The sequence below is a fragment of the Acinetobacter sp. YH12156 genome (assembly GCF_013418235.1).
Classification (GTDB): Bacteria; Pseudomonadota; Gammaproteobacteria; order Pseudomonadales; family Moraxellaceae; genus Acinetobacter; species Acinetobacter pseudolwoffii.
The window spans coordinates 57672-115342 of record NZ_VPCL01000001.1 but is presented as its reverse complement, the minus strand read 5'-3'; the positions used below and the strand labels follow the sequence as shown (position 1 = coordinate 115342).

The window sequence follows — 57671 nt, the reverse complement described above, 5'->3', positions numbered from 1 at the left end:
TTTTACAATAGTCATGACTTATTCCTTAACCCGCAATCGCTGCAATCAAACCCTGTTCCTGAAGCTGGCCTTGCATTGACAAAGCCAACACCGCCATACGTACCGCAATACCATTGGTCACCTGATTCAGAATCACCGACTGCGGTCCATCGGCAATACTGGAGTCAATCTCCACCCCACGGTTCATTGGACCCGGATGCATCACGATACAATCCGGTTTTGCCATCGCTAAACGTTCTTTGTTCAGGCCATACATCTTGTAGAATTCAGCTTGCGATGCCAGTGCCGGAGAATCAATCCGCTCATTTTGAATACGCAGGGTAATGATCACGTCGCAATCTTTGATGCCATCTTCCATGTTGTTAAATAGACGAATACCATCACCATATTCTTCAAAACCGTATGGCAGCAAGGTATTTGGTGCAATCACCCGAATATCTTCGCAGCCTAAGGTTTGCAAGGCAGCTACATCTGAACGCGCGACACGTGAATGTTTGATATCACCAATAATGGCAATCGACATCTCTTCAAATTTTTTATGGGTTTCCCGGCGAATGGTGAGCATGTCCAGCATCGCCTGGGTTGGATGCGCATGACGGCCATCACCGGCATTAATAATCGCCACTGTTGGGCAGACATCTTTGGCAATAAAATGCGCCGCACCTGAAGATGAATGACGCACCACGAAAATATCGGCGGCCATCGCTTCAAGGTTCCATAAGGTGTCACGCAAGGTTTCACCTTTAGAGGTACTCGAACGGGCAATATCGATATTCAGAACGTTGGCAGAAAGGCGCTTGGCAGCGGCTTCAAAAGTAGTGCGGGTACGGGTAGAGTTCTCGAAAAACAGGTTCATCACCGTTTTGCCTTCCAGCAAATTATTGGTAATGAGCTGATTTTGGTCATTAAAAAAGGACTGCGCAGTGTCCAATATTTTTGTCAGGGTTTCTTTGGAAAGACCTTCGATGGTCAAGAAGTGTTTTAGATTACCTTCTTTATTGAGTTGAATCTGGCTCGGTGTATGCAATGCCGCCAAGTGCATGAGAGATTCCTTATGCGTTAAGTCAACATATTATACAGAGATTGGCCAGTCTGAGTAGTTGGCAATGTGACTACTTGTACAAAAACCACCTCGATAATAAAAATAGAAATTGAAATTCCTATGTATTTTTTCAATAAGATAATTTAACCATTTTCCATCCTGCTGACTTTCAGTACAAAATTATGGGTGCTTCAGTCTGGCACATTCACACCCATCGTTTTATCGCAGCGCACCGATATAATGATGTGCAACCTGTGCACGGTAGATATCGTCCTGATCGGGTTCAACCGAGACCAATTTCTCCTGCTGTGGCAGATGTGCAGATTTTTCAAACTGTTGCTGCCGAACCACAGGCAGATCCCAAACCTGTTTTAAACGCTCGATTAAACGCTGCAACTCTGGATCTTGGGTCTGTTCTACCAGTTCAATCACATGCCGTGCATAGTCCAGATTTTCTGCCAGATAAAGCGCATCCACGACCCGGCCTGACACGCGTCTCAAACGTGTATAAATTAAAGTGGCCACTGAAAAAACGTCATGGTTGCGTAACTGATTCTCTAACATTTTAACCCCCATTATAAAATTGAAAAATCAGGCAGCCATCGCTCTCCTCCGACTGACTGCCTGATTTGCTGTGTATAGAGCAAAATGCGTACCAGTTCATCAATTTATCATGTGAATATTATTTTTCACGCGTACACGGCAAGGCCTTTCAGAGAATTTAAAAAGCTTTCAATATAAAAATACGGTAAACTTGGCGCAGTTTTTTATTTATCTTTTTTGGTCTCTCTATTATATGAATACCTCTCCACGTTTAAGCAATTATTGGGTCACCTGTGCCGATGGTCTGGAAACCTTATTAGAAGAAGAACTACAAGGCTTAGGTGTTCAGAATATTGAGCGTTTTCCCGGTCGTTTAATCTTTAAAGGCAGTCTGGAAAATGCTTATCGGATTTGCATGTGGTCACGTCTGGCTTCACGTGTGCTCATGCCGATCCATACCCATGAAATTGAATTTTCTCACGATGCCCGTGATGTGGCAGAAGAGCTATATGAAGGTGCAATCAGCTTTGACTGGTCGCTCATTTTTGCACCACAAAGTACCTTTGCGATTCGCTTGCATGTCGAGCGTGACATCAAGGTCAATACCCAGTTCGCAACTTTGCGTGCCAAAGATGGTGTCGTAGATTCCTTCATGGAAGCTGTGGGTAAACGCCCAAGTATCGATACCAAACAGCCAGAAATTACCATGTATATTCTGGCTGGGAAGAAAGAACATACCTATTGTCTGGACTTGTCCGGCGACTCATTACATAAACGTGGTTATCGCCACTTTATGACCGATGCACCGATCAAGGAAAATCTGGCTGCTGCGATTTTGCAAAAAGGTCAGCTTAAACAGATTAATCCGGACATCATTGTCGATCCAATGTGTGGTTCAGGTACCTTTATCATTGAATCACTGATGATCCTGACCGACCGTGCGCCGGGTCTGGTGCGTCGTTTCGGTTTTAATGGCTGGAATGGCCATGACCATGAACTCTGGATGGGCATTAAAGCTGAAGCAGCTGAACGCCACCAAGCGGCAATGGAAAATCCATTACCGCAATTCTATGCCTTCGATGCAGACTGGGAAGCTGTAAAAGCGACACGTCAAAATATCATCGCGGCAGGTTTTGAAGCTGCTCTCGACAATATCATGATCGAAGAGCGTACTTTAAATGACTGGCCGGATTTTCAGGCTGAAGGCAAGAAAGTCTTCTTCGTAACCAACCCGCCTTATGGTGAGCGTCTCGGTGATAAAGCGCAGAACCGTTCTTTATATCTTGGTTTATCGGCTTTACTGCAAAAGAATTTTCCGAATCAAAAAGCGGCGGTGATTGCCTCTCAAGTCGAACAGGCTGACGTGCTGGCCTTTAATGATCCGCAAATCCTGCGTTTGATGAATGGTAAATTGCCGATCTATATCCGCTTTGGTACGGTTAAACCTGCGGCTGTGGTGCGTCCGTTTCTGGAAGGTTGGCAGCCGCAACAATTCGAACCAATCGAAGGTGCGATGGAGTTTGCCAACCGTCTGACCAAAAATATGCAAGCCCTGAAAAAATGGGCAGTCAAAGAAGGCGTACACTGTTTACGTCTGTATGATGCCGATTTACCAGACTTTAATGTCGCGGTGGATCTGTATGGTGAGCGCCTGCATGTGCAAGAATATGCTCCACCTAAAACGATTGACCCTGAAAAAGCCAAGAAACGCTTTAACCTGGCACTGCAAGCCATTCGCGCTGTGACCGGTCTGGGCCGTGATGCGATCTTTATCAAGACCCGCGCACGTCAGGAAGGTAAAAACCAGTACACCAAACAAAGTACCGCATCGAAGCGTTTTATCGTACAGGAAGGTAAGGCCAAGATTCTGGTTAACCTGACCGATTATCTGGATACCGGTCTGTTCCTGGATCATCGTCAAATGCGTTTGCGTATTGCCCGTGAGGCCAAAGGCAAACACTTCCTGAACCTCTACAGCTATACCTCTACGGCGAGCCTACATGCTGCCTTGGGTGGTGCTGCAAGTACCACCAGTGTCGATCTTTCCAATACCTATTTGAACTGGTCGAAGGAAAACTTCGTGCTAAACGGTCTGACTGTAGATCACGCCGATGAACAACATCAGTTCTTTGCATCTGACTGTTTTGAATGGCTCAAAGAAGGTCATGAGCAATATGAGCTGATCTTTATTGATCCACCCACTTTCTCAAACTCGAAAAAATTCTACGGGACGTTTGACGTACAGCGCGACCATCTATCCTTGCTTAAACGCGCCATGAACCGTTTAACCAGCGATGGTACCCTGTACTTCTCGAACAACTATCGTGGTTTCGAGATGGATGAAGAAATTCTGGCGTTCTATGATGTCGAAGAAATTACTCAAGAAACCATTGGGCCTGATTTCAAGCGTAACCAGAAGATTCACCGTGCCTGGAAAATCGGCCATCCTAAAGTGTAATCACTGGTATTAGATTGTGATAAAACAAAAGCCTGTTCAGTTGAACAGGCTTTTTCTTCTTAGATTCGCTGTTAAAAAGCGACTTACAACTTATTGTGCAGTTAAGAACTTCTTTTCACCATACAGATAATGCATGGATAGTTTAAACACATCACCATCTCGCTGAATTTGCTGATTAGCTTGCATCGCACTCAGCATTTGCTCCAGCTCTTGATCGGACATATTTTTACCTGCGGCACGCATATAATGATGAGTGAAGGTTTTTACTACCTGTTTATTGAAACTGATATTGGTTTGCACTTCTAACAGATTTGGGAACATTTTTGCCAAGCTTTCCAAGGTGGTTTGATGGCCTGGCATTACTTTTCCGACTAAATCTGCCTGAATACTGCCTGTGCCTAACTTTAACTGATTCTGCTTCGATTCAAACTTGAAGCCATCATTAATCACCGCCAGCATGGCTTGTATCGCATCTTTTTCAAAATTTCCTGCTTCCAGACAAGAGTTATTTTGCTTTTGCAGAATATCAAATAATATCTGCATTTTTTGACGCTGTAAGTCTTTGAGCTCCCAATTGAGTTCTAAGTCTTGCATCGCAGGGACATTATTTAAGCCCATTTCGGCAATTTTAAATTTTGATTGAACATCTACTGTACGCTCATGCAGTTGGGTATCCATACGCCAGCTCAGGTCTTTCAGTTGTCCTGAGCCTTCTGCCTTAGCATCCTGGCGCTGCATTTTGACAATATTGAACTCGAAATAACCCGGTTCTAAATACTGCGCATTCAGAGCCTGATTGGTTTTAAAATGCACACCCTTGAGTTGTGTATTTCCAGACTGATCACGAATAGACAATTCTGGCACATCAAAACTCATATTTAAAATTTTATGTTGTCCCTGACTCTGTTTTGCCTGAAACTTGATCTGTATAGGGTCAATTCTGGTATATAAACCTGCTTCTTTTTTTTCGATGACAGGGGTTTGTAATTGTGTGGTCGATACACCCAACCAGTTGACTTGCGTCGTCACTTTTAAAGGTTGCTGAAAAAATTCAGCATATTCGCCCTGTCCTTGTGCTAAATCGAGTTGAGAATGAATGGTATAGCCTTTCCAGGTACGCTGAATTTGGTCTTGACCATTAAATACTAATTTTTCTTTGGCATTACACGCGTCTGGCACAATGCTCATGCTCCACTTGGCCGTGCCTTGTAGAGCCCCCATAGCGTAGTCAGTATATTGCACACTAATGTTCGGCGCTGGTTTTAAATTTTGTTGATAATGCGCTTTCAAGCTCTTATCTGCATATAAATTACCCGTGCTCACAGCCCCCGCCAACACCACGACACCAATTCCACCCCATACTATTTTCGACATAGTTTTTGCTCAGAATTTATCTATTTTTATTGAACATAAATTATAGTTAATCTTAAAAAATAAAGATAATTGTTTTGCAAATAAATCACTTAAACATAATATTCATCACAAAATATTAAAAATAGCTGTCACTTTTAAGCAATTTTTTTACTGATATGACCTGAATTGTCAGCCATCAAAAAACCTAGCCGAAGCTAGGTTTTCTGAAAATTAAAAGGACAGGCAATATTAGCTAACTTTCATTTTCTCGAAGATTAAATCACCCGCTTCGGCCTGGACCAGAATCGTATCACCCGGCTGGAATTCCCCTGCAAGGATTTTTTGAGCCAGGCCATTTTCAATACGTTGCTGGATCGCACGTTTTAACGGACGCGCACCATACAGCGGATCGAAACCGGCATCAATTAACTGATCGAAAGCACTGTCATCTACCGACAGACGCATATCACGCTCTGCCAGGCGCTGACGCAAGCGATTCAACTGGATATCGGCAATACCGCGAATCTGGTCTTTTTCCAGCGCATGGAAGACCACCAGTTCATCAATACGGTTAATAAACTCCGGACGGAAATGTTCCGAGACCGCATTCATCACTACTGTACGAACTTCATCACGTGTTGCATTAACGCCCAGTTCACGCACATCCTGCGAACCCAGGTTCGACGTCATAACGATCACGCTGTTTTTAAAGTCCACTACCCGGCCTTGCGAGTCAGTTAAACGACCATCATCCAGCACCTGTAGCAAGATGTTAAACACATCCGGATGCGCTTTTTCGACTTCATCGAACAAGATCACGCTATAGGGTTTACGACGTACCGCTTCCGTCAGCACCCCGCCTTCTTCATAACCCACATAGCCCGGAGGCGCACCGACCAAACGGCTCACCGAATGTTTTTCCATGAATTCAGACATATCAATACGAATCATGGCATCGTCACTATCAAACAAGAAGTTGGCTAATGCTTTGGTCAATTCTGTTTTACCCACACCCGTTGGACCCAGGAACAGGAACGAGCCACTTGGACGGTTCGGGTCTGACAGACCTGCACGTGAACGGCGTACCGCATTCGATACTGCCACCACGGCTTCTTCTTGCCCCACCACACGGTTATGCAGGAACTCTTCCATATGCAGCAGTTTGTCACGTTCACCTTGCAACATTTTCGCCACAGGAATACCGGTGGCCGCACTGACCACCTCGGCAATTTCATTGTCGGTGACTTTGTCACGCAGCAGTTTCGGTGCTTCACTTTCTTCAGCTGCTTCAATACGTTCTAGCTGTTTTTGTAACTCTGGAATGACGCCATATTGATACCGTGCTGCTTCAGCCAGATCACCTTCACGTTGCGCCTTGTCCAGTGCAATACGGGCCTGATCCAGTTTGACTTGAATGTCTTTATTACCAGCAACCAAGGCTTTGTCGGCACGCCAGATTTCTTCTAGGTCCTGATACTCTTTTTCAACCGTGGCGATCTGGTCAGACAGATATTGAATCTCAGCTTTGGCACCTGAGTCTTCATCTTTTTTCACCGCTTCCAGCTGCATTTTTAACTGAATCAGACGGCGCTCCAGTTTATCCAAAGCTTCTGGTTTGGAATCGAGTTCCATTTTAATGCGTGATGCTGCTTCATCAATCAGGTCGATGGCTTTATCCGGCAACTGGCGATCGGTGATATAACGATGTGACATTTTCGCTGCAGCAATAATCGCAGAGTCCAGAATCTGTACCCCGTGATGCGTTGCATAGCGGTCTTTCAGACCACGCAGAATCGCAATGGTGTCTTCCACACTCGGTTCATCCACCAAGACTTTCTGGAAACGACGCTCGAGCGCTGCATCTTTTTCAATATACTGACGATATTCATCCAGCGTAGTCGCACCGACACAGCGCAGCTCGCCACGTGCCAGCGCCGGTTTCAGCATGTTACCGGCGTCCATCGCACCATCACCCTTACCGGCACCCACCAAGGTATGCAGCTCGTCGATAAACAGGATGATTTCGCCTTCATGTTTGGCAATATCTTTCAGAACGGCTTTTAAGCGTTCTTCAAACTCACCACGGTATTTGGCACCGGCCAGCAAAGAACCCAGATCAAGTGATAAAACACGTTTACCTTTGAGTCCTTCAGGCACTTCACCATTGATAATCCGCTGCGCCAGACCTTCGACGATTGCAGTTTTACCGACCCCTGGCTCACCGATGAGTACCGGGTTATTTTTGGTACGGCGTGATAAGACCTGAATGGTACGGCGGATTTCATCATCACGGCCAATCACAGGATCAAGCTTGCCTGCCAACGCACGTTCAGTTAAATCAATGGTGTACTTATTCAGTGAATCACGCTGATCTTCATGATTATTGCTCATGACTTTTTCATCGCCTCGAAATTGATTAATGATCTGGCCTAAGGTTTCTGCCTTTAGGCCAACACTGTTTAATAAGGTTTTTGTGTTACCTGTTTCTGCCAGCGCCAACAGTACCCAATCTGTAGATAGAAACTCATCTCCGGCTTTTTGCGCGAAGCTGTCTGCCAAATGTAATACTTTTGCCGCTTCAGGGCTGAGATTGATATCCGCGGAGGGATTGCTCAGGGTTGCTGCATTACTTAGGGCCGTTTGCAGCTTGGTTTGCAATTCACGCAGATTGGCGCCGGCCTGCTGCAGCAAGCTGACATTGGATGCTTCATCCATCAAGGTGGCCAGAATATGAATCCCATCAATCGAGCTATGGTCTTTAGTCATGGCCAATGATTGTGCATCGGAAAGGGTTTGCTGCAGGCGATTGGTAAATTTTTCAAAACGCATTCTTGTTATTCCTCACAACAAATTTTCTACTTGATGGATATATGGGTGCACTTGATAAAATTTCAAATCATTTTTATATATTTTTCAAAAACTTAATATAAACATTTAGACAGTCTTTAATAATAATATTGGTGTAATCAAATCATATTTCAAGTGAGGTTAGAAGAATTTTTAAGGTGAAGATAAACAATTCATATTTTATTTAATTTACTCTGCTATTTTTCAGCTTAGTAGAGAATAGAGAGATATTTTTAGTACGGTTGCAACCTTCCTAGTAATCGCAATACTTCACTCAAACCATGTTCTATTTGCATCAAGGATCTTGGCGTTTGATGATTCAAAAGCTTGTTAGGTGAATTGATAAAATGGCGCATCCAGCTCAAGTCTCCACCATGCAAGCTAAATAACTTTTGATAGATATTTACTAAAGCTATAGCTTTTTCGCCTGCTGTAGTATCTGGTTCTAATTCTTTTTCATTTATAACCAGAGATAATTCCGCCTCAGATAAACCCAGAATCAATGCAAGTTCGAATTCTTTCAGTTGCAACTGCTCAGCTAAGTTGAATACTGCTATAGCTAATACTTGGGATTTAGAAATACCTGTTTCACTATTCATTTTTATCAAATCATCTTGATGCGTCTTATTTCGATTATGCTGCTTTTATTGTTTTCCGGCCATGTTGTTTATCATCAAATTTAATTTCTCATAAAATTAAAACACCCTCGCTTGGAGGGTGCTTTAAAATAACAACACCATGATTATGGTGCCGGATTTGGCTGCTGACGGTGAATTGCCTCAATACCTTTCAGTATTTCCTCAGACAGATCAATTTCAAATGCCTGAATATTTTCTTTTAACTGATCCAGATTGGTGGCCCCAATAATAGTACTGGTTACAAAGAACTGCTGTTTGATAAAGGCCAAAGCCAATTGCGTCAAAGTCAGACCATGCTGCTCGGCCAGTTGTGCATATTGTTCGGTCGCCCATTCACTTTCCGGATTGCTATAGCGGCTAAAGCGCGAATATAAAGTAACCCGAGCATTGGCAGGACGCGCACCATGACGGAATTTACCGGTCAGATAACCAAATGCCAAAGGTGAATAAGCCAACAGGCCTACACCTTCGTATTTGGCAATTTCTGACATGCCCATTTCATAAGTACGATTCAATAAGCTATAGGGATTTTGCACACTGACAAACTTAGATAAACCAAGTTTTTCAGCCAGATGTAAAAATTTCATGGTGCCCCATGGGGTTTCATTGGACAGGCCGATATAACGAATGCGGCCTTTTTGAATCTCTTGATGTAAAGCGGTTAAGGTTTCTTCCAGATCTGTTACTGCACGATCTTCTGCCGCTTCTGCATTACCATAGCCCAGCTTGCCAAAGAAATTGGTTGGACGTTGCGGCCAGTGCAGCTGATATAAATCGATATAATCGGTTTGCAGACGTGCCAAGGACTGGTCAATCGCTGATGCAATTTCATCTGCAACGAAACGGGTTCTGCCATCCCGGATATGACTGCCGCCTTGTGAAGGACCGGCAATTTTTGAGGCCAGAAAAAGTTGGTCACGGCCACCGCGAGAGGCAATCCAGTTACCAATCATACGCTCGGTTGCACCCTGGGTTTCAGGTTTCGGCGGAACCGGATACATTTCCGCAGTATCCCAGAAATACATTCCCTGATCCAAAGCATAATCCAGTTGCTGAAAAGCCTCTTCCTGTGTGTTTTGCTCACCAAATGTCATGGTGCCCAAACAAATTTCCGGCAAAAGAATGCCTGTATCTGCCAATGGTCTGAACTGCATAAAAAAATATCCTTAAAATTTATCGGTCGTTTATTGCGATCACATGCGCTATAGCCTATGGGAATGATAAGGGAACTTAAATTATCTTTTCTAAAAAGCTTGTGCCAAATTGTTATGTTCGAATGGATTTGTGCTTTTAAAGTAGAGATAAAAAAAGCAAATCAGAAGATTTGCTTTTTTTATTTTTGACTTATTCGTCTTCGAGCTCACCGGCACTGACCGTTTCTGGCTCCTCCAGAGAAACATCGAAAATCAGAATGGCTTTACCATCGGTTTCAATCATGCCCTGTTCTTCAAGTGTCTTCAGTACACGGCCGACCATTTCGCGGGAACAACCGACAATACGGCCAATCTCCTGACGGGTAATACGAATCTGACGGCCATTTGGCAAGATCATTGCTTCCGGCTGTGAAGACAAGTCGATCAGGCAACGTGCAATACGGCCTGAAACATCAATGAATGCCAGATCAGTCACTTTACGTGTGGTATTTTTCAGACGGCGTACCAGCTGAGCAAATACTGCATAGCTCAGATCAGGATATTGCTTGCTGATTTCATGAAAATTTTCATAGGTGATTTCAGCAATTTCACACACATCACGTGTACGAACTTCTGCAGTACGTTGTGGATTTACCTCAAATAAACCCATTTCCCCAAAAAAGTCACCTGGATTTAAATATGCCACGACAATCTCACGATCATCATCTTCACGAAGAATGATGGATACAGACCCCTTCAAAATCAAATACAAAGATTTAGATTCTGATCCTGCATCAATGATCGTAGTACGTTTTGGATAACGATTAATATATGCACGTTTTAACAGTGCTTTCACGGATTCTGGTAATTGCCCCGGAGAAAGCGCATCTGTGCTTAATTGTGAAAAGTTTGAAGTCATGCTTACGGTTCCGAATATGGATAATGTATAGATCGCACAAGACCTAATGTGAACTTGTCACACAGTGGGATTGAAATTCCGTATCAACCCAATTTATGTTAGTGTACAGTTACTTGACAAATTTATAGCTTTTTTTAGGTAGTTGCAATGCAAACAAGCGTTCATTGGTTAGAGAATGTTGCTTTTGAAGCAAAAACTCAAAGTGGTCACACCATCATTATGGATGGTTCAGCGGAATATGGTGGTGAAAACCGTGGTCCCCGTCCAATGGAACTGCTTTTAACCGGTCTGGGTGGCTGTGCATCTTTTGATATTGTGACCATTTTGAAGAAAGCCCGTCAGGATATTAGCGATGTACGTTGTGAGTTAAAGGCTGAACGTGCGGATACAATTCCGGCAGTTTTCACGAAAATTCACTTACATTTTGTCGTGACAGGCAAAGCCATTAAAGAGAAACAGGTGGCAAAAGCCGTAGAACTTTCTGCAGAAAAGTATTGCTCTGCCAGCAAAATGCTTTCGGATGGCGGCGTTGAAATTACCCATGATTATGAAATTATCGAAGCAGAATAAACTTGCAATCTTCTAAAAATAGCAGCCTGAATGGCTGCTTTTTTATCCCAACAAATTGCCGGGAAAAATTTCTGAAGACTCTATCTGATTAAGTCCCTTGAACCAGGTAATGGGTGCCATCTTCAAAGATCAGAATATTGTCTGGAAATCTTAAAGCGCCCAGCCGGTTACGAAATGCCACTTGCTGCTGACGATCGAGATATCGTTTACCCACTGAATAATCCACACAAAATACATTTTGTTGCTGTCCATACCATTGCAGCGCATCGATCGATTTAAATAGGCCGGCCTTTTCTTCAGTAGTGTTAAAGTTTCGCCAATAATGCCCAGTAATCACTGGAATTTGATCGGTATAGCTGTCCCACCATGGCAAACGATCGATCATGCGCCATCGGCCACCGGCGTAAATGGGTTGCACCGCGATCTGTTCTGCACCTGAAGTGATGACCCGAATTGGATTATGCATCTGCTCACGCAGCTCTTTTTCTGCGAGGTGTTGCAATAAAGGTAAAGTTGCAGCTGGGTCTTTGAACTGGTGTTGGTATTGTTGCTGTTCATTCTGTATTAATTCATTAATACCTAAGGCTTGCAAATCCAGCGCTGTATGCTCAACGAATTTAGCATAGGCTTCTCTGAGCGAATTGAAATGAGAATCACGTAATCGATCAATGGATTGCTGATGCCAGCAGGCATGTACCACACGCAGCTGCTCAGACTCGAGCGCCACCGGCAAGCGATTTAAAAAATCCAGAATCCACTTATGGTCTGTGGCTGAAGCCTGTATGGAATCAAAAGGTTTCAGATCATCCTGATGCGGTGAACCAAAAAACCAGCCATTGCCTTCCCGAAAAGTATCGGTCAACAGGTTCAATTCATGATTGCCAATGACACATTGTGCATAGCCTTCATCTACTAGCTGTTTGACCCGCTTGATCACCGCGACACTATCCTGCCCCCGATCACACAGATCACCAACAAAAATCAGTTTACGCTGTTCAGGATGACGACCGTGCCGGTCATAACCCAATACATGAATCAGTTGTTCCAGTGCTGCAATCTCGCCATGAATATCCCCAACGATATCCACGGGGCCAGTGAAAGCCTGTTGTATAAATGAATATTTCACTTATGCATCCTGAGTTAAAATGAAGCCAGATGAACATCCTTGGAGTATGCTTTAATTTTTTTTAGATCGGAATACAGAACACTAGATACTTTAAATAGTTCAGTTAAAATATGTCAGGTTTAAATAAAGATTTTTTATAAAATATATTTTATCTTGATTTTAAAATGACCTAAAAAATACCAGCCATAATCCTTATATGCTTTAAGAGCTTAGTCCTGCTATTTTTGTATTTTCTGAGTGCGGGCTGGACTTTATGAAACAATCAAATTTATTACATTAAAATTAAGTCATAAAAAAAGCCCATTCTTTGAATGGACTTTTTTGAATTTTGGTAGGTATATCCAGACTCGAACTGGAGACCTCTACGATGTCAACGTAGCGCTCTAACCAACTGAGCTATACACCTAGAATGCATGGCATATTATAAATTTTTCTGACTGAAGACAAGTCTTTTCATTTGATTTCCAAACTATCAGCACAAGTTTTAAGCAAATACTTGAACTTTTTCAATTCTTGATCAGTAAGTTCTGCTCCTGAATAAAGATACTTTTCAAAAAGCCGGATTGCTTCTATAAATATAGACTGATTTTCAATCTTAACCTGTTGGGATAAACGCTGCATCCAGTGATGAAAAGTTTCAGCAGGCTGTTTTTTGAGATCGTCAGCTAAAGATTGATTCAACTGTTGGATAGCACGATCAAATGGAGATTGAGCCTGTCGGGCTTTTAGATAAATTCTGAGTCCATAGGCTAGAATCAGTAGTGCAATACTGCCGAGCAAAACTACAATACTCGAATAAGCCGAACTGAGACCTAATTTTGATAGCCAGTTCTGTTGCGATTCTGCATTATAACCCACTACCTTGCTTTGCCACTGGTAGCTGGCATAATCGCTCCAGACCCGCATCTTGGTCATCCACTGATTATTCTGCGATGTCCAGGTCGAATTATTTGACCAGACTCTTTCATCTTGAGACAGCAGGTTTTGCATTCCGCCATCTATACGTTGCGGCGCAATCATGGCGGTCGGATCAAAGCGCTGCCATTTCTGATCTAACCAGACTTCTGTCCAGGCATGAGCATCCAGTTGCCGGACCTCCCAACTCTTACGATCCGGTGCCAGTTCTCCACCCTGATAACCAGTCACCACACGTGCAGGAATCCCGACATAACGCATCAGCATGACGAAACTCGATGCATAATGCTCACAAAACCCTTGCCGCGAATTAAATAGAAATTCATCAATCCGGTTTTGTCCCAACTGGCCCGGTTTCAGGGTATAAACAAAGTTATTCTGCTGATACCAGTTCAGAACGTTCTGCACATAACGGCGTGGATCTTCAGCACTTTGCGTATATAGGCGTTGTGCCAGCTGCTGCGCTCGAGGATCCAATCTGCGCTGTACCTGGCTATTGATTCGCGCGAGATATTGACCTACAGCCTGAGGATCATATTGTGTCCCAATCCACTGCAGCGGAATCGGTTCAACGCGTTGCGTGAGTCGTCGCGGTACAATACTCCAGTCCTGACGGTTATAATAACGGCGCTCTACAGGTATCGATTTTTCCAGCCCCATGATCCAGAACACCGAAGGATCCGCAGCCAGATATTGATAGTTCCATCCAACCGGCACTGGCGAGCTATCCATGGGCTGTCGCATTAAAGGTTGCTGATTGACGAAACTGCTGGTCCAGCGTTGACCATCATATTCATCCAGTACCAAGGCGCGCCAATACAGCTCTGAACGCGGTGGGAGTTTGCTGACATCACCGATAATCCGGAAAGCCAATGCACTAGACTGCGATAATTCAGCAATATCACCAGGCGACATGCTGTCGCTAATACCGGTCACGCCTTTATTTTCTGGGATGGGAATATGCCAAAGTGGTGGCAAACGCGGGAAGGAAATAAACAGCAGCAGGAAAAATGGAATGGCGTACAGGATAAACTTCGCTACATGCTTGGCATCCTGTTGTAATGCTGCACGCTGGGTGGTCTGCTCCTGCTCAAACTCGCTGGTCTGAATCCGGTACAGGCCAATCAGACAGCTGATTAAACACAGCACAATCACGATCGCCATGCCAAATGACTGACTGTATAAAAATGAACTGGCAGCGACAAATAGGGCAAAATTAAACAAAATAATTAAGTCACGCCTGTTTTTACTTTCCAGGGATTTGGCAAATAAAAATGTCGATAAAACTGCCACTCCAGCTTCAACACCAATAAAGCTCTGATAACTTAAATAAATACTGCCCAGTGCCAAAACTGTGAGCAAGAAGGTGCCAATTTTAGGAAATGGCTGCTGACGTTTCAGATAAATCCAGATACACAGAATACTGATGGCGAAAATAATGCTGAGTAAAACCGGAATAAATGCCATTTGGGCGATGAGAATCAGGCTCAAGGTCAGTACAATCGAAGTACGGATTTTTGCATTGATCATTGCTTTATCTGCCTTAGGCCTGTGCCAATAACTGTTTGGCTTTACGCAGTTGCGCTTCACCTGCACCCTGTGGCAATTCGGCTTGGGGCAAATGCAGTGCATAAGCACATTGTTGTTGCTCGCATTGCTCGATCAGTCCCATCATAAATTCAAGTTTTTCTTCATGTGATTGCGTCGGCATATGTTCATAATGAATCTCGATACTGTGTTCATCCTGATACTGCTCAAAAACCTTGACATATAAGCCCTGTCCTCGGGCAAACTGCTTCCAGGATACCGACTGCAAGGAATCGCCAGTCTGGTAATTTCGCAGTTCGCGAAATTCATCCATATCTGGTTCAAAGCGGTTCAGATGGTATCTATTTTCTGCGCTAAAAACTTCTGCTTTGGGCGCAACCCAGGCAGTATGCTGATGATAAAGATAAGTCCAGGCCCGAACCAATCCAAAAGGATAAACCGAATATATTTGAATGACGGGATAATCAAATTTACCGCGTTGCTCTGCATAAAATGGCAGGATAAACTGCTGCTTCTGTGCATTCAGATAAACTTTGTGTAGCTGATTTCCAGCTTTAATATACAAATAATGTGGTCGAACTTGCTGCTGCTGAAAATACATTTGCAGATTCAGACTGTGTCCGACCTGCCCCACTTCATCCGCGATTAATTCAATCTTCAAGCCATGCAGCTGCTTAAACGTCAGATAAAAACTGATACACAGCACAGCACTGATTAAAAAGCAGAAACCTAAAATCAGATTGTTGGCATAATTCACCCCTGCCACAAAGGTGATCAAGATCAACACCAGATACAGATAGCCCTGCTGATAAATAAATACCAAGACGTCTTTCTGCGAGAGCTGTTTCTGCTGTGAAAATTGAAAGCGTTTGGCCAGCCATTCTTGCCAGGTTTTATCCAAGAGAGGACTCCTTTAGCTGACCGCAACCTGTTGCATGACATTCAAAGTTTCAGCTTCACTCAAACCCAGACGATGTGAAGTCACCGCCACAAATACGGCCTGTACGTCATCCGCTGTGACAAAGGCACGTTGCTGAATCAGCGCATGCGCTTGTGCTGCACGCTTGAGTGCCAATAAACCACGGGTGGACAGGCCATGACGGTTCTTGCGGGTTTCTTCCGCCAGATCCAGCAGATATTCCTGAATCGCTTCACTCATAAAGACCTGATGCGCCAGACTTTGCAGATCCAGAATTTCATCTTCAGTAAAAATATGCGCCAGACTGGCAATCAGGGCAAAACGGGATTCCTGCTGTAATAACAGCTTCTCGGCATGACGCGATGGATAACCCAAAGACAAACGCATCAGAAAACGATCCAGCTGCGATTCCGGCAAGGCATAAGTGCCGCTTTGAAACAGTGGGTTCTGTGTGGCAATCACCCAGAATGGTTTTGGCAAGGCATAGCGTACGCCATCAATGGTGGCATAACCCTCTTCCATGGCTTCAAGTAAGGCACTCTGGGTTTTGGGGCTACAACGGTTAATTTCATCTGCCAGTAAAATCTGGGTGAAAATCGGGCCTTGTTTAAACTCGAACTGATGTTCTTTCTGGTTAAACATATTAATACCGATGACATCGCTGGCCAGCATATCGTTGGTAAATTGAATCCGCTGGAACTTCAACCCTGCCAGATGTGCCAGACTACTCGCCAATGTGGTTTTCCCCAGACCCGGTAAATCCTCAAATAGAACATGACCACCTGCAATCAGACAGCACAGCGCCAACTTAGTCTGGGCCTGCTTGTCCAGTACGATGGCATTGACCTCTTCAAAAAAATGCTGGATCTTGGGCGCATAACTTGCAATCTTTTGTTCAAGCACAGTATTGAGATGTGCAGTATCGTTATTTTCCTTTTCTTTCATGCCCCAGATCACACTAATTTTCCTAATAAAACACGGTCTAGGATTAACATACACTGAAATTTTAATTTCCCCAAAAGATCAATTCTCTATCTGTGTAACTGAATGAGAATACCCGCGACAAAATGGCAAAAATTCAAATAAAAATAGGTGGGTTTTATCAAGTACGGAGAAAATGGCAACATAGAAAACAGGCAAAAAAACCGGTTCAAGAAGAAATCATTTTTTCTTCGAGTGCGAGTATTAATACCTCGTATACATTTTATTTATGATAGTTAAAACACCATACTTAAAAGGTATGCAGATTTATTTTTATCCTGGATTTGAATCAAGAATATTCTGAAACAACTGAGTGAATGAAATGAGAGGTCATTCGCTCGGCCATTTTTAAGACCGATATTTAGGCATAAAAAAGCGCCCCGAAAGGCGCTTGTTTTACTCAATGATTAACACGGACACTTTTTCATCCCGCCGCCTGCCGATGGATAACGCGAATCCACACAGTGACGATAAAATGTTTTCGGGTCCATCGCTTCCAGGTCTGGATGATGCTTGCGCATATGCTCCACATAGGTCTGGTAATCTGGCACCCCAACCATCAGGCGGAAACTTTGCTGCAAGCGTTGCCACAAGGTCGCAATACGTGACCAGTTTTTCGGATTCAGAATCAAATCCTTTTGTGACATCACGGTCATTTTGATGATTTTATAAATCATGGTTTTTCCGCTTTTGGCAAATTTCAGATTCATAATATTCCCCTTAATGACCTTTCGCTGGCTGAATCTCTTCAGGATCGCGATAAATCGCTTCTGCTTCATGCACAGATGGCTCAGGATTGGCCAAGGCACGACGGATCACCCGAATCGCGGCAAACAACATGACAAAGGCCACAATCATAAAGAAAGCACAGAGTGCAGCATTGATCTGGTTTGACATCGCCACAGTTTGCATTTCTGCCACGGTTTTCGCTGGCGCCAAGATTTCATTATTGGCAATCGCCGTATTGAAACGATCAGCTTGTGCAAGGAAACCAATCTTTGGATTTTCGTGGAAAATCTTCTGCCAGCCTGCTGTCATGGAAGTGATGAACAGGAACACTGTCGGGATAATCGTGACCCAGACATATTTCTGTTTTTTCATCTTGAACAGAATGACGGTACCAAGAATGAGCGCCATCGCAGCCAAAATCTGGTTACCGATACCAAACAGCGGCCATAAGCTGTTAATCCCACCGAGTGGATCGACAACGCCCTGATAGACGAAGAAGCCCCAGCCTGCCACTGCAACCGCAGTACCCAACAGGTTTCCGAAGAAATTATGTGATTGTTTTACCGCAGGAATCACAATACCCACAGTATCCTGCACCATGAAACGACAGGCACGCGTACCTGCATCAACAGCAGTCAGAATGAATAATGCTTCAAACAGAATCGCAAAGTGATACCAGAACGCCATCATTTCACGGCTATTGAAAATTTCCGTAATGATATGTGCCATACCAATTGCAAAAGTTGGCGCACCACCAGTACGTGACAGAATCGAGTTTTCACCCACTTCCTGTGCCAGTAGAGTCAAGGCTTCAGGCGTTACCACAAAACCAAGGGTTCGCACTGCTTCTGCTGCACTTTCGGCTGTAGTACCGAGTAATGCGGCTGGTGAGTTAATGGCAAAGTAAATTCCCGGATCCAGAACTGCGGCACAGATCAAAGCCATGATCGCCACAAAAGATTCCATCAACATACCGCCATAACCGATCACACGGATATCGCGTTCGTTATTGACCAGTTTCGGTGTCGTTCCCGAAGATACCAAGGCATGGAAACCGGAAATCGCACCACAGGCAATGGTAATAAACAGGAATGGGAACATCGAACCTGCGAATACAGGGCCAGTACCATCCACGAATTTAGTAATCGCTGGCAGTTTCATTTCAGGCATGGCAAACAGGATACCCACGGCTAAACCTGCAATCACGCCAATTTTCAGGAAGGTTGACAGATAATCACGTGGGGCAAGCAATAGCCAGACTGGCAGTACCGACGCAATGAAACCATAAATGATCAGCGCCCAGGTGAGTTCAGTGCCAGAAAGCGTAAAGAACGGACCCCAATATGGATGTTGTGCGATGTTTTCACCATAGATAATGCCCAGCATCATCAACACAAAACCGATAATCGAGACTTCAGCAATTTTACCCGGACGAATAAAACGCATATAGATGCCCATAAAAATCGCAATCGGAATGGTGGCTGCAATACTGAATACACCCCATGGGCTGTTGGTCAGGGCTTTAACCACCACCAATGCCAATACCGCCAGAATGATGATCATCACGCCTAAGGCACCAAGCATCACGATAATACCGGCAAAAGTCCCCAGTTCCTGCTTGGCCATCTCACCGAGTGATCGACCGTCACGACGGGTGGAAATAAACAGTACCAGAAAATCTTGGACTGCACCTGCCAGTACCACGCCGACCAGTAGCCAGATCGTGCCCGGCAGATAACCCATCTGCGCTGCCAGGATCGGACCGACTAAAGGACCTGCACCGGCAATTGCTGCAAAGTGATGGCCAAACAGAACGCTTTTATTGGTCGGCACATAGTCCAGACCATCGGCCAGACGATGCGCAGGCGTTAAACGGCGTTCATTCAGCTCAAATACTTTGGTGGCGATAAACAAACTGTAGAAACGGTAAGCAATGCTATAGACACAGGCGGCGGCAAGTACCAGCCAGACTGCATTGACATGCTCACCCCGACTCAGTGCCAGCACTCCAAAAGAGACTGCACCCACAATGGCTACCAAAAGCCAAATCAATTTCGAAGTCAGCGTCGACTTCTTTTGTAAAGTTTCCATTCAATCCCTCATATTGTGATGCATACAAATCAGCGTGATTGTTGTTGTTCGAGGTACTGCTGTTTTCCCTTGCGACTTTACGCCTGTTCTTTTGCTTTTCCTCTAAGACTTTGGCATAAAAAAAGGGATGATTTAAATCATCCCTCTCGATAATAGTCTATTTTCAAACCATTATGCACGTTCTAAATAATCACCAGTACGGGTGTCTACACGAACGCTTTCTTCTTGCTGTACGAATAATGGAACACGTACCACAGCACCTGTTTCAAGTTTCGCCGGCTTACCGCCACCGCCAGAAGTATCACCACGAACACCTGGATCAGTTTCAACGATTTTAAGTACTACGAAGTTCGGTGGAGTCACGTTTAAAGGCACGCCATTGAACAACATGATGGTACATTTTTCATTTGAATCGTCTTTTAACCATTTTGCAGCCTCGCTCATCGCTGTTTTATCAGCTGCGATCTGTTCAAAGGTAACAGGATCCATGAAGTTCCACATTTCGCCATCGTTGTACAAGTATTCCATTTCTACTTCAACGATATCAGCCGCTTCTAGGTTCTCGCCTGATTTGAAAGTTTTTTCCAGAACTTTACCTGATTTAAGGTTACGTAATTTTACGCGGTTAAAAGCTTGGCCTTTACCTGGTTTTACGTATTCGTTTTCCATGATTGAACATGGGTTGCCATCAAGCATAACCTTAAGGCCTGACTTGAAATCATTCGTAGAATAATAGGCCATGACTGGCGCACTCCAAACTTACTAACTTTAATCTATCGATGCTAAGGGCTGTTGCAATGTCATTTAGCAAGTCTGACACGAACATTAAGTTGCCACATGCACATTCATTTAATGTTACGTATTCTAAATGAGCAATGGCGCTCGCCGCAATGAAAAATTCCGCTTTCAGCCCTTCACACTGCCTAAGTTACCATCAGGCATGAAAATCCTTTGTTTATTCATGTCTTGCTGGACGCTAAAATGCCATCCGGCTGTCATCATTTTTGACATATAGTCATGACGACAAATTTTATCGCACAGCAGATTATTCTGGTTCTCGACAAACTGTTAAACTGCAACCCTCTGGCCTTGCCCTCCCACTTCTACTGTTAATCTTCCAGCATGACGAATTATTTATATCAAGAACAAAACTGGCAATCACAGCTTAGCGACCTGATTACCGATCCGCACGAACTGCTTGAACTGCTACAACTCGCCCCAGCGCAGCTGCTCTCAGGTGCCATTTTGGCCAGTGAACAGTTCAAATTACGCGTGCCACGTGCTTTTGTCGGCAAAATACAGTCAGGCAATCCTTTAGACCCGCTACTGTTACAAGTCCTGCCGCATCATCTGGAGCTGGAAGATCATCCGGGATTTGTTACCGATCCCTTGGGCGAAGAGCAGGCCAATCAGCAGCCCGGCGTATTACATAAATATAAATCGCGTTTCTTGCTGACGCTGACCGGTGCCTGTGCCGTGCATTGTCGTTACTGTTTCCGCCGGCATTTTCCTTATCAGGACAACCTGCCTAAAAATGAAGACTGGATCAATATCAAGCAATATCTGGAAAGCCAGCCTGATATTAATGAAGTGATTCTGAGCGGTGGTGATCCACTGACCTTATCCAACCGGAAATTGCAACTCTGGATCGAGCGGCTAGAATCTCTACCACAGCTCAAATTTTTAAGAATACATTCACGAGTTCCCATTGTGATCCCTAACCGGGTGGACGAAGAGCTACTTAGCATGTTAAAAAACAGTAGGCTACGTATTATTCTGGTGGTACACTCCAACCATGCATCGGAGCTGGATGACTTCACCTGCAAGCGTTTGAACCAGTTGGTTCAACAACAGATTACTGTGCTGAATCAGGCAGTTTTATTAAAAGGTGTGAATGATTCTGCTCAGGTTTTGACAGATTTAAGCTATCGCTTGTTTGATGCCGGGGTGATGCCGTATTATTTACATGTACTTGATAAAGTAAAAGGTGCACATCATTTTGATTTACCACCTGATGACATTTATGAGATTTATACTGAAGTTTTAGCGAACCTTCCGGGGTATTTGGTTCCTAAACTGGTTCGAGAAATAGCGGGCGAGAACAATAAGACACCGCTTTTTGGGGTTTCAACATTTTTGAGTTAAATAATAAAGATGAGCAAGCATACGTCCGACATTTTTCAGACACCGACGGAACTCACACGGGATCAGCTGAGCTTTTGCCCGACGACTGCCAAAGCTTTGCAAGAGTGGGTTTCCGGTATTTCAATTTTGCAACTGGGAAATTCATCCAAATCCCTGTTTAATGCCTTATTAGAAATTTCTGAGCTGAAATGCACAGAAACCCTGCGCTTTGACCTGATTCAGGTCTTGCATCCGACCCTTGAAAATGTTCTGACCAGTCTGGAAAAGCATTTTGTCAATCAGGGGCTGATTACTTCGGATCGTAACGATCAAATCATTGAACTGGCCATGCTGCTGCGTAGCCATTTTGCCAAAATTTATATTGATATCGTCAAACGCTGTAATCATCAACTGACCCATCAAAAATTTTCCCTGTTTTCTCTGGGTAAAAAGAAAAGCATTCAAACCGCGCGTATGGTGTCGATTTATTATGCTTTGCAACAGCTCAGCCTGCTGTTATATCAACAGCATATGTTATACAGCACACCGGATATGGGGCAATGGTTGGCTGCACATCAACTGCTTGAATGTGCAATCGAAAATAATTTCTACCAAAGCAATATCAATCAGGTTTTAGGCACCCAGCACGAGATCCAGAATATTGCACATGCTTATGCTCAACTGATTTTACTGGATATTTTTAATACCCATCAGATTCGCCCTGCAGAAATTCAGGGGCTGTACCTATGCAGTTTTGACTGGGCCAAACTGGTGCAGATTCTACCGAAAGAAACCACACTGTCCCGCTATGTGGTGGATGCCAGCAAAGATCACCCCCCGATCTTTAATTCGCATCAGGGTGAAAATTTTCAGCCAAGCTTCTATATTTCCACCCAGAATCTGATGGAACATTTGACCCATACTCAAAGCAAAAATGCCCAGTATCTGTCGCGTAATGAAAAACTGTTCCTGACCCCTGCACTACATTTTCATATCTATAATCTGCTCTCGAATAATATCGAACGCCGTCACGAACGTTATGAATATTCAGCCCAGATCAATATCTGCTTTGGCTTGACGGTGGCACATTTTTATCTATCCAAAGGTAAAAACTTTAACGAGACCCTGGAACTTGAGGCCAATTATAATTTCCAGAGTGAAAGCAGTTTTGTCAGCTCAATGGAAAATGCCATTCCAAGTGGTTTTAGCAGCATCAAGGCCCTCGATCGCGAAACCAAACAGATTCATAGTGCTGAAGTTCTGGATATTAGTGTCAATGGTTACCGGATTAAATGGACTGGTATTACCCCTGCCAATCTGAAAACCGGTGAATTTATTCTGGTTCAGGAAAAATCACAGCGTCAGTGGCGTGGTGGTGTGATTCGCTGGATCAAGCAATCGACCGACAAGAGTCTGGAAATTGGTCTGGAAGTTCTGGCTCAGGAATTATTCCCTTGCGCGGCTTATAGCCGTACCGAACGCCATCATGTCAATTATCAGCCTGCACTGCTGGTAAAAATGACGCAACTGGATCAGGTCACGACCAGTGTGATTGTCTCTGGTTCACAGATGTTTAGGGAAAAACAAACCATTCATTTACGCCTCGGTCAGAAAGAATTAAAAATCTATCTGACCAAAGCACAACTGATTACGCAGAGTTTTATCCGTTTTGATTATGAATTATTGAATGATCAAGAAGAAGAAATGATAGAAAACTTTATCGGTCAGCACATGAATGAAAGCAGAAATCATGATTTATGGGAAGCATTGAAGTGAGAAATCCATTATTGTCTAAAAAGTTAAAACGTACCGAAACACGTTTACTGATTATTGATGATAATCAAATTAGATATAACCAAATCCGTGATCTTCTGACCAGCAATGACTATCAGGTCGATGCTGTCCTGCTTGATGATTTGCAATCTTTTGAAAAACAGTTAAATTTTAACTGGGATCTGATTATCTTTGGCCGTGCTTATGATCTGAAATATGAACAGGCCTTAAGTCTGGTGCGTCTTTCCCAGCAGTCTCATCTGCCGATGATTTTGCTTAAACCGGATGACTATCAGGCTGAACACTATGCCCAGTATATTCATAAAGGAATTTATGACATTCTCAATTTTGACTACCTGGAACGCTTTTATGTGGGACTGGTTCGGGCATTGTCATTTAGCCGTGTATCGCAGACCCAGCAACATTTGCTCAATGAACTGGAAGCAGCACAAAGTCAGACACAATCCTTAGTCGAAGATAGTAACCGTGCCATCGCAACCATTCAAGAAGGGATTCATATTCAGGCCAATGCAGACTATCTGAAACTGTTTGGCTTACAAAGTGAAGACGAGATTATTGGCCTGCCGCTGCTAGATCTATTACAACCTTCTGATCTAAACGACTTTAAAACACGTTTCAAAAAGATTTCTCAAGGCCAGGTCGATTTAGGCCGGGTTGAAATCCACTCTCTTAATCCGCGTGTCGCCGCATCTAACCCATTAAAACTGGAATTCTTGCCATCCAGCGCTGAAGAAGATGCACTACAAATTACTATTGATACTCAGGCTCAAGCAGGCAATACCGAGAAGCCGGCCGGAAAACCGAGTACTTTCCAGCTCCTTAAACGTGAAATAACCAAACAGTCCGCACCTGTAAATGCCATAGTAACTTTCTCTTTAAGTTCCTATGAACCAGAAGTTCTACAGTCTGAGTGGACGACGTTTAGTGGATATTTCAAAGCTGTTAAAGAATTCCTCAAAGAACAAACCCATGTTCCATTATTCAAGCTGGAATATGATGTCGTTGTCGGTCTGTTCCAGGCAGATTCCAAAGCAATTCTTGAATCCAAACTGATCGGATTAAATGCACTCAGCAAGCCACAATTAGTGACAGTGGGACAAAATTCGTTCCCGCTCAATTTACGCATGGGTTATGTGGTTCTGGAACAGGGTTTAAATGATGAAGCGCACTGCAATGAACTGATTGCACGAGCCTTCTCTACGTCTTTACCTCAAGCAGAAGTAGCACCTGAATTTGTACTAGATATTCCTGCTTCACTGAGCAACCAGCCATCTCTAGAAATGCCGCAGATCGATTTTAGTGTGGCTGAAACACCAATCGAAAGCCCAACAGTTGCGGCGATCAGTCCAGCAGTCAGCTCTATTCCTGCGGCGACACCTCATATCCTGAAAGCTTTGAGTGAATGTCTGGATCGTGGTGAAATCCATTTAAAATATCAGCAGTTGTATGATAAAGAAGATACCCGCCTTTATACTTATGAAGTGACCAGCGGCTTCATTTATGAGAATAAATGGCAGGATATTTCTACACTCCTTGAACTGCATGAAGATGATGAGCTGTCGATTAAACTGGATCGCTGGATTCTGGTTGAAGCCAGTAAACAGTTGCACAACTTTATTACCCAGTATCCGGATGCGACCTTAATCGTGAATTTGAACCGTGCGGTACTCTTTAAAGACCGTAGCTTCCCGGAATTTATTTCCAAGCTGATTACGATTATTCGCAGCAAAGTCCGACATCCGCTGATCCTGCAATTCTCTGAAGAAGATATTCTGCTGAATCAACAGGATGCGCAGAAATATCTACGTGTTCTGCATGAACATGGCGCGCTGATTGCGCTGCGTGATTTTGGTCAATCGATGTATGGTCCGAATTTGCTGCGTGAGCTGGAAATAGATGGTGTCAGCTTGCATTCCAGCTTGACCCAGATGCTGAATAACGAGACTGGAGTCGAGCAGCTGCAGGAAAAAATCACCAGCTATAATGATATCAAACCGCTGAATATTCTGGTCCGCGAATTAAATGATATGACCCTGTTCGCCAATGCCTGGAATGTTGATGCCCGCTTTATTCAAGGGGATTATTTCCAGAAAAAACTCGATCACCTGATTGATGTACAAGAGCATTAAATAGTTATATGCCTGCCATGCGGTTATTTTCCAAATGGCAGGCACAAAAAAACGGGCTTGAGGCCCGTTTTTTCATTTTGGGTATTAACGTTTAACAGAACGTGACATACCAGCAAAACGTTGTTTGAACTTGTCGATACGACCGCCAGTGTCAACGTTCTTTTGCTTACCAGTGTAGAATGGGTGGCAAGCTGAACATACGTCTAGGTAAAGTGTTTCTTTACCAGCAGCTGAACGAGTTTCGATTACGTTACCACATGAACAAGTCGCAACTAAAGTTTCATATTTTGGGTGAATATCGGCGCGCATGGTCGATTACTCCATTAGATTCAAGAAGGTTTAGCTGTCATCGCTATTGATCACTCTCAAATGAGGAAGCAGGAACAAAGTTCATGCAGATCAACACCACAACAGACCATTCTTTTGGCCCACCGAGACGGATACCGTCAGAGCTAAGCACAACAAGTGGGCATTATTATACGTGAAATGAATTTAATATGCGAATTATTCTTCTGCTTCTAACTCAGCCTCTTTGGCCCACACATTGGCAATAATCCCGCAAACCATCAATTGAATCTGATGAAAAATCATGATCGGCAAGACAATCATGCCCAGTGGCTGGCCAATAAATAGAATTTGTGCCATCGGCACGCCACTGGCCAGGGTTTTTTTAGAACCGCAGAAAAATACCGTTTTCTGGTCAGCGCGACTAAAACCCAGCCAGCGTGGGATATACAGCGACAACAGCATCACCAGGGTCAAAAGCACCGAACAGGCTAGCAATAACAGCAATAATGTACTGAGACTGACTTCATTCCAAAGTCCCGCTACTACGGCGCTACTAAAAGCACCATAGACCACCAGTAAAATTGAGCCTTGATCGAAGACCTTGACGATTTTTGGCATTTTCATCATTTTTGGATAAATCCAGGGACGTAAAATTTGCCCCAAGATAAAAGGTACCAATAACAACAGCGTAATCTGGATAATCGAAGCGGTTGGGTCAAACCCGTGCTCAGATTGACCTAAAATGAAAAATGTGACCAATACCGGGGTGATAAACATGCCGATAATATTGGAAAAAGATGCACTACAGACAGCACCGGCCACATTCCCATGTGCGACGGAAGTAAAAGCAATCGAAGACTGAACGGTGGATGGCAGGAAGCACATAAACAGGAAGCCCCAGTACAGCTCCTGCCCGAGCATTGGCAATAAAATCGGCTTGGCCAGCAAACCTAGAATAGGAAACAAGGCAAAAGTCAGTGCAAAGACCAAAGTATGTAATTTCCAGTGCATGATCCCCTCCATCACCGCTTCGCGGGACAGCTTGGCACCGTGCAGGAAAAATAGAATGGCAATCGCACCTGTCGTGATCCAGCCAAAAACTTCAGCGGCCTGTCCGGAGACAGGCACTACACTGGCCAACAGCACCATGACAAATAGCAATATCGTAAAGCGGTCCAATGCCAACAATTTAAGCATCTGCTGTTCTTCCCTTAAAGTTTTATTGTTCGATAAAAAAATGCCCGGCTATCTTAACAGATGCCGGGCCCATGCTATGCACTCAGGTTGATGTAATATTTTCATCTATACGTGAATACATTTCATCTATCACGCTACATCCCACTTAGTTATTACGCGCATCCTGATCTTGCTGGATCAGCTCGATTTTATAGCCATCTGGGTCTTCTACAAATGCAATGACAGTCACACCGCCTTTCATTGGACCAGCTTCACGCACGACATTACCACCACGTGCCTTGATCTCTTCACATGCCTTATAAGCATCATCGACTGCAATCGCGATATGACCATAGGCATTGCCCAGCTCATAGCTGTCTGTATCCCAGTTATGCGTCAATTCAAGTACGGTGTGATTTTCTTCATCGCCATAACCGACAAAAGCCAGGGTAAAACGGCCCTCTTCGTAATCACGTTTACGAAGCAAAGTCATGCCAAGTACTTCAGTATAGAACTTGAGCGATTGTTCTAAATTGCCTACACGTAACATGGTATGCAGCATGCGCATATTAATCATCCTTCTGTACAGATTGTTGTTGGTGTTCACCGAGCAGTTTTGCGACCCAAACCACCAGAATCAGGATCGGAATCCCAATTAACGTGGTCATGAGGAAGAATTTCGGATAACCAATATTGGTCACTATAGTACCCGAATATCCGCCTAAAATCTTGGGAGTCAGGGTCATGAGTGAGCTAAAAATCGCATATTGAACTGCGGTAAATGACACACTGGTCAGGCTCGACAAGAATGCAATAAATGCAGCACCCGCAAGTCCGGCAGCCAGATTATCGACAATAATGGCAAAATAAAGCCACTTGTCGCTATAAGGTTTGATGACCTTACCACTGACTTCGATCATGTCGGAACTACTGCCATCTATCACCGCCAAAGGCTGAATATCGACATCCAGATTCTGGCCAGGGATGAGCTGATCATTGACCTGATAAACATGTGTGGTTTGCTGAAGCGCCTGGCTATCTTGCATCAGGACTGCACTGACAATATGTGCGGGTGACTGAATCAGTTGCTGCGCAGGAATCGCGGCAGTAAATACGCCTTCACTTTCTAATTTTGCCTCAAGATTCTGATCATTGATTTGTAAAACAATCTTTTGATTCGGTTGCAGCGCTGCACCGACATATTGACCACGTACCACAATGGTCTTGTCCTGTTCAGCGACATTGAGGGTATTGTCACTGGTGATCGGCAGAATCTGTAACTGGGTGCTGCCCTGTTGTGCAGTCAAATACGGCATGCTGACCTGTACAGGCTGAGTAGCATGATCTGAATTTAGATAGCTGGCTGTCACTTGCAGTTGCTTACTCTGCGCTAAAACATCACTGGGTACATTCAGCTTCCAGTAACCGACTTCATCGGTATCGGCCTGATAAACCTGATTAGCGACCCTAACTTCGACAGCTGCCAGTTTTTCACCGGATTTGACCAGCCCAATAAAAATCAGGTTGGTGGAACAGGCCAGCACGGCACCGACAAACATCAGTTTCATGATGTTCATTTTCTGGGCCAGTAAACCACCGAGAAAACCACCAATTAAAGAGAAAATCACCCCATAGACTTTGACCGCTTCGGCAATCTGCTCTTTACTGAAATTCAGGTCTTGATAGAAGACGTTGGAAATGACCCCGGCAATGATATCGGAAACCCGATAAAAACCGATCAATAACAACAGCACCAATGCCAGTTTTAAGCCATAGCGCCTAAAGAAGTCTGCAACCGGATTAACCCAGGTTTCATAGGCCATCTGCTTGTTGACTGCACCCATTTTCACCAAGCTTGCGCCAATGGCAAAGGCGACCGCACCAGAACCAATAAAGCGTAAGGCTTCAAAGCAGAACAAGGCAAAAGTATCTTGAATGGTGAACTGTTCGGTAATACTGGCGACCAGATTGCCTGAATAGATATAGCTCAGTACAAAGCTGATCACTGCGACAAAAAACACTGCGACTAAACGGAAATAATCACTGCGCAGATAATGTTTAGACACACGGTCAACCTGCGGTTCCCGAATGCAAAGCGTGGTGACAATTCCGACCAGCATTACCGCGGCCATGGCCAGATAGGTCCATTTCCAGGCATCATAGATATAGTTGCCTTTGGCTGTGCCCAAATAAGCGGCCAGAAACAAGGCGCCAGCACCCGCCACGATCATTCCGATCCGGTAACCGGCATTATAGGTCGCGGCCAAGACGGTCTGCATCTGGGTTTCCGCCAGTTCAATCCGGTAGGCATCAATCACAATATCCTGCGTTGCAGCAGAAAAGCCAAGCAGGACTGCACCCAGCGCCATTTGCTGTAAATGAGTTACGCCCAAAGCCGGATCAGAAAAAGCCATAATGGAAATGGCGCAGACAATCAGAATCTGTGCAATCAGCAACCAGGCTCGACGGCGTCCCAGAGCCTTGGTCAGAAAAGGCACTGGCAGTTCATCAATGAGCGGCGCCCAGACGAATTTAAACGAGTAGCCCAATGCTGCCCAGCTAAAAAAAGTGACTGCACTTTTGCTGATTCCGGCCTCACCTAACCATAAAGACAGACTGGAAAAAATCAGAAGAATCGGGACACCGGCCGAAAATCCCAAGAACAGCATGATCAAGGCACGTCGATCTAAAAATGCTGTAAATGCGGATTTCCAACCCGTCGTTTGTGTTGTCATTGCTTTATTATTTTCCGCGGAAAAACCAATTGCTGCTATTCAATCCTGTAATAGCGCATCTTTCAACAAGATTTATATATTTATCACATTTCCGGTTTTTTATTTTCTGGCAAAAGCCACATGTTCGCTTGAATTTTCCAAGCAAATCTGTATACCTTAACGCTTATCAACGTAATATTTCGTTTTGGATTTCAACAGTGACCCAGAGACTCGATCAAATTAATTCTTCTATCGCCAGCAACAATACGACAACACCAGAAAATATCCGCTCAGATTTACTTATCTCGGCATTTGAACAAAGCGAAATTCACAACACCCTTGAGCATACCCGCTTAAAATCCACCCAACTGACGCACATTCCAAACCTAGAAAAAATTCCGGCGTCGACCAAACGGATCAAGCCCCTGAATAATTTCTTGGGGCAAGACCGCGCACGGGCTTCGGTAGAGGCCGGGATTGCCTTACCTTATTCAGGCTATAATATTTTTGCCGTGGGTACGGCTGGCCTGGGCAAGCGCACCATGGTGAAGCGCCTGCTGCAACAGCATGCCAAAACCATGGAAACACCCAATGATTGGGTTTATGTCAACAACTTTCAAAACCAGCGCCAACCAATAGCTTTGGAGCTGCCTGCCGGTCAGGGTCCAAAATTTCAGGCCATGTTAAACCAAAGCTGGCAAACCATTCTGAAACAGCTTGAACGCCGTTTTACCGCGGAAACCTATCACAACCGCATTGAAATGATTCGCCAGGAAACTGGCGATGAACAGCAACAGGCGCTGATCGAACTCACCAAAGAAGGTGCAGAACTCGATCTGAAACTGATCTCGCGACACGATGAACACTGCTTTGTTCCCGTACATCTGATTGATGACAAATTACAGGAAATGACTCAGGAAGATCTGAATGCGCTGAGCAATCAGGATCGGGCCGAATTGGCAACCAATATGCGCTATATGGACAAAAAACTGGAGCGTCTGGGTTTGCATCTGGGTGATCTGGAAGATGATGCACGCGACCGTGTTCAGATTCTGAATCGTGATATTGCCAAACAGGTGGTGGTGCCACGTGTAGAACAGATTCTCTCCAAGTTCAAACATGTGCAAGGCTTGGAACATTATCTAAAATATTATGCCGAAGATATTATCAATAATGTCGAAATCGTGCTGGAACAGGAAGAGGATGATTTCACCCCGGCACTATTCAGCCGCGTACCGGCACGTTATCAGGCCAACGTGATTATTACCCACAAGCCGAATAGCGGTGCGCCAGTCATCTTTGAAGATTTTCCAACACATTACAATTTACTTGGTCATGTGGAACAGCTAACCCAAAATGGCACGATCACCACGGACTTCACCCTGATTCGTCCCGGAACGTTGCATAAAGCCAATGGCGGCTTTCTGATGCTGGAAGCGGAACAATTGCTGGAACAGCCTTATGCATGGCAAGGCTTGAAGCGTGCGCTTAAATCCGGACATTTAAAACTGTCTTCACTTGAGCATATGATCACGCTAACCGGCAGTATTTCAATTGAACCGGCATCGATTCCATTGAACATTAAAGTGATCTTGCTGGCCGAGCCTGAAATTTATTATGAAATTCTAGAGCTTGAACCGGAGCTGGGCAGCATCTTTAAAATCCGTGCTGATTTTACCGATACATTACAACGTAATGACGACAACGAGCAGGCCTATATGCAGCTGATTGCCGACTATGTGCAATCGGATAAATTATTGCCTTTTGACCGTTCTGCTTTGGCTGCACTGCTCACAGATTCCAGCCGTCAGGCCGAAGACCAAAGTTCATTATCATTACATGCCCTGACGCTGGGTGACCTGATTCGTGAAGCGCATCATCATGCCTTTCAGGCCGGTGACAAGATGGTCTCGGAAAAGCATATCAATACTGCACTCGATCATCGTAAATATCGCTTAGGCTATTTACGTGAGTTGTACTGGCAGGATCTGACCCGTGGTACACAGCTGATCGAAACCCGTGGCCATCGTCTGGGACAGATTAATGCTTTGTCGGTAATTCATTATGCCGATGTCGAATTTGGCCTTCCTTCACGCCTGACTGCTTCGGTGTATCAAGGGGGTGGTGACATTCTCGACATTGAGCGCAGTGTGGAACTCGGTGGCTCCTTGCATGCCAAAGGCGTGTTATTGATGTCGTCTTTCCTGAAAGCACATTTTGGTCGTGAACAGACCCTGCACTTCTCTGCTGCGCTGGCCTTTGAACAAAGCTATGGTCAGGTCGATGGTGACAGTGCCACAGTCGCAGAACTGTCTGCCCTGCTCTCTGCGATTAGCCAGTTACCGATTGATCAATCCTGGGCCATTACCGGCTCTATGAACCAGTTGGGACAAGTACAGCCAGTGGGCGGTGTCAATGCCAAAATTGAAGGTTTCTTTGATGCCTGCAAGCTGCAAGGTCTGACCGGCAAACAAGGCGTGATTATTCCACGTCAGAATATGCAGCATCTGATGCTGCGTAAAGATGTCACCATTGCTGTCGAAGAAGGTCAGTTCCATATTCATGCGATTGATACCATTGATCAGGCGCTGGAAATCCTGATGGCGCGTCCGGTCGGCACCTTGGATAAAAAAGGTCGCTATAGCAAAAATTCAATCTATGCCGCGGTGATGGCACAGCTGGATTACTGGCAAGCGATTGAAGATGGTGGTGAGCTGGTCGAATTACCGAAGAAAAAGAAAAAAAAGAAGAAGAAAAAAGACAAGAAGCAAATTGTTGAGCCACACACTGAACTTGAAGCAGGTCATGCAATAGCTCAAAAGCCAAATGCAGCAACAGAAGATTAATCCGGTCGTTGCTCTATCTTTAAAATAGCAATAAAAAAGCGCTTCTCAATGAAGCGCTTTTTTAACATCTGGCTTGATTTAAATCTTAATTTAATTAAGCATCAGCCGCCGGGCTGTACTGTTCAACCAAAGGCTTTAATTCGCCTTTTTGGAACATGTCGAGCATGATATCGCTCCCACCGATCAATTCACCATTGATCCAAAGCTGTGGAAATGTCGGCCAGTTGGCGATTTGTGGTAACATCGCACGAATGTCCTGATTTTCCAGAATGTTTACATAAGCAAACGGACGACCAATCTGACTGAGTGCTTCTACTGCACGTGCAGAAAAACCACATTGTGGAAATTGCGGTGTGCCTTTCATATAAAGAAGTACTGCATGTTTAGCAATTTGGTCACGAATTAACGCTTCGGTATCGCGTGCTTGTTCAGTCATTGATAAATCCTCAACTCATCTGTCTGGCATTATACCCAAATCCAGACAAAACAGTATGTCTAAAGCAATAATTCCAATTTTATTTACAATTACCCTTTAAATCTGAGCGGGTTTTTGCTTATATAAGTTTTTCTTTCCACCTAACAGTTAAGAGTTAGTCATGAATAATATTACCCTCGCACCGGTACAAACTGATCAACCTTCTCACTTGATGCCTGTATTTGGCCGTCAACCGATCAGCTTTGTCCGAGGACGAGGTGCATATCTTTATACCGAAGATGGTACAGAGTATTTAGATGCATTAACCGGAATTGCAGTATGTGGTCTGGGTCATGCGCATCCAGTCATTGCCGAAGCAATTGCTGATCAGGCTGCGACCTTGATTCATACCAGCAACCTGTTTGAAGTGCCTTGGCAAACTGCGGCAGCACAAAAACTGGCCGAAGTCGCGGGTATGGAAGAAGTATTCTTCTCCAACAGTGGCGCAGAATCAAATGAAGGTGCAATCAAAATTGCACGTAAATTCGGTCATATGCAAGGCATTGCTTCACCCAAAATTATTGTGGCGGATCGTTCTTTCCATGGCCGTACCATGGCCACCCTTTCTGCAACAGGCAATAAAAAAGTTCAGGAAGGCTTTGGCCCGCTGGTCGAAGGTTTTATTCGTGTACCTTTTGGTGATCTCGAAGCGATTGAAGAGGCAGCGCTTCATCATCCGGATATCGTAGCCATTTTAGTTGAGCCCATTCAGGGTGAAGGTGGTGTAAATACCGCACCTCAAGGTTTCAGCTATCTCGAAGAGATTCGTCAAATCTGTAACCAGCACAACTGGTTGATGATGCTAGATGAAGTGCAAACCGGGAATGGCCGTACGGGCAAATATTTTGCTTATCAGCACACCAGCATTATTCCTGATGTACTGACCACAGCCAAAGGCTTGGGTAATGGTTTCCCGATTGGTGCCGTCATGACTCAAGGTCGTGGTGTAGGTGTATTAACTGCCGGTAATCATGGTTCGACTTATAGTGGTACAGCTTTGGGTTCACGTGTGGTCTACACCATTCTCGATATTATGCAAAAAGAAAATATCGTAGCCAATGCTGCGGAAAAAGGCGCTTATATCGTGGATCAGCTACGCAACAAACTGGCCGATCAAAATGTGAGCGTGCGTGGTTTCGGTCTGATGATCGGAATTGAATTACCGAAAGAATGTACTGAGCTGGTCGCAATTGCACGTGATGAATACAAAACCATCATCAATGTGACTGCCGGTAATGTGGTTCGCCTGTTGCCTACCCTGAACATTACTCAGGAACAGGCTGATCAGCTGATTGAGCGTTTAGTGAAAATGATCAACGCTTTTTTGGCCTAAACCCTGCGCTTAAAAACAAAAAAGCCGCTTGAAAGCGGCTTTTTTATATTCTGTATCTTATGATGCGGCTTGTAAAATACGCCCACCAGAAATCTGGTCAAAATATTGTTTCAATGTATCTAGGCAACGAAGAATTTTTGTCGGTTGTTGCTCACGTTTCGGCATGACTGCATATAGTGTAATCGGTGGAAGTCGCCATTCAGGCAAAACTTCAACCAAAGTGCCATTCAGTAAGTCTTTTTTCGCATCGAGATATAAAATCTTGGCAATCCCATTGCCCTGCAAGCACATCGATTTTGCCACCAGACCATTATTGGTACTGAAACGGGATTTCAATTCAAAATCGGCTTTTTCTGCAGTATTGACATTTTGAAACTGGAAATACTGATGATTTTTGATATGGGTCAAAGGCAGCACATCATGATTTTTAAGATCATCAGGACGTGAAATAATGGTGCTCTGATTAATATAACTCGGTGTCGCCACCAGAATTTGCTCAATCTGCATCAATGGCACCACCTGAAGATTGTGCTCATCATTTTTCTGTTCAAATCTTAAGGCGATATCGATACGCCCATCGAACAAATCAACCTCATGATTATTGGTTTCCAGATGTACTGCCAGGCCACGATGTGCGGACATCCAGTGAGAAAGTGCAGGAATCACATGATTCGCGCACAATTCTGGCAAAGCGACAATGCGCAGTTCACCCACAAGATCATCGCGTAATTCATTGATTCGGACTTTACCGCGCTCTGCAGCAGATAGCATTTCCTGGCAACTGTAGAAAAAAGCTTGTCCCGCTTCCGTCAAACTTAACTTTCTCGTTGAACGATTTAAAAGTACCACTTCCATATCATGTTCTAATGAGCGAATTTGTTGACTCACGGCGCTGGTCGTAATCCCTAATTCACGGGCAGCACCGCTAAACGAGTTTTTTTCTACAACACAAGCAAAAACACCCATTGCTCGAAGTTGATCTAACATAAATTTCCCTCTAAACTTATGAGATGCCTCATCATTTGATAAAAGCAACTTATTGTATTATACGGCGAAATTCACGTTTTGCATTATTTATTTAATTGTTTGGTAAAACTGTAGTTGGATTAATCGGTTTGCCGTCTAAGCGCACCTGAAATTCAAGCATGGTTCGCGTTGTACCAGTTGAACCCATTTCTGCAATTTTTTGCCCCGCTTTTACATTCTGTCCGCTTTTTACATCCAGTTTGCTGTTATGGGCATAAGCCGTAATATAGCCATTAATATGCTTCACCAACACCAGATTGCCATATTCTTTCAGGCCATCTGCAGCATAAACAACCTGCCCGTCTGCTGCTGCAAACACCGGATCACCGACATTGCCGTTATAGCGTGTGCCTTTGATATTAGATGCCAGATTATACTGCTGCAAAACTGGGCCATTAGACGGTTTTACCCAACCTAAACCCGCGGCAGTAGAGACGGGTGTCATTGGCGCCGGCGTGCTCACACGCGGTGTAGTCTGCACGGTGGTCGCTGGTGTAACTGGTGCCGGTGTTGGTACTGCAATCGTTTGACGCTGGATAGGAGCTGCCTGAGTCACTGCCTGCGTGCTGGTACTGCGACGTACGGTATTATTTTTCAGGCGGATCGACTGTCCCACATAAATCCGGTAAGGTGCAGCAATATCATTCATCTCGGCAACACTGATATAGTTCAGTCCATAACGTGCTGCGATCCCACTCAATGTATCTCCTGAACGTACCGTATAGAAATCAGGAGCTGTCGCATAACGCGTCGCATTATTTACTTGAGGTTTGGTTGCACAACCGGTGATTACTCCTGTAGAAATAACAACGGTTGATAAAACTAGGGTTTTAATCAGGGCTGCAGGCGAAGCAACAACACATTTCGGTAACACCAAGAACATTATCTTCCTCTCTAAGATCTATACGGTTGCAAAATCCCGTTAAGATTAGCAAAGTTTTACTGCAATATACTTGCAATCGCGAGTTTTTCACAAAGTTATAACACTGAGAACGCATTTTCTGCCAATTGTGTTTGAAGATTCCGCAAAACCTCATAGTTGGTGGCATCCATCTGAATCGGAGTAATGCTGACATAGCCATTGGCCACAGCAAAGAAGTCCGAGTCAATCTCGCTCAACCCTTGCTTGGGTTCTGCTACTGCTTCTCCAGACAGTCCAATCCAGTACACCTGACGACCACGTGGGTCAACATGACTGGTGATGGGCTTCGACTGACGGCGGCGGCCTTGATAAGTCACTTTTTCACCCTGTAATTCAGCCATATCCGGAATATTGATATTAAAAATATGACGCTCAGGAAGAACCGGCAAACCGCGTGCAATAAAATCATGTACCCAGTTGGCAGCCAGCTGATAATCCTGAGGCTGTTGATAGCTGCGTACATTCGGCCCACTCAATGACACCGCAATAGCAGGATGTTTAGTTAAACGACCTTCAAAGGCTGCACCGACCGTACCGGAATACAAGACATCATCACCCAGATTCGCGCCACTATTAATCCCGCTAACGACCAGGTCAAATTCAAAGTCAAACAACCCATTCATCGCCAAGTAGACACAATCTGCCGGAGTCCCATTAACAGCCCAGACATCTGGAGAAATCTGGATTGGACGTAAAGGACGATCTAGAGTTAAGGCACTGGAAAAACCGCTGCGTTCACTTTCCGGCGCCACAATCACCACTCGCCCCAAAGGTTTTAGCGCTTGCGCCAAAGCCTGAATACCCGGTGCGAACACCCCATCATCATTTGAAACTAAAATATTCACTGAAAAATCTCGTCGTGCTAAAAAGTGACTGGTAAGGACATTTCATTGTATTAGTGCTGGAATTATATATATTTATCGCTCAACATCCATCTTTAAAATATGTGGCTCAAGATGATTAAAAAATTCTCTTTATTTAGTGCTTTCGCTTTAAGCCTGGCAGTATCTGTTTCTCCTTCAGTTATGGCGAGCGAGCTGACTGTTGACGAAAACAATACCATTGTGAAAGAAGACATCGCATCGGCACAAGTCATGGCTGAGGTTTGCCCAACCGTGATTGGTCAAAGTGCAAAATTAAATAGCACTATTCAAGAGTTGATCCAGTCTTATCTTGCAGAATATTCAGATAAAGGCATGAGCTATCAAAAACTACAGGCAGATAGCGAATATAAATCTTTACTGGAAGAAGCTCGTCAGGGTGCAAAACAAACCAGTACTGACGAACAAAAAACCGTATGCGAAGAGATTCTGGATTACCAGGGCTAAGCTAGATAAATCTTCAAATAAGACGGTGTAAACATCGTCTTATTTTCTCTTACAGATTTCTTCATAATTCTACAGCTTCGCTACATTTTCCCACTTTTCAATTTCAAAAATAAGTTTAAGCTAGGCAAATTATTGTTCTAAATCTATTTTTTGAGTTTTTTAATGAAATATCCATTACTTCAAGCCATGACACTTTGTGCAGCTTCTGCCGTGACTCTTTTAGGAACATCTGCATTTGCAGCCAATGAAAATATCAATGTCACGCCAACCCAGCAAGTGACCAAGCAGGAACTGGCTGCGATTTATGTTCTTTCAGAAATCTGCCCGAGCATGGTTAAAGACAAGTCACAGTTCAATCAGGGCTATACCAAGCTGGTGACTGAATATATGCCAGGTCAGCGCAATCCGGTTGCAAGCTTAAACCAGATGGTTCAACAGAACGATTTCCGCAGTATTCTGGCTGAAGCACAATCTGATGCCAAGAAAGCTGGCAAGAAAAAAAATCAGGTGATTTGTAATGAATTAACCACCTATAACAATTAACCTGCTTTTCTGCCGATTACTTACAATACTTTTGAAATAAGACCGGGTTTCCCATAGAAGTCCGCCTAGCTTTATCCTAAAATGCTAGGCTCTTCGTGCTTACATCAAGATATAGGAACCCACTAGAAATGACCCAAAAAACTGCCCTTGCTGCATTATTATTAGTTCCTAGTTTTAGCTTTGCAGCAACTGTCCTATCTGCACCACCAGAATTGAATAATAAATCCTACGTGCTAATGGACTATGAGACAGGGCAACTTCTCGCTTCAAAAAATGAAAATGAAAAATTAGCCCCTGCTTCAATGACCAAGATGATGACCAGCTACATCATCGAACAAAAACTATTGAGCGGTGAACTCACTGAAGATGAACAGGTTCGCATGAATGAGTCAGCATGGTGTCGCGGTAGTAGCGCGGAATCATGTATGTATGTGCCTTTAAACGGTACGGCCACTGCACTTGAAATGCTGCGCGGAATTATTATTCAATCGGGTAATGATGCATCTAAGGCCATGGCTGAACATATTGCAGGGAACGAGGGTACCTTTGCACATATGATGAATCAGGAAGCCAAACGTATTGGCATGACCAATACCAGCTTTATCAATTCAACCGGTATGCCTGCTGAAGGTCATTATTCGACTGCCAAAGATATGGCAACGCTGGCACAGCACATCATTAAAGACAGTTCCAAGTATTATCCGATTTATGCTGAAAAAGAATTTACCTTTAATGGCATCAAGCAAGGTAACCGTAATGCCCTGCTGTATACCGACCCAAGTGTAGATGGCTTAAAAACAGGTCATACCAATGAAGCAGGGTATTGCTTGACCACGTCGTCTAAACGTGGCCCTACTCGCTTGATTTCAGTTATTTTTGGTGCACCTACCATGCAGGAACGTGCAACGCAGACACGTGAATTGCTGGCTTGGGGTTATGCGAACTTCGAAACCAAAAATGTTCAACCAGCTAAACAGGTACTTGCTAAAGCCAAAGTCTGGTTTGGTAAGGAAGATGAAGTTCAAATCGGACTTGCTGAAAACTTTAATGTGACCATGCCGAAAGGTCAGGCCAATGCGATTAAAACCCAGCTGGTGGTTCAACCGAAACTGACTGCACCATTACAACCGGGTCAAGTCGTGGGTAAATATGTTGCGACTCTGGATGGTAAAGTCATTTCAGAAAAACCTCTTGTGGCTTTGAATGCAGTGGAAGAAGCGGGTTTCTTCGCGCGTATGCTCGACCATATCAAACAGTTCTTTAGCAACTTGTTCTAAGTCTAAATAGACCATTTCAGTCTTGGACTAAGACCAAAGCACTCATTCAGATGGGTGCTTTTTATTTTATACTATGCACATGATCCTTCATCATTTATCGGACAGATCGTTATGAGCCAAAATATTCGTTCTTATTTAGATATGACCCCACAGATTGATGCTTCCTGTTATGTCGATCCGATGGGAATTGTGGTCGGCGATGTGGTTTTGGCTGAAAATGTTTCGGTATGGCCTTTTGCCGTAATTCGGGGTGATGTGAATCATATTCGGATTGGTAAAAACTCAAATGTACAAGATCACTCGATGTTGCATGTCAGCCATAAGAAAGCCGATAAGCCTGAAGGTTCGCCTTTAATTATTGGTGAAGATGTCACCATTGGCCATCATGTCAAACTACATGGTTGTACCATTGGCAATCGTGTTTTGGTCGGTATTGGTACGATTATTCTGGATGATGTGATTGTTGAAGATGATGTAATGATTGGTGCAGGTTCGCTTGTTCCACCGAATAAGGTTTTGGAAAGCGGTTATTTGTATGTGGGCAGCCCTGTGAAAAAAGTGCGTCCGCTGACAGATAAAGAAAAAGCATTTTTACCGTATTCGGCACAAAATTATGTGAAGGTTTCGGGGAATTACAAATAAAATATAAAGTCAGATACAGAGTTTCTGTTTAAGCCGATGCTTTTATTCAATGTATCGACTTAAACAGAACAGAATTGATCAAATAGTCTGTTTAAAACTTTCTAAATGGATCAATATTTTTATTCTTGTACTCAAGAAAAGCAAGGGCTGCTGCTATAAAAAATAAACAAGCCACTCCCAAGAAAAAATTATCATGAACACTAACCCCCAAACCTACAAGCCCAACACCTATAAGTATAAGTAAACAAATTAAAAAGCGATAGAAATTTAACAGCATAAAAGTCTCGAATGAATATATTCAAAGCCGCTTATTAGGTAGCCACAAATCCCAATGTAAATCAGGAGAAAAGAAATTACCTCAACATCACAAAAATTATACAATAAATATTAATTAATTAATATTTTTTATTAAAATCTCCGAAAAATAAGTATAATTTAAAAAAAATGTGTCCTAGTCGTTGTTTTTGTTTTTATATTATATTCAATAATATATTATTAAGTTTACATTCATAACGCTTAAAAAATATTCTATAATTTCATGGATTTGTTTTATGTTGAATTGTCTGAAATTATGCTTGATCAAAACAATCATTAGATACCCTAAAACAATAAAGATGTTAAGCTTTTCCTGTTTTTTACTTAAATCCGTTAAGAGCAACCTCTTTACATCTCTTGATCTTATGCGTTGATGTAGTGATTTTGAGCTAGATATTGCCCTGAAAACAGGCTTTTTATTGATAAATTTTTGCTTTAAATTCTCTGCTTTATAGTACACTTTTCAAGCTCATTCACTTTTTGATAAAAGAAAATCAAAACCTATCAATAGGACTTTTTCACATAGCAGGATTTGATTAAGCTTAAAACCTCCAATCCCGATGATTTAAACAATCAAAGAAATCCCCGCCCCTCATAGCCACACACCCCAAAATTTTATACAATAGTGCATCTTTATCCATGGTGCTGTTCTATGACCGCTTGGACTGCTCACGTCACTGTCGCAACCGTCATCGAAAAAGACGGAAAATTCCTGTTTGTCGAAGAACATACAGAAGCTGTGACACACCCAGTATTTAATCAGCCAGCAGGTCATGTGGAATGCGGTGAAACCATTATCGAAGCCGCAATTCGTGAAACCATGGAAGAGACCGGACATACGGTTGAAGTGACCCATCTTTTAGGGATGTATACCTATACCCCGCCCATGTTTCCGGATCGTACTTATTTTCGTTTCTGCTTTTTAGCCAAATCCACTGACTACGACCCAAATGCCGCTTTAGATACGGATATTGTCGGCGCAGTCTGGATGACATTGGACGAACTGAAAGAATCGGCGCGTGCCCGTAGTCCCCTGGTGATTAAAGCCGTGCAAGATGCCCTGTCAGGTCAAAAATACCCTTTATCGCTCATTTACGAGCACCAAAACTCTCCCTTAATTTCAAATTTGGATGCCTAATCCTATGCAACAACGTGTCATCGTCGGTATGTCGGGTGGTGTAGATTCATCTGTTTCTGCTGCGCTTTTAATTCAACAGGGTTATCAGGTTGAAGGTCTTTTCATGAAGAACTGGGAAGAAGATGACGGCACAGAATATTGCACGGCGATGGATGACCTTGCCGATGCTCAGGCCGTCTGCGACAAAATCGGGATTAAACTGCATACCGCAAACTTTGCCATGGAATATTGGGATCGTGTATTCGAGCATTTTTTAGCAGAATATGCGGCTGGCCGTACCCCAAACCCAGACATTTTATGTAATAAAGAAATTAAATTCCGTGCCTTTCTAGATCATGCGGTGAACTTGGGTGCAGACTTTATTGCCACAGGTCATTACTGTCGTCGCGGTGCAACCATGACCAATTCGCGCGGTGAAGAATACGCACCACTCTTACGTGGTGTTGATCAGAATAAGGATCAAACCTATTTCCTGCATGCCGTACATGGTCGTGAAATTAACAAGACATTATTCCCTGTCGGTGAAATTGAAAAGCCGCAAGTCCGTAAAATCGCTGAAGAATTAGATCTTGCTACGGCAAAGAAAAAAGACTCGACCGGGATCTGCTTTATTGGCGAACGCCGATTTAATGACTTCTTGAAGCAATATTTACCGGCACAACCCGGAAAAATCGTGCTGGAAGACGGTAAAGAGGTTGGTGATCATCACGGCTTAATGTACTATACGCTCGGTCAACGCGGCGGCATCGGTATTGGCGGAATGAAAGGCGTCGCGGAAGGTGCCTGGTTCGTATTACATAAAGATATCGAAGGCAATCGTCTGGTGGTGGGTCAAGGCCATGAGCACCCACTGATGCAAAGCACCATGCTTTGGAGTGAAGCAATTGACTGGGTGGCCGGCGAGCAGGATATTCCTGAAACAGGTTTCCGTTGCACGGCCAAAACCCGTTACCGTCAGACTGATCAAGCCTGTACGGTGTACCAAGATTCAGAATCACCCAATGGTGTACGTGTGGATTTTGATGAACCACAACGTGCAGTGACCCCAGGTCAAAGTGTGGTGTTTTATTCAGGTGAAGTTTGTTTAGGCGGTGGTGTGATTCATCATACCAATGCACCTAAACCTGATTTTATAAAAGGATGAATTCGGCATGACGGAGTTACCATTTCAACCAGCCACAACGTTGAATACTCGTCAAAATCGCGCTTTGGCGTTAGCGGGTGTGTTTCAGGCCACCCAGCTGACCCATATGACCGCATTGAGTGGTCAGCAAAGTATTGGTGAAAACGGTAACTTTTATTTTGAACAGTTGATTAAAGCCAGTCTCAATATTCGTCCCGGCAATAACGAAAATGCCCAGACCCTAGACTTTTTTAATCAACTGGCCGATATTTCCTTAGGCTTAAAAACATTAGAAAGCAGCATTATTCAACCCTTCAATACTTCGCCAAAATCCAGAATTCCAAAACTTTCCAGCACCAAACTTCCAATGAGCTATGCCATGGCACTTCTTCAATTAGAAAAGAAGGTCTATAGCAATCCCAAATTTGTTGAAATTATTGAACAGTCCCAACAGAAAATTCTCAGACAGCTTTCCTTTTTCGATAACAATTACCTGCACCCCAGCATCATTGCCAATCTGGCTCAAACCTATGTCGATACTGCGGGATCAATCAATCCGCGCATCATGGTTCGTGGCAATGCCGAAGCCTTTAAAGATGCCGGACATACCAACCGCATCCGTGCTTCCCTCTTTACCGGTTTGCAAATGGCACACCTGTGGCGTCAGCTTGGTGGCAGCTCCTGGGGCATGGTATTTGGTAAACGCAAGTTGCTAAAAGATATTCAGAATCTGGCGCGTTTACAGTTTCAGGTGGTTTAACTGATACTGCACGTGTTTCGTTTTACGTTTAATTCCAAAATCTAAGGAATCGATATGAACGCTTTAACTGCACTTTCTCCATTAGATGGACGTTACGCGAGCAAATGTGATGCTCTACGTCCCTTTCTTTCTGAGTTTGGTTTAATCCATGCTCGTGTGACTGTTGAAGTGCGTTGGTTACAGGCGCTTGCAAACCATCCGGAAATTACTGAAGTTCCGGCATTTTCAAGCGAAACTAATGCAGCGCTTGATGCGATTGTAAGCAATTTCTCTGAAGATGATGCCAATCGTATCAAAGAGATCGAACGCACCACCAACCACGACGTTAAAGCGGTTGAATATTTCCTGAAAGAAAAAATTGCCAATATCGACGAATTGAAAAATGCCGGTGAATTCATTCACTTTGCATGTACGTCTGAAGATATTAACAACCTGTCACATGCTTTAATGCTGAAAAGCGGTCGTGATGTACTGGTTGCATCTATGCAGCAAATCATTGATTCAATTGTTGCACTTTCTGAAAAGCATGCTGACCAGCCAATGTTGTCTCGTACGCATGGTCAAACTGCAAGCCCAACGACGTTGGGTAAAGAAATGGCGAACGTGGCTTACCGCCTTGCACGTCAAATCAAACAGTTCAAAAATGTTGAACTTCTAGGCAAAATCAATGGTGCAGTAGGTAACTACAATGCGCACTATTCTGCTTATCCAGACATCAACTGGCCTGCGCATTCACAAGCATTTGTGGAATCTTTGGGTCTAGATTTCAACCCGTACACCACACAAATCGAGCCACATGATTATATGGCTGAACTGTTTGATGCCCTGCGTCGTTTCAACACTATTCTGATCGATTTCAACCGTGATGTTTGGGGTTATATCTCGCTTGGTTTCTTCAAGCAAAAGCTAAAAGATGGCGAAGTCGGTTCTTCAACCATGCCACATAAAGTAAACCCGATTGACTTCGAAAACTCTGAAGGTAACTTGGGTCTTGCCAATGCTGTACTTGCACACCTTGGGGAAAAACTGCCAATTTCTCGCTGGCAGCGTGACCTGACTGACTCTACTGTGCTGCGTAACATGGGTGTTGGTTTTGCACAAAGCTTAATTGCTTTCGAAGCATGTGCTAAAGGTATCGGCAAACTTGAACTCAATGCTGCACGTATCAATGAAGACCTGGACAATGCGCAAGAAGTATTGGCTGAACCAATTCAAACAGTAATGCGTCGTTACAACGTTGAAAAACCATACGAAAAATTAAAAGCCCTGACTCGTGGTCAGGCCATGACTCGCGACATGATGGTTGATTTCGTAAACGGTAACGAGTTAGAAGCGGTTCCTGCTGCTGATCGTGCGCGTCTAGCTGAAATGACACCTGCTTCTTATACAGGTAATGCTGCTGAACAGGCCAAACAAGTGGCTGAGCTGATTGCTAAAATCTAATTTAAAATAAGACCAAAAGGCGAAGCTCAGGCTTCGCCTTTTTATTTATAATGTGTTTTATTCTAAAAACGATATTTCATCATAACGACATGATTGAGCAGCGACTTTCCGCCAAGCATTATGCGAGCATGGGTATTTTAATTCTGGCGATTCTGCTTGCCAGTATTCGTCCTTTAGAACTGGAAGCGTATCTCTTGCATCAGGCCGGCACGGTTTTCATGATCAGCATGCTGCTGGTCTGTCTGTATAAAATTGGGCTGAATTTTTTAAGTTTTAATTTATATATCCTTTTCCTGTTTGTTCATGTGATTGCTGCACACTATCTGTATTCCTATGTGCCTTATAACCAGTGGATTGAGCAGATTTTTGGCTTTCATCTGAATGAAGTCATGCATTGGTCACGCAATATGTTTGACCGTTTTGTTCATCTGGCCTACGGATTACTCCTTTACCCCATTTTCTATCGCCTGTTTCACGTCTGGTTGCCGCAGCAAAAACCTGTGGTCATTTTCCTGCTGGTGATTCAGTTTGTGGTGGCCAGTAGCATGATCTATGAATGGCTGGAATGGTTGATCGCGATTGGCTTATCTCCCGAAGAAGCGGAGAACTATAATGGACAGCAAGGTGATAGCTGGGATGCGCATAAAGACATCTTGCTTGCCACATTAGGCGCGATATTTACGGGTAGTCTCATGCTCTTACAAAAAAGCCCACCGAAGTGAGCTTTTAAAATCAAAATCTTATTGAATTAAGGTTTGTGATCAACTATTTCATTACATTCATATTTTTCACTTATGAAAGTGGGCAATATTGCATCCAGTCATCTTTCATTTTTTGCAATTCATTACCCGTCAGCATTTCGCTGTAATAAATAAAATAGCTTGCATCAGGATATTGAATTTCATGTCTATACATCATCCCACGTAGAGAAATAGAAAATTCTTCTGGGAAATCATCTAAGTTCAATTCTTCAAACTCGTAATTAAAATAACAGTTTTGTGTTGCAAGATATGCTTCAGCTATAGCCATGTTTCTGCTCTAACAATAAAATATGCTTTATTTTATCCGATTAGCTGTAGGGATGTTTTGCATTTCAGTTGGTTCAATCCATTGAACAAACTTAGATTCTGACAAATGTGGATATTTGAACTTATCTAAATATTCAAAGCAGACCTTTTGAGCTTTCGGCATTTTCTCTAGATGCTGATCGAAGAGTAAATGGCGACTATATTGAGCACCATCAAAGCGAATAATCACACCTTCAAACTCCTTACCACCTCGAGTTTTATGCACCTGATAAGACTGCACCACACCACATGCCTTCGATGGAATAACAGGCGGGTCATCTGGCTTTAACACAGCATATAGAATAAAGAGACATGTCCCTGGGATAAAACCCAGCCAAAATAAAAGTTTTTTTTGATCTTCATTTTGTAACTTGGCTTCAGCGTACAATGCACATGCTATCGGACAGATCGCGATAGTCAGAAAACCTAAAACAAGAATAAGGGTGAGCATGCCAGTAAAAGCCGCATTGAATTAGATCTTTTATAGCATACTAACAATAACCTAAGGCATAAAAAAGCTCACCGCAGTGAGCTTTAATATATATTCAATTTTAACTGAATTAGAGTTTAGGATCGCGCATCTGTACCAGATTTGCATTGGCTTTGCTTAAGCTTTCCATGACCTTATTCATTACGGTTGGAATCAATGAATCCGCAATTTGCGCTGCCTGTAAACCCAGCTTTTCACCCAAGGTTGGTTTCTTGCGGGTCTGGATCGAATAAACATCATGTTGCGTCAGCAAGTGCAGTAAATATTCATCTGAAGTTTGCAGTTTATCTACCAGATTTAAATCCAGTGCATCACGACCATACCAATGCTCACCGGTTGCCACTTTTTCCACATTCAGCTGCGGACGGTATTTTTCTACAAAATGTTTGAACAAGGCATGCGTTTGCTGTAACTCTTCTTCAAACTTGGCCTTCCCTTCTTCGGTGTTTTCACCAAACATGGTCACGGTACGTTTGTACTGACCTGCGGTATAGAGTTCAAAGTCGATTTTATTGTCTTTCAGCAGACGGTTAAAGTTAGGCACTTGAGCCACCACCCCAATCGAACCGACAATCGCAAATGGTGCAGACACAACTTCATTTGCGATACACGCCATCATATAACCGCCACTGGCCGCTACTTTATCGACACAGATGGTCAAGTGAAAACCGGCATCACGTAAACGTACCAGTTGAGCAGCGGCCAGACCATAGCCATGCACCATACCACCCGGGCTTTCTAAACGCACCACAACACGGTCACGGCCCGCTTTAGCCGTGGATAAAATCAGGGTAATTTCTTCACGTAAACTTTCGACCGCAGAAGCGGCCATATCGCCTTTAAAGTCCAAAACATAGATTTTTTGATTGGTTTTCTTGCGTGCACGGCCTTCTTTTGACAGCTGTTGTGACAACTGCAAAAGCTCCAGTTTAGAGCCAGTCGTTTGCGCTATTTTTTTTCGTTGTTCATTGATACGCGCATTTAAATGACTGACACGGATTTCAGCGGGCAGTTTCGGACTATGAAATAACATAAAAAATCTATTCTCTATTTAATTCGGCTTATATCCTTAGATTAGGTCAATTCTGATTTTTTCAACAGCATTTATTGATCTTGTTGCCAAGCATGTCCACGACGAATCAATAATTTATATTGATTCATAATTTCATTGATCGCGAACAAACGAAAATACCAAATAAATAAAAGTGTATAGATTACAGCTATAATCGAAGCATTCATTGGCCACCAGGTTAATATAATAAAACCTCGATGACTTGTCCCCGAAGGGGTCATCAATGAGTATACCGCAATAAAAAAAATGATCGTAATAAGCACAAAGAAGTATTCACCAAAACGCGTATGCATTAATGGTTTCTTGCCCTTCTCTTGTGCTTTTAGATAACGATGAAATTTAAATTGAGCATGTGCTGTAATATAAACACGCCATTTTTGTTTAACTTCAATATTATATTTTTGATGCTTTAACATATAAAAAATCACAAAGCCCAAGAAAGTATTCACGATCACAAACACGTCATAGAGCCAACGATGATAGTTGGTCATTCCCTGACTTTGTGAAGTAATGAACAAGCCTTCATAAGGGACAATCAAGGCTAATATGATACTAAACAGCACCATCACTAAACCAAAATATTGATGAGTATATACTGTGCCGAATAGGCTTCGAAACATATCTTTCATCGCGATTTGCGTCAGTTTAGCTTTTTCTTTAAATTCAGGTGTCTGTTGCATTATCATTATAAATCTTAAAAAACTTATAGAACATAACAAAAAACAGAACCCTAAGATTCTGTTTTAAAAGATTTATTTTTAAAATCGCATTAACCAAAACGCCCTGTAATATAAGCTTCAGTCAATTGATGGTCTGGTTGGGTAAAGACTTTCTCGGTCGCATTCACCTCAATTAAATCACCCAGATGGAAATACGCAGTACGGTCAGATACACGCGCTGCCTGTTGCATGGAGTGGGTTACAATCGCAATGGTATATTGAGTTGAAAGCTCAGAAATCAGCTCTTCTACTTTTGCTGTTGCAATTGGATCCAGCGCAGAACATGGTTCATCCATCAGAATCACTTCAGGTGATACTGCAATTGTACGTGCGATACATAGACGCTGCTGCTGACCACCTGACAAACCTGTTCCCGGCTGATTCAAACGGTCTTTTACTTCTTCCCACAAACCGGCTTTACGCAAACTGCCTTCGACAATTTCTTCAAGATCGTATTTATCACGTGCAAGACCATGTAATTTCGGGCCGTAAGAAACGTTGTCAAAAATAGACTTTGGAAACGGGTTGGGCTTCTGGAATACCATACCGACTTGAGCACGTAGCAAGACCACATCCAGGTTTGGATCATAAATGTCCTGATTGTCCAGCATGACTTTACCGGTCACACGACAACTGTCAATGGTGTCATTCATGCGGTTTAGGGTACGCAGAAAGGTTGACTTACCACAGCCTGATGGCCCAATAAAAGCAATCACTTCATTTTCATAAATGTTCAGGTCAATGCCTTTAATCGCTTCCGCTTCACCATAGTACACATGCACATCAGATGTACTCAGTTTCACATTTGTCGACTTTTCATCTTTTTTGCTGCTACTTTGCGTATCGAATTGGGAGACAAACGATGTTGCTGGCTTTTGTGTAGCCTCATCATTAGTGAATTGTGTCTGTTGTGGATTCACGGATTGATCCTTTTTTAAGGAGTTTTGAATAACAGTTGTGTTCATGATTCTGCCCCTATTACCAACGGACTTCAAACTTTTTACGTAACCAGATGGCCAGACTGTTCAAGCTGATCATCATGGCCAGAAGTACAATAATTGCTGCTGCGGTACGCCCTTCAAAGAAGTTACGTAACTCATTGCCCTGCCATAAGAAAATCTGCACAGGTAACGCTGTAGACTGATCAAATGGTGTGGCTGGAACGCTGGCAACAAAAGCACTCATCCCGATTAATAACAATGGTGCGGTTTCACCTAATGCCTGCGCGACCCCGATAATGGCACCAGTTAAAATACCCGGCAAAGCCAATGGCAAGACATGATGGAAAACCGTTTGCAGTCGTGAAGCACCCAAGCCCAACGCTGCCTGACGAATCGAAGGTGGAACCGCTTTAAGCGATGCACGTGTGGTGATGATGACAGTTGGCAAAGTCATCAGACTCAGCACCAGACCACCGACCAGAGGGGCCGATAGCGGTAAATGCATCCAGCCAATAAAGATCGCGGCACCCAGCAAACCAAACACAATCGATGGCACTGCTGCCAGGTTGTTGATGTTGACTTCGACAATATCGGTAATCCAGTTTTTCGGCGCAAACTCTTCCAGATAGATCGCAGATGCCACCCCAATTGGAATCGAGATAAAGATCACGATCATCATCATGAACAGTGAGCCCATGAAAGCGCCTGCCAGACCTGACGTTGCCGGTGAACTACGCGAGTCAGGGCTGGTAAAAATATTAGTATTGAAACTGTTTTCGATTACACCTGAGGCTTTCATCTCGTCCGCCACCTGGCGTACTTCAGGACTGAGTTGTTGCTGTTCTGCTGGTAACGAACGATCAATATTACCCGCCAGCCAGACATCGACATTGGCATCTGCCAGAATTTTAACCTCTGTGCTTTGACCGACCAGACTTGGATCATTCATGACCATGTCACGTAAGCGATAAGCCTCAGAACTGGTATATAAATAACCCAGTTCATCACGCTGACTTTCCAGCTTGCTGTCTCTGGCGATCATGCCGTTGATGATCAGTGCATCCCAGTCCACCATGCCGACATCCATTTGCCAGGCAATCATACGCTCTTCAAACTGCGCCGGAGACTCTCCCGCAGCTGGCTTGGGTTTTGGACCAATCTCTACAATGGCCGGATCGAAATGAATCGGCAAACTCATGCTGCTTTGCCAGAAGGCAGGCAAACCTTTGGATAAAATACTGCCGAAGAGCAATACCACAAAGAACAGACCGGCCAATACCGCAGAGAAACCAAATAGACGGAATGTTTTTTCTTTACGATGACGTCGCCCCAAAGAGCTTTGAATGGTCTTCTTACGCTTTTCACGCAGCTCGGCAGCGACGGATGGATCAACACGCTGATCCACAGGCGTTGTATTTGAAGTACTCATTAGTCGTATTGCTCACGATATTTACGCACGATGATCAGTGCAACAATGTTCAAACCTAGGGTAATCACAAATAAGGTCAGTCCCAGGGCAAAGGCCACCAGTGCTTGCGGACTGGCAAAGTCGGTATCACCTGTTAATTGATTGACGATGGTAATGGTGACCGTAGATACGGCTTCAAGCGGATTGGCATGCAGCTGCGGACTGTTCCCCGCTGCAAGTACCACGATCATGGTTTCACCAATTGCACGGGATGCTGCCAACAGGAAGGCACCAATAATACCCGGCAAAGCTGCAGGTAAAACCACCTGACGGATCGTTTCAGATTTGGTTGCACCTAGCCCCAGAGAACCATCACGTAAGGCACGTGGCACCTGGGTAATAATGTCATCGGATAGAGAAGATACGAATGGAATAATCATGATGCCCATCACCAGACCCGCGGTCAGCGCACTGGTGGCATTAATTTCGAGTCCGACCATGGCACCCATGGCTTTAAGAAATGGACCGATGATCATCAAGGCAAAGACACCATAAACAATCGTAGGAATACCCGCCAACACTTCAATGGTCGGTTTTGCCCAAGAGCGGAAGCGCGGTGATGCATATTCTGCCAGATAGATCGCAATCATCAGACCGACCGGTACCGCGACCAAAAGTGCGATCGCACTGACCATGAGCGTACCCCACAGCAGTGGCAATAAACCGTAACTGCCCTCGGCACTGCCAGAAGTGCTAAAACCCGGGTTCCATTCGGTACCAAAGAAGAAATCCAGTGGACTGACGAAGCTGAAGAAGCGCATCGCCTCACCAAACATCGACATGACAATCCCGAGCGTGGTCAGAATTGCCACACCCGAACACAATGCCAAGCCGATATTCATCATTTTCTCGACTTGGTTACGTGCGCGGAATTCCTGGCTAATACGTTTTTTGGCCCAGACCAGACCAGCCAGTGCAGCCGAAATCACCACTGCCAATTTGGCAAACGTACCAATGGTCGAAAATTTAGCTAACTGTTCTGCTGCGGCCAGTTCATAGGCTGCAGGTGTATCACTGACACCGAAACCTGAGGCAAGTGCCTGAACACGATCAACAACAACGCCCAGACTCGCCGGATCCAGATTGGCCGAAATATCCTGCGGCAAATGGTTGAGTACCACTTGCTCCAGAAAACTTGGCTCAACCATATTCCAAACAATCAAAATTAAAAACGCAGGGATACCACACCACAGTGCCACCAGTGCACCATAATATCCGGGACGCGAGTGTAAGTTTGCAGAATTGCTTCCCTTACCTGCTAAGTTACGGCTTTTACTTAATCCGATTTGATAGGCTATGGCCATGATGGCCAATAACACACCTATAAGTAGCAGATTCATGTATTCTCCACTGTTTTTTCAATTTTCATGGTTTGAAAAAACTTGTTTATCGCAAAAAGCCGATGGTAGGTTGACCCTACCACCAGCATTTTCAAAATCATTTATTACTTCACTACAACCGCTTTACCAGCCTTGAAATTTGCCAGGACTGCTGCACGTTCTTTATCAGACATTGAAATCAGACCTGCTTTTTCCAGCTTAGAGCCTTTGCCAGATACTTTCTTGTTCAGGAAGTATTCTGTGAATTGCGGTAAGCCTTTGATTGATTTCAAGTGCTCGCCTTTCACATAGAAGAACAATGGGCGTGATACCGGATAAGCACCATTCAAGATGGTCTTTTCAGAAGGTGCTACATTGTTCACAGTTGCAACACGTAAGCGGTCACGGTTCTGGTCATAGAAGCCCAGACCAAACACCCCGACTGCACTTGGAGAAGTTTTCAAACGTGCCAGTGTTTCGGTATAGTCGCCTGCAATTTCAACTACACGGCCATCTTTACGGAATGTGGTACAGGCTTTTTTCTTGGCATCTTTGTCTAGAGACTTAATTGCAGCATACGATTCACAACCTGCATCCACCATTTTCTCCTGGAACACTTCGCGCGTGCCATGATTCGAAGCAGGAATCACCAGCGTGATCGGCTCATTCGGAAGTGCTTTGTCAATTTGGTTCCAGCGTGTATACGGATTGGCGACCATTTTGCCATTTGATGGAAGTTGTGCAGCAAGTGCAGCAAAGACATGCTGTGGACGCAACTTATAAGCCGCTTTATTGGCATTTGAAGCAAATACGATACCGTCATAACCGATTTTGATTTCTAATACTTGGTTAACGCCGTTCTTTTTACATTCAGCCAGCTCGGTAGATTTGATTTGACGCGAAGAATTCGCGATATCAATGGTGTTATCACCCACGCCATTACAGAACTGCTTCAAACCGCCTGACGAACCGCCAGAACCGACAACTGGTGTTTTAAACTGTGGAAAAGTATTACCGAATTCTTCCGCCACGATACTGGCATATGGAAGTACAGTTGAAGAACCTGCAATTTGAATCGTGTCACGAGCTGCATGTGCAGTCGTTACAGCAGCTGCCCCTGTTAATGCCAATGCTAAAGCTATATTTGTAAAGCGCATTCTAGTATCTCTCTCATTTATACAATTTGGAGTACGCCACTTTTTATTCAGTTTTGTACTTATTTCGATACATGCATTTTGATTTTAGAATATGACAAATAAGTTACAGCTTTATTACGATTTAATGATTTTTAATTTGTATACTTTCTATCCATAAAATACTTATAAATTTCAACTATTAAATTCTTTTTATCATTCAACTGAAGAAAAAATCTGATCATTAACATGTAACAATTTTTATAAAACCCAATTGAAGAAAAATCTTGCTCCCTAGCCTTACATAATTAGATGACGATTTTATAACAGCTTAAAATAAGTACAGATATTCGGTATTTTTCTGATGAATCTACCTATAGAATTGATCATTCTATGACTCAAAAATAAAAAAAAGGAGATCATTTCGATCTCCTTTTTTCACACCACCATCACTTATGCAATGGGTGGCGTATAAGTACCATCAGCAATTGAATCTTTGATACGATCCGCTTCTGCAAGCACCAGTGCCAGCAAGTTCTTCACGTTATCCAGCGTTGCAACCGGGCTTAAAGTCGTCATTTTCAAGGATTGAACCTGAGCGACTTTCGTCACACCAATATTCGCTTCACCACGTGCAAACAGCTCATCTGCCACGTTCTGGTTCAGTGTATCTAAAAGTTCAACCGGATAGCCCGCTGGAACCACACGGAACAGCACAGAAGCGAATTGTGGCTCAAGCAGAAGCTCCAGACCGTCAGTCACTTTAATATAATCTGCCACATCACGCGTCAAACCAACACCGTGATCGATCATCGAACCATAAAGCTCTTCGCCTAATGCTTCAACCGTCATCCACAATTTCAAGGCATCAAAACGACGCGTGGTTTGTAGTGACTTCGACACCAGGTTAGGAACACCATGTTCTTCATCATAGGCAGAGTTCAAGTACTCCGCTTCATAATGCATGAAACGGTAGTTTGCTTCGTCTTTCAGCAAGAACGCGCCACACGAAATGGTCTGGAAATAATGCTTATGGAAATCGAGCGTAATCGAATCAGACAGCTCGATACCATCTAACATATCGCGATGATCGTTAGACAGAATTAAAGCACCACCCCAAGCTGCATCGATGTGCATCCACGCGCCATATTGGTTGGTGATTTCACGGACTTTCTTCAGTGGATCGATTGCACCTGCATCGGTAGTACCCGCAGTTGCCACCACACATGCCACGATTTTGCCTTCGTTTTGAAGGTGTGCCATGGTTTTTTCCAGTGCGTCCATGTCCATGCGCGCATTTTCATCGACAGGAACAGTCACCACTGACTGGAAACCCATGCCCATCATCGCCATGTTCTTTTGCACAGAGAAATGTGCATTTTCAGAACAGATGACTTTGACATTACGCATCGCATCCGCAGGAATACCATCACGTTGAACCGACCACGGCTTACCGTTTTCGTCTTTCCAGTTTTTCGCGATGCAAGCATCACGTGCCAGCAGTACGCCCATCAGGTTAGACTGTGTACCACCAGAGGTGAATACGCCTGCCTGACCTGCGCCATAGCCTACTTTTTGACGTAACCAATCGATTAACTGAACTTCCATCAATGAACCGGCCGGGCTTTGATCCCATGAGTCCATTGACTGGTTGGTTGCGTTAATCAGTACTTCCGCAATCTGGCTGGTCACCATGGTTGGACAATGCAAATGCGCAAGCGAATGCGGATGATGAACTTTTAAACTTTTATTCAGAAAAAGTTCAACCATACGCTCTAAAGATTTCTCTACACCCAACCCCTGTTTAGAAGGATTAAACGCAATCGCGCTGCGCAGCTCGTTAATGCTGCCACCCGTGTACATTTTGTCATTTTGCAACCATGCTGCAACCGCTTTGGTCGCTTGATCCATGGCTGACTGGTAGTCAGCGATGGATGCAGCATCATTACAAAGTAAAGCTTTACGATGTTCTGCAAAATCTACCATGAATTATGCGCCTCGAACTGCAACAAGAGCTTCAGCAACTGCTTTCTTAAAGCGAGCAATCACTTCAACACATTCGTCATGCGTGATGATCAATGGGCAAAGTAAACGAATTACCGTACCGTTACGACCACCTTTCTCAAGCAATAATTTATTGTTGAAACATGCCGTCTGGATCGCTGCTGCCAATTGACCATCAGCAGGTAAAGAACCCATGTGATCTGCCTTTTGGCGCTCGTCCACAATTTCAACACCAATCATCAAACCGCGACCACGTACATTACCGATACATGGGAATTCGGCAGCTAATTTTTTAATCTCAGCTTGCAGGAAATCACCGCGTTCTTGGGCATTTTGCGCCAGGTTTTGTTCTTTAATGGTATTGATCGTTGCAAGACCTGTACCCATTGCCAACTGGTTACCACGGAACGTACCGGTATGACCTGCTGGCTGCCAAGCATCAAACTTACGTTTAATACCGAGTACTGCGAGCGGCAAGCTACCACCAACAGCTTTAGACATCACCACCACATCAGGTTCGATGCCCGCATGTTCAAAGGCAAACATTTTACCTGAACGTGCAAAGCCCGCTTGAACTTCATCAAGAATCAACACGATGTTGTGCTTTTCAGTCACTTCACGGATTTTCTTCAACCATTTCACAGGTGCAGTTACCACACCGCCTTCCCCTTGAATTGCTTCAAGAATCACAGCTGCCGGTTTAGTCACGCCGCTTTCTACATCTTCAATGAAGTTTTCAAAGAAATACGTTAAAGCGTCAACACCCGCTTCACCACCAAGACCCAATGGGCAACGGTATTCATGCGGATACGGCATGAATTGAACGCCTGGCATCAAACCGTTAACTGCGTTTTTCGCAGACAGGTTACCGGTCATGGCCAATGCACCATGCGTCATACCGTGATAGCCACCAGAGAAGCTGATCACCGAGCTACGACCGGTAAAGGTTTTCGCAAGTTTGATGGCTGCTTCTGTTGCATCTGCACCGGATGGGCCACAGAACTGCAAGCAGTATTCTTCTTGACCACCTGGAAGATAAGAAAGAAGTGCTTCAGTAAAAGCATCTTTTAAAGGCGTAGTTAAATCCAGTGTATGCAATGGCAAGCCGCTTGCAATTGTATCCTGGATACTTTGAATGACTGCAGGATGATTATGGCCCAATGCCAACGTCCCTGCCCCAGCTAAACAATCAAGGTACTCAGTACCTTCAACATCGGTAACCCAGCAACCTTGTGCTTTTGCTATCGCTAACGGTAATTTACGTGGATAACTACGCACATTCGATTCCATCTGACTTTGGCGAGTCAAGTAGTATTCGTTTGTGGAATTGGTGGCAGGGTTTACAGAAGTAACGCTCATATCGAATTACCATCTCTGATATGGGTGAAAGAAATAAGTCTGGTGACGTTTGGTCCTTTGACTCGGCGCTTTATAAAGAGGTTCTAGCTAGCAGTTTGTATTTAAATAACTAGGAGGCGGATGATACCGAATTTTTCAGGAAAATAAACAACTTTCAGTCGCATTCTGTCCTAATCTTTATCGAAAAAAAACATCACACCAACCTATAACCTGTATGATCATCTTACAGTGTGACAGCAGAAAGAAAAGCGGGTTCTTTTATGCTTTTTTGTAGCACAGCTAACATTCAGGCAAAAAAGCTTAAAATCCACCATTAAGCACTTAATTATTAACGATAAACATAAATCAAGTAAGAGTGTAAAATGAAAGAAAATTTAACACTCTTACCACAAATATTTCGTAAAAAGATCACAATTGAGATTTAATATTTTAACAACGGCTTAGATGGCCAATTTTAAGAAAAACAGGACAATTTCATGCGTCTCTTAGCACTTACCAGTTTTATCCTTGCATCTACCTTGGCCACAGGCGCATTTGCAGCTCCGGCTGAATCGCTGAATTACAATGTTGTGAATCTTTCAGCAGAGGCCAGTCGTGAAATCTCAAATGATGAAATGCATGCCGTGCTGTATATAGAAAAGTCAAACAAACAGCCCGCTGAGCTCGCTGCACAAATTAATCAGCTGATGAGTCAGGCCGTTAATACTGCTCGAAAATACCCATCGGTAAAAATTGAAACAGGTTCACAAAGCACTTACCCTATTTATGACAATGATAACCGCAAATTGAAAGAATGGCGTGGACGTGCCCAGATTCGTCTGGAATCGAAAGATTTTAAAGCAGCGTCTCAACTGATTGCTGAATTACAACAGCACTTCCAGACCCAGTCGA

General features: G+C 43.8%; 51 protein-coding genes and 1 tRNA gene (2 of these 52 cut by a window edge). 17 read left to right on the top strand and 35 right to left on the bottom strand.

Annotated elements, in window-relative coordinates; all coding sequences use genetic code 11:
- The 3 genes from FTU87_RS00555 to FTU87_RS00545 form a co-directional block, all read right to left on the bottom strand.
- Positions 1 to 15, bottom strand: partial view of a dihydroorotase gene (locus FTU87_RS00555; RefSeq protein WP_180096479.1) — the beginning only. The gene continues 1221 nt to the left of window position 1, outside the view; 15 of the gene's 1236 nt are visible here — the first part of the coding sequence; the start codon lies at positions 13 to 15; its stop codon lies off the left edge, out of view.
- A gap of 10 nt (positions 16 to 25) precedes the next feature.
- Positions 26 to 1042 (bottom strand): aspartate carbamoyltransferase catalytic subunit, encoded by a 1017-nt coding sequence (locus FTU87_RS00550; protein WP_005171612.1) that lies wholly within the window; start codon positions 1040 to 1042, stop codon positions 26 to 28.
- Positions 1043 to 1261: 219 nt separating this feature from the next.
- Positions 1262 to 1606 carry a hypothetical protein gene (locus FTU87_RS00545; RefSeq protein ID WP_100535532.1) on the bottom strand — a complete coding sequence of 115 codons (345 nt, stop codon included), beginning with the start codon at positions 1604 to 1606 and terminating at the stop codon, positions 1262 to 1264.
- Between the two features lie 232 nt (positions 1607 to 1838).
- On the opposite strand from FTU87_RS00545, the gene rlmKL reads away from it, so the two are divergent.
- Positions 1839 to 4043: a bifunctional 23S rRNA (guanine(2069)-N(7))-methyltransferase RlmK/23S rRNA (guanine(2445)-N(2))-methyltransferase RlmL gene (rlmKL, locus tag FTU87_RS00540; protein WP_005096529.1), complete on the top strand. Its 2205-nt coding sequence runs from the start codon at positions 1839 to 1841 to the stop codon at positions 4041 to 4043.
- A 90-nt stretch (positions 4044 to 4133) separates the two neighbouring features.
- Here the strand turns inward: rlmKL and FTU87_RS00535 are convergent, their stop codons facing one another.
- From FTU87_RS00535 to crp, 5 genes are all read right to left on the bottom strand, one after another.
- The gene (locus tag FTU87_RS00535) at positions 4134 to 5417 is read right to left on the bottom strand and encodes a DUF945 family protein (protein WP_180096478.1); all 1284 of its coding nucleotides are present in this window, start codon (positions 5415 to 5417) and stop codon (positions 4134 to 4136) included.
- Positions 5418 to 5645: 228 nt separating this feature from the next.
- The gene (clpB, locus tag FTU87_RS00530; protein ID WP_005096526.1) at positions 5646 to 8225 is read right to left on the bottom strand and encodes an ATP-dependent chaperone ClpB; all 2580 of its coding nucleotides are present in this window, start codon (positions 8223 to 8225) and stop codon (positions 5646 to 5648) included.
- Between the two features lie 251 nt (positions 8226 to 8476).
- Positions 8477 to 8842: an MbcA/ParS/Xre antitoxin family protein gene (locus FTU87_RS00525; protein ID WP_180096477.1), complete on the bottom strand. Its 366-nt coding sequence runs from the start codon at positions 8840 to 8842 to the stop codon at positions 8477 to 8479.
- Between the two features lie 143 nt (positions 8843 to 8985).
- Complete coding sequence (locus tag FTU87_RS00520; RefSeq protein WP_180096476.1) at positions 8986 to 10035, bottom strand: NADP(H)-dependent aldo-keto reductase; 1050 nt, start codon at positions 10033 to 10035, stop codon at positions 8986 to 8988.
- 190 nt (positions 10036 to 10225) lie between these two features.
- Positions 10226 to 10933 carry a cAMP-activated global transcriptional regulator CRP gene (crp, locus tag FTU87_RS00515; RefSeq protein WP_005171629.1) on the bottom strand — a complete coding sequence of 236 codons (708 nt, stop codon included), beginning with the start codon at positions 10931 to 10933 and terminating at the stop codon, positions 10226 to 10228.
- A 147-nt stretch (positions 10934 to 11080) separates the two neighbouring features.
- Between crp and FTU87_RS00510 the strand changes: the two genes are divergently transcribed.
- Complete coding sequence (locus FTU87_RS00510; protein ID WP_005171632.1) at positions 11081 to 11503, top strand: OsmC family protein; 423 nt, start codon at positions 11081 to 11083, stop codon at positions 11501 to 11503.
- Between the two features lie 88 nt (positions 11504 to 11591).
- Here the strand turns inward: FTU87_RS00510 and FTU87_RS00505 are convergent, their stop codons facing one another.
- The 8 genes from FTU87_RS00505 to efp all read right to left on the bottom strand — a co-directional run bounded on the left by FTU87_RS00505 (position 11592) and on the right by efp (position 20553).
- Entirely contained in the window at positions 11592 to 12629 is a 1038-nt protein-coding gene (locus FTU87_RS00505) for a metallophosphoesterase (RefSeq protein ID WP_180096475.1), read from the bottom strand.
- A gap of 329 nt (positions 12630 to 12958) precedes the next feature.
- Positions 12959 to 13035: transfer RNA gene (locus FTU87_RS00500), tRNA-Val, on the bottom strand.
- A 47-nt stretch (positions 13036 to 13082) separates the two neighbouring features.
- Positions 13083 to 15074 (bottom strand): DUF3488 and transglutaminase-like domain-containing protein, encoded by a 1992-nt coding sequence (locus tag FTU87_RS00495; protein ID WP_180096474.1) that lies wholly within the window; start codon positions 15072 to 15074, stop codon positions 13083 to 13085.
- Between the two features lie 13 nt (positions 15075 to 15087).
- Positions 15088 to 15993 (bottom strand): DUF58 domain-containing protein, encoded by a 906-nt coding sequence (locus FTU87_RS00490; protein ID WP_005171639.1) that lies wholly within the window; start codon positions 15991 to 15993, stop codon positions 15088 to 15090.
- A 12-nt stretch (positions 15994 to 16005) separates the two neighbouring features.
- Positions 16006 to 16968 (bottom strand): AAA family ATPase, encoded by a 963-nt coding sequence (locus tag FTU87_RS00485; RefSeq protein WP_180096473.1) that lies wholly within the window; start codon positions 16966 to 16968, stop codon positions 16006 to 16008.
- Positions 16969 to 17399: 431 nt separating this feature from the next.
- Entirely contained in the window at positions 17400 to 17705 is a 306-nt protein-coding gene (locus FTU87_RS00480) for a YbdD/YjiX family protein (protein WP_180096655.1), read from the bottom strand.
- A gap of 7 nt (positions 17706 to 17712) precedes the next feature.
- Entirely contained in the window at positions 17713 to 19812 is a 2100-nt protein-coding gene (locus tag FTU87_RS00475; RefSeq protein ID WP_180096472.1) for a carbon starvation CstA family protein, read from the bottom strand.
- A gap of 171 nt (positions 19813 to 19983) precedes the next feature.
- Positions 19984 to 20553 carry an elongation factor P gene (efp, locus tag FTU87_RS00470; RefSeq protein WP_005096501.1) on the bottom strand — a complete coding sequence of 190 codons (570 nt, stop codon included), beginning with the start codon at positions 20551 to 20553 and terminating at the stop codon, positions 19984 to 19986.
- A gap of 381 nt (positions 20554 to 20934) precedes the next feature.
- On the opposite strand from efp, the gene epmB reads away from it, so the two are divergent.
- The 3 genes from epmB to FTU87_RS00455 are packed head-to-tail and all read left to right on the top strand — an operon-like array spanning position 20935 to position 25859.
- A complete protein-coding gene (gene epmB / locus FTU87_RS00465; protein WP_005171645.1) occupies positions 20935 to 21957 on the top strand; it encodes an EF-P beta-lysylation protein EpmB in 1023 nt (340 codons plus the stop codon).
- A gap of 9 nt (positions 21958 to 21966) precedes the next feature.
- Entirely contained in the window at positions 21967 to 23712 is a 1746-nt protein-coding gene (locus FTU87_RS00460) for a GTPase (protein WP_180000251.1), read from the top strand.
- Complete coding sequence (locus tag FTU87_RS00455) at positions 23694 to 25859, top strand: EAL domain-containing protein (protein WP_180096471.1); 2166 nt, start codon at positions 23694 to 23696, stop codon at positions 25857 to 25859. Before FTU87_RS00460 ends, FTU87_RS00455 begins: the two co-directional genes overlap by 19 nt.
- 84 nt (positions 25860 to 25943) lie before the next feature.
- Here FTU87_RS00455 and rpmE read toward each other — a convergent pair whose 3' ends face one another.
- The 4 genes from rpmE to FTU87_RS00435 all read right to left on the bottom strand — a co-directional run bounded on the left by rpmE (position 25944) and on the right by FTU87_RS00435 (position 30058).
- Positions 25944 to 26168 (bottom strand): 50S ribosomal protein L31, encoded by a 225-nt coding sequence (gene rpmE, locus FTU87_RS00450; RefSeq protein ID WP_005096496.1) that lies wholly within the window; start codon positions 26166 to 26168, stop codon positions 25944 to 25946.
- A 195-nt stretch (positions 26169 to 26363) separates the two neighbouring features.
- Positions 26364 to 27344, bottom strand: coding sequence for a bile acid:sodium symporter family protein (locus FTU87_RS00445; protein ID WP_180096470.1), 981 nt, complete (start codon positions 27342 to 27344; stop codon positions 26364 to 26366).
- 145 nt (positions 27345 to 27489) lie between these two features.
- Positions 27490 to 27891 carry a lactoylglutathione lyase gene (gene gloA / locus FTU87_RS00440; protein ID WP_005096493.1) on the bottom strand — a complete coding sequence of 134 codons (402 nt, stop codon included), beginning with the start codon at positions 27889 to 27891 and terminating at the stop codon, positions 27490 to 27492.
- Position 27892: 1 nt separating this feature from the next.
- Positions 27893 to 30058 (bottom strand): MFS transporter, encoded by a 2166-nt coding sequence (locus tag FTU87_RS00435; RefSeq protein WP_180096469.1) that lies wholly within the window; start codon positions 30056 to 30058, stop codon positions 27893 to 27895.
- Between the two features lie 197 nt (positions 30059 to 30255).
- Between FTU87_RS00435 and FTU87_RS00430 the strand changes: the two genes are divergently transcribed.
- A complete protein-coding gene (locus FTU87_RS00430) occupies positions 30256 to 32883 on the top strand; it encodes an ATP-binding protein (RefSeq protein WP_180039410.1) in 2628 nt (875 codons plus the stop codon).
- A 94-nt stretch (positions 32884 to 32977) separates the two neighbouring features.
- Here FTU87_RS00430 and grxD read toward each other — a convergent pair whose 3' ends face one another.
- Positions 32978 to 33319: a Grx4 family monothiol glutaredoxin gene (gene grxD / locus FTU87_RS00425; protein WP_004279738.1), complete on the bottom strand. Its 342-nt coding sequence runs from the start codon at positions 33317 to 33319 to the stop codon at positions 32978 to 32980.
- A 160-nt stretch (positions 33320 to 33479) separates the two neighbouring features.
- Here grxD and FTU87_RS00420 point away from each other — a divergent pair, with 160 nt between their 5' ends.
- Positions 33480 to 34691: an aspartate aminotransferase family protein gene (locus tag FTU87_RS00420; protein ID WP_005171669.1), complete on the top strand. Its 1212-nt coding sequence runs from the start codon at positions 33480 to 33482 to the stop codon at positions 34689 to 34691.
- 57 nt (positions 34692 to 34748) lie between these two features.
- Here the strand turns inward: FTU87_RS00420 and FTU87_RS00415 are convergent, their stop codons facing one another.
- The 3 genes from FTU87_RS00415 to surE form a co-directional block, all read right to left on the bottom strand.
- The gene (locus FTU87_RS00415) at positions 34749 to 35678 is read right to left on the bottom strand and encodes a LysR family transcriptional regulator (RefSeq protein ID WP_005096486.1); all 930 of its coding nucleotides are present in this window, start codon (positions 35676 to 35678) and stop codon (positions 34749 to 34751) included.
- A gap of 91 nt (positions 35679 to 35769) precedes the next feature.
- Entirely contained in the window at positions 35770 to 36600 is an 831-nt protein-coding gene (locus tag FTU87_RS00410; protein WP_005171673.1) for a peptidoglycan DD-metalloendopeptidase family protein, read from the bottom strand.
- Positions 36601 to 36695: 95 nt separating this feature from the next.
- A complete protein-coding gene (gene surE, locus FTU87_RS00405) occupies positions 36696 to 37484 on the bottom strand; it encodes a 5'/3'-nucleotidase SurE (RefSeq protein WP_180096468.1) in 789 nt (262 codons plus the stop codon).
- 111 nt (positions 37485 to 37595) lie between these two features.
- Between surE and FTU87_RS00400 the strand changes: the two genes are divergently transcribed.
- The 4 genes from FTU87_RS00400 to FTU87_RS00385 all read left to right on the top strand — a co-directional run bounded on the left by FTU87_RS00400 (position 37596) and on the right by FTU87_RS00385 (position 40429).
- Positions 37596 to 37967 (top strand): MCR_0457 family protein, encoded by a 372-nt coding sequence (locus tag FTU87_RS00400; RefSeq protein WP_180096467.1) that lies wholly within the window; start codon positions 37596 to 37598, stop codon positions 37965 to 37967.
- 162 nt (positions 37968 to 38129) lie between these two features.
- Complete coding sequence (locus tag FTU87_RS00395; RefSeq protein ID WP_100535430.1) at positions 38130 to 38510, top strand: MCR_0457 family protein; 381 nt, start codon at positions 38130 to 38132, stop codon at positions 38508 to 38510.
- A 128-nt stretch (positions 38511 to 38638) separates the two neighbouring features.
- Positions 38639 to 39787 (top strand): D-alanyl-D-alanine carboxypeptidase PBP5/6, encoded by a 1149-nt coding sequence (dacC, locus tag FTU87_RS00390; protein WP_005096478.1) that lies wholly within the window; start codon positions 38639 to 38641, stop codon positions 39785 to 39787.
- Positions 39788 to 39898: 111 nt separating this feature from the next.
- Complete coding sequence (locus tag FTU87_RS00385; RefSeq protein WP_005096476.1) at positions 39899 to 40429, top strand: gamma carbonic anhydrase family protein; 531 nt, start codon at positions 39899 to 39901, stop codon at positions 40427 to 40429.
- A 91-nt stretch (positions 40430 to 40520) separates the two neighbouring features.
- Here FTU87_RS00385 and FTU87_RS00380 read toward each other — a convergent pair whose 3' ends face one another.
- On the bottom strand, positions 40521 to 40706 hold the full coding sequence (locus FTU87_RS00380) for a hypothetical protein (RefSeq protein ID WP_180096466.1): 186 nt from the start codon (positions 40704 to 40706) through the stop codon (positions 40521 to 40523).
- Between the two features lie 690 nt (positions 40707 to 41396).
- Here FTU87_RS00380 and FTU87_RS00375 point away from each other — a divergent pair.
- The 5 genes from FTU87_RS00375 to FTU87_RS00355 all read left to right on the top strand — a co-directional run bounded on the left by FTU87_RS00375 (position 41397) and on the right by FTU87_RS00355 (position 45930).
- The gene (locus FTU87_RS00375; RefSeq protein ID WP_100328733.1) at positions 41397 to 41882 is read left to right on the top strand and encodes an NUDIX hydrolase; all 486 of its coding nucleotides are present in this window, start codon (positions 41397 to 41399) and stop codon (positions 41880 to 41882) included.
- 4 nt (positions 41883 to 41886) lie between these two features.
- A complete protein-coding gene (gene mnmA / locus FTU87_RS00370; RefSeq protein WP_180096465.1) occupies positions 41887 to 43026 on the top strand; it encodes a tRNA 2-thiouridine(34) synthase MnmA in 1140 nt (379 codons plus the stop codon).
- A gap of 7 nt (positions 43027 to 43033) precedes the next feature.
- Positions 43034 to 43765 (top strand): high frequency lysogenization protein HflD, encoded by a 732-nt coding sequence (gene hflD, locus FTU87_RS00365; RefSeq protein ID WP_005096468.1) that lies wholly within the window; start codon positions 43034 to 43036, stop codon positions 43763 to 43765.
- A gap of 54 nt (positions 43766 to 43819) precedes the next feature.
- Positions 43820 to 45208, top strand: coding sequence for an adenylosuccinate lyase (purB, locus tag FTU87_RS00360; protein WP_180096464.1), 1389 nt, complete (start codon positions 43820 to 43822; stop codon positions 45206 to 45208).
- An 89-nt stretch (positions 45209 to 45297) separates the two neighbouring features.
- The gene (locus FTU87_RS00355; RefSeq protein WP_074383178.1) at positions 45298 to 45930 is read left to right on the top strand and encodes a DUF2238 domain-containing protein; all 633 of its coding nucleotides are present in this window, start codon (positions 45298 to 45300) and stop codon (positions 45928 to 45930) included.
- A 70-nt stretch (positions 45931 to 46000) separates the two neighbouring features.
- On the opposite strand, the gene FTU87_RS00350 is transcribed toward FTU87_RS00355, so the two are convergent.
- The 10 genes from FTU87_RS00350 to FTU87_RS00305 all read right to left on the bottom strand — a co-directional run bounded on the left by FTU87_RS00350 (position 46001) and on the right by FTU87_RS00305 (position 56780).
- Entirely contained in the window at positions 46001 to 46237 is a 237-nt protein-coding gene (locus tag FTU87_RS00350) for a hypothetical protein (protein ID WP_005096465.1), read from the bottom strand.
- 27 nt (positions 46238 to 46264) lie between these two features.
- Complete coding sequence (locus FTU87_RS00345; protein WP_005096462.1) at positions 46265 to 46726, bottom strand: hypothetical protein; 462 nt, start codon at positions 46724 to 46726, stop codon at positions 46265 to 46267.
- Between the two features lie 109 nt (positions 46727 to 46835).
- On the bottom strand, positions 46836 to 47798 hold the full coding sequence (sohB, locus tag FTU87_RS00340; RefSeq protein WP_005171690.1) for a protease SohB: 963 nt from the start codon (positions 47796 to 47798) through the stop codon (positions 46836 to 46838).
- Positions 47799 to 47869: 71 nt separating this feature from the next.
- Positions 47870 to 48523: a hypothetical protein gene (locus FTU87_RS00335; protein ID WP_257220445.1), complete on the bottom strand. Its 654-nt coding sequence runs from the start codon at positions 48521 to 48523 to the stop codon at positions 47870 to 47872.
- Positions 48524 to 48606: 83 nt separating this feature from the next.
- Positions 48607 to 49521 (bottom strand): phosphate ABC transporter ATP-binding protein PstB, encoded by a 915-nt coding sequence (gene pstB, locus FTU87_RS00330; protein ID WP_005171697.1) that lies wholly within the window; start codon positions 49519 to 49521, stop codon positions 48607 to 48609.
- A gap of 13 nt (positions 49522 to 49534) precedes the next feature.
- Positions 49535 to 50926 carry a phosphate ABC transporter permease PstA gene (gene pstA / locus FTU87_RS00325; RefSeq protein ID WP_005096458.1) on the bottom strand — a complete coding sequence of 464 codons (1392 nt, stop codon included), beginning with the start codon at positions 50924 to 50926 and terminating at the stop codon, positions 49535 to 49537.
- Positions 50926 to 52305, bottom strand: coding sequence for a phosphate ABC transporter permease subunit PstC (gene pstC / locus FTU87_RS00320; RefSeq protein ID WP_074383000.1), 1380 nt, complete (start codon positions 52303 to 52305; stop codon positions 50926 to 50928). The genes pstA and pstC overlap by 1 nt, the downstream gene beginning before the upstream one ends.
- Positions 52306 to 52409: 104 nt before the next feature.
- On the bottom strand, positions 52410 to 53441 hold the full coding sequence (locus FTU87_RS00315) for a substrate-binding domain-containing protein (RefSeq protein ID WP_074383001.1): 1032 nt from the start codon (positions 53439 to 53441) through the stop codon (positions 52410 to 52412).
- A gap of 429 nt (positions 53442 to 53870) precedes the next feature.
- On the bottom strand, positions 53871 to 55403 hold the full coding sequence (locus FTU87_RS00310) for an aspartate aminotransferase family protein (RefSeq protein ID WP_005096455.1): 1533 nt from the start codon (positions 55401 to 55403) through the stop codon (positions 53871 to 53873).
- Positions 55404 to 55406: 3 nt separating this feature from the next.
- Positions 55407 to 56780, bottom strand: a complete 1374-nt coding sequence (locus tag FTU87_RS00305) for a diaminobutyrate--2-oxoglutarate transaminase (RefSeq protein ID WP_005096454.1) — start codon at positions 56778 to 56780, stop codon at positions 55407 to 55409.
- A gap of 476 nt (positions 56781 to 57256) precedes the next feature.
- Between FTU87_RS00305 and FTU87_RS00300 the strand changes: the two genes are divergently transcribed.
- Positions 57257 to 57671: the 5' portion of an SIMPL domain-containing protein gene (locus FTU87_RS00300; protein ID WP_180096463.1), read on the top strand. 290 nt of this gene lie beyond the right edge of the window; only the first 415 of its 705 coding nucleotides appear in the window; the start codon lies at positions 57257 to 57259; its stop codon lies off the right edge, out of view.

What these genes read in the sequence shown, in the direction of transcription:
- FTU87_RS00550 (WP_005171612.1), bottom strand. Translation starts at nt 1,042, where the DNA reads ATGCACTTGGCGGCATTGCATACACCGAGCCAGATTCAACTCAATAAA.
- FTU87_RS00545 (WP_100535532.1), bottom strand. Translation starts at nt 1,606, where the DNA reads ATGTTAGAGAATCAGTTACGCAACCATGACGTTTTTTCAGTGGCCACT.
- rlmKL (WP_005096529.1), top strand. Translation starts at nt 1,839, where the DNA reads ATGAATACCTCTCCACGTTTAAGCAATTATTGGGTCACCTGTGCCGAT.
- FTU87_RS00535 (WP_180096478.1), bottom strand. Translation starts at nt 5,417, where the DNA reads ATGTCGAAAATAGTATGGGGTGGAATTGGTGTCGTGGTGTTGGCGGGG.
- clpB (WP_005096526.1), bottom strand. Translation starts at nt 8,225, where the DNA reads ATGCGTTTTGAAAAATTTACCAATCGCCTGCAGCAAACCCTTTCCGAT.
- FTU87_RS00525 (WP_180096477.1), bottom strand. Translation starts at nt 8,842, where the DNA reads ATGAATAGTGAAACAGGTATTTCTAAATCCCAAGTATTAGCTATAGCA.
- FTU87_RS00520 (WP_180096476.1), bottom strand. Translation starts at nt 10,035, where the DNA reads ATGCAGTTCAGACCATTGGCAGATACAGGCATTCTTTTGCCGGAAATT.
- crp (WP_005171629.1), bottom strand. Translation starts at nt 10,933, where the DNA reads ATGACTTCAAACTTTTCACAATTAAGCACAGATGCGCTTTCTCCGGGG.
- FTU87_RS00510 (WP_005171632.1), top strand. Translation starts at nt 11,081, where the DNA reads ATGCAAACAAGCGTTCATTGGTTAGAGAATGTTGCTTTTGAAGCAAAA.
- FTU87_RS00495 (WP_180096474.1), bottom strand. Translation starts at nt 15,074, where the DNA reads ATGATCAATGCAAAAATCCGTACTTCGATTGTACTGACCTTGAGCCTG.
- FTU87_RS00475 (WP_180096472.1), bottom strand. Translation starts at nt 19,812, where the DNA reads ATGGAAACTTTACAAAAGAAGTCGACGCTGACTTCGAAATTGATTTGG.
- efp (WP_005096501.1), bottom strand. Translation starts at nt 20,553, where the DNA reads ATGGCCTATTATTCTACGAATGATTTCAAGTCAGGCCTTAAGGTTATG.
- epmB (WP_005171645.1), top strand. Translation starts at nt 20,935, where the DNA reads ATGACGAATTATTTATATCAAGAACAAAACTGGCAATCACAGCTTAGC.
- FTU87_RS00460 (WP_180000251.1), top strand. Translation starts at nt 21,967, where the DNA reads ATGAGCAAGCATACGTCCGACATTTTTCAGACACCGACGGAACTCACA.
- FTU87_RS00455 (WP_180096471.1), top strand. Translation starts at nt 23,694, where the DNA reads ATGGGAAGCATTGAAGTGAGAAATCCATTATTGTCTAAAAAGTTAAAA.
- rpmE (WP_005096496.1), bottom strand. Translation starts at nt 26,168, where the DNA reads ATGCGCGCCGATATTCACCCAAAATATGAAACTTTAGTTGCGACTTGT.
- FTU87_RS00445 (WP_180096470.1), bottom strand. Translation starts at nt 27,344, where the DNA reads ATGCTTAAATTGTTGGCATTGGACCGCTTTACGATATTGCTATTTGTC.
- gloA (WP_005096493.1), bottom strand. Translation starts at nt 27,891, where the DNA reads ATGCGCATGCTGCATACCATGTTACGTGTAGGCAATTTAGAACAATCG.
- FTU87_RS00435 (WP_180096469.1), bottom strand. Translation starts at nt 30,058, where the DNA reads ATGACAACACAAACGACGGGTTGGAAATCCGCATTTACAGCATTTTTA.
- grxD (WP_004279738.1), bottom strand. Translation starts at nt 33,319, where the DNA reads ATGACTGAACAAGCACGCGATACCGAAGCGTTAATTCGTGACCAAATT.
- FTU87_RS00420 (WP_005171669.1), top strand. Translation starts at nt 33,480, where the DNA reads ATGAATAATATTACCCTCGCACCGGTACAAACTGATCAACCTTCTCAC.
- FTU87_RS00415 (WP_005096486.1), bottom strand. Translation starts at nt 35,678, where the DNA reads ATGTTAGATCAACTTCGAGCAATGGGTGTTTTTGCTTGTGTTGTAGAA.
- FTU87_RS00410 (WP_005171673.1), bottom strand. Translation starts at nt 36,600, where the DNA reads ATGTTCTTGGTGTTACCGAAATGTGTTGTTGCTTCGCCTGCAGCCCTG.
- FTU87_RS00400 (WP_180096467.1), top strand. Translation starts at nt 37,596, where the DNA reads ATGATTAAAAAATTCTCTTTATTTAGTGCTTTCGCTTTAAGCCTGGCA.
- FTU87_RS00395 (WP_100535430.1), top strand. Translation starts at nt 38,130, where the DNA reads ATGAAATATCCATTACTTCAAGCCATGACACTTTGTGCAGCTTCTGCC.
- dacC (WP_005096478.1), top strand. Translation starts at nt 38,639, where the DNA reads ATGACCCAAAAAACTGCCCTTGCTGCATTATTATTAGTTCCTAGTTTT.
- FTU87_RS00385 (WP_005096476.1), top strand. Translation starts at nt 39,899, where the DNA reads ATGAGCCAAAATATTCGTTCTTATTTAGATATGACCCCACAGATTGAT.
- FTU87_RS00380 (WP_180096466.1), bottom strand. Translation starts at nt 40,706, where the DNA reads ATGCTGTTAAATTTCTATCGCTTTTTAATTTGTTTACTTATACTTATA.
- FTU87_RS00375 (WP_100328733.1), top strand. Translation starts at nt 41,397, where the DNA reads ATGACCGCTTGGACTGCTCACGTCACTGTCGCAACCGTCATCGAAAAA.
- mnmA (WP_180096465.1), top strand. Translation starts at nt 41,887, where the DNA reads ATGCAACAACGTGTCATCGTCGGTATGTCGGGTGGTGTAGATTCATCT.
- hflD (WP_005096468.1), top strand. Translation starts at nt 43,034, where the DNA reads ATGACGGAGTTACCATTTCAACCAGCCACAACGTTGAATACTCGTCAA.
- purB (WP_180096464.1), top strand. Translation starts at nt 43,820, where the DNA reads ATGAACGCTTTAACTGCACTTTCTCCATTAGATGGACGTTACGCGAGC.
- FTU87_RS00355 (WP_074383178.1), top strand. Translation starts at nt 45,298, where the DNA reads ATGATTGAGCAGCGACTTTCCGCCAAGCATTATGCGAGCATGGGTATT.
- FTU87_RS00350 (WP_005096465.1), bottom strand. Translation starts at nt 46,237, where the DNA reads ATGGCTATAGCTGAAGCATATCTTGCAACACAAAACTGTTATTTTAAT.
- FTU87_RS00345 (WP_005096462.1), bottom strand. Translation starts at nt 46,726, where the DNA reads ATGCTCACCCTTATTCTTGTTTTAGGTTTTCTGACTATCGCGATCTGT.
- sohB (WP_005171690.1), bottom strand. Translation starts at nt 47,798, where the DNA reads ATGTTATTTCATAGTCCGAAACTGCCCGCTGAAATCCGTGTCAGTCAT.
- FTU87_RS00335 (WP_257220445.1), bottom strand. Translation starts at nt 48,523, where the DNA reads ATGATAATGCAACAGACACCTGAATTTAAAGAAAAAGCTAAACTGACG.
- pstB (WP_005171697.1), bottom strand. Translation starts at nt 49,521, where the DNA reads ATGAACACAACTGTTATTCAAAACTCCTTAAAAAAGGATCAATCCGTG.
- pstA (WP_005096458.1), bottom strand. Translation starts at nt 50,926, where the DNA reads ATGAGTACTTCAAATACAACGCCTGTGGATCAGCGTGTTGATCCATCC.
- pstC (WP_074383000.1), bottom strand. Translation starts at nt 52,305, where the DNA reads ATGAATCTGCTACTTATAGGTGTGTTATTGGCCATCATGGCCATAGCC.
- FTU87_RS00315 (WP_074383001.1), bottom strand. Translation starts at nt 53,441, where the DNA reads ATGCGCTTTACAAATATAGCTTTAGCATTGGCATTAACAGGGGCAGCT.
- FTU87_RS00310 (WP_005096455.1), bottom strand. Translation starts at nt 55,403, where the DNA reads ATGGTAGATTTTGCAGAACATCGTAAAGCTTTACTTTGTAATGATGCT.
- FTU87_RS00305 (WP_005096454.1), bottom strand. Translation starts at nt 56,780, where the DNA reads ATGAGCGTTACTTCTGTAAACCCTGCCACCAATTCCACAAACGAATAC.